Raw genomic sequence first — 57671 nt, forward strand, 5'->3', positions numbered from 1 at the left:
GGTGAACGAGTGAGTATGATCCTGTGGCACCCCGAACGCCATCCAGCGGTGCCCACAAAAAACGACAAGGTACCAAACGTACCAAAAAAGTGCATCGGCCGCTTACTAAATTTTTGAACGAACCCGATCACCAATACGTCAAGAAAGCCATTCACAAAGCGTTCCAGGCCAAATTTAGTAGTCCCGTATTTGCGTGCCCGGTGTTGAACGACTTTCTCGCCAATCCGGCCAAAGCCGTTCCAGTTAGCCACAATCGGCAGGTTACGGTGCATGTCGCCGTAGAGCGTTGGTGCTATGGTTTTCACCACTTTCTGACGATAGGCTTTCAATCCGCAGTTGAAATCGTGAAGCTGCACCCCCGAAATCCAGCGCGATACCGAGTTGAACAGTTTGGTTGGCAGTGTCTTTGTAATGGGGTCGTAGCGTTTTTGCTTCCAGCCAGATACAAGGTCGTACTTTTCTTCCGTAATCATACGGTACAGCTCCGGAATTTCATCGGGACTATCCTGCAAATCGGCATCCATCGTAATAACAACTTGCCCCCGTACGGCCTGAAAACCTGCCTGTAAAGCTGCCGTTTTGCCATAATTTCGATTAAACCGAATGCCACGTACAGCGGAATTGGTACGCGCCAACCGGTCGATAACAGCCCACGAATCGTCGGTACTGCCGTCGTCAACGAACAGGATTTCGTACGTAAAGTGATGTTCTGTTACAACCCGTACTATCCAGTCGTGCAGTTCAGGCAGCGACTCATCTTCGTTGTAGAGCGGGATCAGAACGGTCAGTTGAAGCGATTCTGGCATATAATTAACTAAAACGCACAGGCGAACAGCAAAGTGCGCAACGATTACCGCAAAGGTCGCAGAGTTTTCAGAAAATCAGGTAAAAATCGCGAAGTAACTCTCGAAATTCTGACGTGTACGTTTCTCGTGGCTGGTTCTTTCCAGGCTCTGTCTGTCTACTGGTTTCATAAATCGTGAGCGTTTCCTGCTTTACTGAGCTGTTTCTGAACGAGAAACCGGTTACCACACGAAAAACAGGCTTTTGTGCATTATGCCTAAGAAACAACTGCTTAAACGGCCCCAAACCAGTTCCCTGGGTTAATTTTATTAATTTTTCGGTTTCATAAGGTGGCAGCAATACCCACCACTCCCCTGCTGGTTTCATCAACCGAACTACAGACGAAATCAATTCTGGAAACGGCAATTCGTTAGTATGGAGGGCACGATTTACGGCCTTATCCGGCGACCGAAGGTGGTTTGTATAGAACGGGGGATTTGTCAGAATGCGGTCGTAAAAAACTTCATCCCCGGCCCCTCTGCTGTTATAGGAGAGGGATGAAGAGTCGGGGATTCCCAATTTCCTCTCTCCTGTTATAGGAGTGGAGCCGGGTATGAGGTTAAAGTCCTGAATACGTTCATGAACAACATTCACACGCTCAGCAAACGGGCTGACGGTTACATTCTCACTAGCTTGCCCGAATGCAGCTTCGTCTACTTCAACCGCATCAATCAGTGCCGTTGGGTTTCGTTGAGCAGCCATCAGGGCCAGCAAACCCGTACCAGTTCCGATGTCCAAAACACGCCCGCCTTCGCCTAAATCCGCATAGGCTCCAAGCACACAGGCGTCCGTACAAACTTTCATGGCCGTACGCTCTTGCCGAATGGTGAATTGCTTGAACGAAAACAAACGGATTTACGAGTTACGATGTACGAATTACGATTTAATAAACGTATTTGTAGAATTCGTAATTTGTACATCGTAACCCGTAAATCCGTTCATTTTCTCCCAAAATCTGCTGGATTTTCGCCCCAGACGGTGGTTTCCCACTTTAGAACTTTGTTGGCGAACCGGTGGGTCTGGAGCCAGTTTTCGGCCCGCTCAAGCAACTCGAAGAGTTCGGCATTCCGAGCGGTTTCTTCGAGTTTGGTGTTCGCTTTTTTCTTTTGTACCCAGCCAATGGCCGTCCTGGAATCGGAATACACCGGAATGTTACTGCCCTTCTGATGAAGCAGGGCCAACGCATGGACGATGGCCAAGAACTCACCAATATTGTTGGTTCCATCCAAATAGGGGCCTTTTAGAAATAGCTTTTGTTTGGTAGCCAGGTAGATGCCCTGGTATTCCATATCGCCCGTTGCCGTATTCCAGGCCGCATCGACAACCAGGCTATCCTGAATGGGCAAGCCAACCAAACCATCCAGCTTTCCCTGTTTACCAGCGGGCTTGGTTGCCTGACCGATATGAACATGGGGTTTGTCTTTAAAGGCTTTCAGCGCAGCGGGTTTGCTATCGAACGACTTAAACAGGGGTTTAGGAAACCCATCCGTCTGGACTTTAGCTTCGTCCCAACTATCATAAACTCCTGGCTTTCGGCCTTGCCAGACAACATAAAATTTCGGCTTTTTCTCAGCCATAGCGAAATAACTTTCCTCAAAAGTAAGGACACGACTACGTATCCAAAACGATTTATGTTTTCCAGACAGAAAAAGCAATGCCCATACAATGCTTTTTCTGTCTGGAAATTAATTATTTTCCATTGATTAAACGCCTGCCCGACCATAGTACATACAATGTCAACCCGGCCAAGGCACTCCAGGCTAGTGTACAGGCAACCTGGAAGGAAGTTGGTGGAGGCATATCCACGATACCGTTCTCATCGGTCACGGCGGGTTGTTTTACGTATCGACCATCTGCCGATGGAATAGAGCGGGTCTCAAAATCATGGGCCAGCCGGTTAAGGCCTAACTCCAAGTCAAGCCCACGCACCGATACCCCATGCCCTGTTCCGGCAGCTAATGGGTTGAGGTTATTCAATTTTAACACCGACTTTTTAGCGGCTTCCCAGTCGCAGGTGAAATAGGCAGGTGGGCCGTGAAACTCTTCCCGCTGGGTAGCCACGGCTGTCATTGCGTTTTGGTTGGTTGTTACGAAGGCATCACCTGCCAGCAGGGTACGGTCTTTATCCCGAAAGAGCGAGATGTGGCCTGGGGCGTGACCGGGTGTATGGATAGCCCGCCAATCTGGTAACTCAGGAAAAGTACCGTTCTCTGCAATGGGTTTAATTCGATCACCAAAATCACTCGGTCCAATCGGAAATACCCAGGACATATATGCCATGGCACCACCGCCAATGGCTGGATCCGGGGGTGGATAGCTCGATTTCCCCTGCAAATAAGGCAGTTCGAGCCGGTGTGCGTAGACAGGCACATCCCAATCATTCAGTAAGGTTTTCAGTGTACCGGTATGGTCCGCGTGGCCATGTGTCAGTATAATCGCGTCGGGTTGGGTACCCGCGCCAAATAACTCTTCTGCCTTTTTCTTAATCTGGCCAGCATACCCCGCTAACCCTGTGTCAACCAGCACCCAGGAATTGCCAACACCGGGCGTTCCAATAAAGAAGACGTTGACAAACAACGTTTTTAACCCTGCCACATCCTCCGTTACATCATAAGGAGATTTTTTGGCCGTACCGACCGGCAAATCAAGTTCGAGTTCACTTTCCATGTTCGTTGAGTTTATTTTACTGCTCAACCTACAGGCAAACTAGATTGTTTGACAAGCCATGGGAACGGTCTACTCGTTAACTCCGCTCCTCCCAAACCTGCGCTACGTTTACAATTACCTCAACGGCCTTTTGCATATCCTGCACTGAAACCCACTCCAGGCGGGAGTGAAATGCATGCTCACCCGCAAAGATATTAGGGCAAGGCAATCCCATAAACGACAGTCGCGATCCATCGGTTCCACCCCGGACACTGCGACGCTCAGCAGATAACCCCGCCCGTCGGATGGCTTCGAGCGCGTTATCGACTACCGAAGGATATTGATCCAGCACATCTTTCATATTCCGGTATTGTTCTTTCACAACCAGTTGCGCCGATGAGCCAGGATAGTTCTTTACTATATCATTCAGCACATTTTGCAGGTAGGTTTCTTTTTCCTGTAAACCCACTTCCGTAAAGTCGCGGATAATGAATTCTAAAACGGCCTGATCCTGATTGCCCTCCATCCGCGTTGGGTGAACAAAGCCTTCTTTTGCTTCCGTGGTTTCGGGCGATAGGGCGTTTTTGGGCAACGCTGCCAGCAGATCAGCCGCAATTTTCAGGGCATTCTCAAGTTTGCCTTTGGCAAAGCCCGGATGAGTGCTCACCCCCTGAATGGTAATTTTTACCGCATCGGCAGAGAAGGTTTCATCTTCGAGCGTGCCCAACGCTTCCCCGTCGATCGTGTAGCCAAAATCAGACCCTAACTTCTGGATATCTACGTTTTCGGTTCCTCGCCCTATTTCTTCATCGGGTGTAAATAGCAGTCGAATACGACCATGTTTGATGCCTGGATTTGTGATCAGATAGTGTGCCGCATCCATAATTTCGGCTACGCCCGCTTTGTTGTCAGCTCCCAGTAGCGTAGTTCCGCTAGCCGTAATAATGTCATTGCCGATCTGATGCTGCAAATCAGGATGATCCACCACCCGGATCACCTGCGACGGATCATCGGGCAGGACAATATCAGAACCGTCCCAGTGCCGATGAATCATTGGTTTTACCCCCGCCCCTGTCACATCTGGTGACGTATCGACATGCGAACAGAAACAGATGGTTGGCACATTCGCCTTATCGGTATTGGCCGGTATGGTGGCGTACACATAGCCCCATTGGTCGAGTTCAGCGTCTGCGATGCCCATATCGAGCAGTTCCTGTACCAGTACACGGCTAAGATCTTTCTGTTTCTCGGTACTCGGATTCGCCGTCGATTGCGGGTCCGACTGGGTGTCAATCTGCACGTAGCGCAGAAAGCGGTCTACGGCTCCGGGCCGACGTTCGGTAAAGGTGTAATTTTCCATTTTTTTAAACGCAAAGGACGCAAAGAAAAGCGCAAAGGTAAACGCGAACATTCTTTGCGTTCTTTGCGTATACCTTTGCGCCCTTGGCGGTTAGACTTTTAAAATTCCCGCGAGATCAGCCGGAGAATAATTTACACTTTTTAGGGTCTTATGGTCAGCATCCCGAAACACCAGGTACTTCCCATCCGATTCGATGAAATGACAGGGAAACCCTTTCGCCTGGTATTCAGCTACCGTTGCCTCGGCTTCGGCAATCGTCAGGCAGGCTTTGCTCATATTTGAGCGCTGTACTTCATCAAAAAGAGCTTTAAATTTATCCCCCAATCCAAATTCAAGAACCGCCCCCGACAATACATATTGTAAATCGCACAAGGCATCGGCTACAGCCACAATGTCGCCCTCGGTAATGGCATCGCGCAGTTCATCAAGTTCTTCGGCCAGTAACGACACACGCAGTTGGCAACGCGCTGCCGATGGAATTTGGGGAGTTTCTAAAACAGGGGCATGGAAGGTGCGGTGAAATTCCGCTACCTGGTTAAGCGAATCAGGTTGGTGCATAGTCAATAATGTAAAATGGATAATGTAAAATGGATAATGGTTCGTCCGCATTGTTAGCGTAGCGTCTTACATTAATCATTGTACATTATCCATTATTCATTTAATTTTCATCTTCCTCGCTGGTGAAGGAGTATAGGGTTTTGTCTAGAGAAAGTGTATTTGCTTTGAAATGACTGACAAAGTCTTCGATTACTTCGTCGGTGATTTCGTCGACGTTCAGGCAAACGTCCAGGGCAATCCCATAATCAGACTGGGTATCGACTTCAACGTGTTCCTGCACTTTAACGGTTTCGGTCTCCTCAATTTCCTCGATTAGTTCGGTCAGGGCTGTTTCAGCTTCCTCCTCCAGCTCAGGAGCAATTTTGTAATTGGATTTGCGCTCTTCGGGTGGAACGTATTCAGGAAACGTTTTCTGAACCTGCTCCACCGCCATTTCGTACACTAAGCTGCTATGGTGCAGGCGTAGCGTATAAACGAGTGTATCAAAAATTACTTCCTGACCCTGATAGGAGCCTGGGAACTGAATATGTACGCATTCTCCCTCATCCAGCGTATCCAGATCGTCGTCTTCAACAATAACGAATGATTTGCCTTCCTGCAGGCACTCGTCTTTGAGTGCGCTGATTTCCTCCGGGTCGAACCCTTCGTTTTTATAAGTAGCCATATGACAAAAGTAAGGGTTAATACACTAGGATGAATGAACAATATCGAATTGATGCGCTACCTACTGGCTATTGTGTAGTTTATCTAGCCAACGGATTCACTCTCATTCAATCTAAAAGTTCACCTGATCAGTACTATACCCTATCCGATACGCTACTGTTTAAATGGGTCTGAAAATTTGGGGTCGGTGGTAATCGACTCATCAGTTAAGGTAGTAAAAAAGGCGAGTAAAGCAGCGACATCCGCTGGTGATACGGCATGTGCTGGTATTCCCGCACTACCCGAACCGGGAGATCCCGCCTTCAACATCGCACTCACATCCGCAACGTTTCCACTATGAAACAAGAATTTACGGGTACTGATGTTTCGTAGGGAGCCGCTCTTGAATCGATTCTGCCCATTGATACCGGACTCCAGCGGAAACGCAAATGGGCCTGCAGGTGTCGATGTGATAAACATTGGTGGCGTATGGCACCCCGCGCAGGCTGGAGCCGGGCCTCCTCCTCCCCCTCTAGGTGCGGTTAAAAACAGTTGCTCTCCCTGAGCTTCCAGGGATGTAAAGCTATCGGTCCCCTGTTTTACCCGGTCGTATTTCGATTGATAGGTAACAATAGAGCGTTCAAACTGAGCCAATGCCCGGGCAATTTTTACCGAATCAATCGTTGTACTCCCAAATGCCTTCTGGAACAAAGCGGGGTAATAACTTAGTCCATTGACCCGGCTTTCAAGCTCCGCTAGGGTAAGCCCCATCTCCAGGTGATTCTGAATGGGTTGTAACGCCTGCTTTTCTACGGTAGCCGATCGCTCGTCCCAAAACATTTTTCCCGATCTATAGAACCGCACATTCAGCAGCGACATTGAATTCCGGGTGGTGAGTGCATTATTGAAGCCTCTGCTTAAGGCAACATTATCATCAAAAGAAAGTGCCTGCTTATGGCAGCTCCCGCAACTTACCGTTCTGTTCAATGATAAGTTTCTGTCATAGAAAAGGACTCGCCCCAACGTAGCTCCGTCGTTGGTTATTGGATTATTGGCCGGTGTATTATCGGTAGCGGCAAGGGCAGTTTGAATATGAGCAGGAAACGGAACAAGGTAGTTGTAGGATGTGCCGGGGAGCGTTGGACCTGCCGTTAGCGCAGGGGCAAGCGCTTCGTCGGTCTTCGCGCAATTTTGAAACAGTAAAGAGATGCTGGCAATAAAGACAAGTAATTTCTTCATATAAATGAATGGCTTTTGGGCAATAGACGACCTTCGTTCTTAACTCCTACGGGTAGTTATTTTTTAGATAGGCTGACTGGATGATTACGCCAAAAGTAGTAGCTTGCTGAAGGATGAATTGGTAGTAGCTACCCTGCGATAATCGCTTTTTTTTAGTACTTATCAGCAAATTGATACGATGAAAACAGTACTTGTAACAGGTGCCTCTGGCAATCTGGGCACCAACCTCGTTGAAGAATTACACAAAGACGGTTACCACATCATAGCCACACTGGGTTCAGAGAAAAATCTGGACATTTTTAAGCATCTGCCAAATGTGGAGAGCCATGTTGTTAATCTATTGGAATCTGATAACGTTTCCAGTTTTTTGGGCAAGATTGGCCATAAGCCGATTCATGCAGCAGCCTTATTGGTTGGCGGTTTTGCAACGGGTGGCATTCAGGAAACTGAGATAGCCACGCTTGATAAAATGTACCAACTCAACTTTATTACCGCTTTTAACGTGGTTAAACCTCTGATGACTTTATTTGAAGCGCAGGGTGGAGGCCAATTTGTATTTATTGGGGCACGTCCGGCTATTGTACCCGAAGCTGGCAAAAATCTGGTTGCCTATGCACTCAGCAAATCCCTGATTTTTGAACTGGCCAATTTGGTAAATGCGGCTGGGAATGACAGCCACATTTCGGCAACTGTCATTGTTCCCAGCACCATCGATACGCCAATTAATCGGGAAGCTATGCCCGACGCTGACCCTACAAAATGGATTACACCTGAGGATATCAGCAAAACAATTGCCTTTGTCTTATCAGACACCGGCAGAATGATCAGCGATCCTATATTGAAGCTATACAATCAATCTTAAAATCTGTGCCGTTTACGTGGCCAGGTGCGTTTTCAGCCATTCCTTTACGACCGCTTCACCAAGATCTACAGCAGTTTCAATAGGTGTCGTGTCAACGTAGGCTAACGTATCATCGGGTTGGTGAATTCTGGGCATTTGTCCGTCTGCATTTAGGGCGCATAATGCCAGAACAGGAATACGGTTTCGTACAAACCATACACTGTCGAAGTCGGCGGTATGCCAGCGCCCTACCTGTGCCCGATCCTGAAACAACTCTGTGTCAATTAATTGACGAGCTATACGTGTGGGCTCATTTTTGTATTCAATGATTTCTGCGGTACCGGTTTTCTCAACAACCGTTAACCTTCCAGCACCCAGTGTATCGAAATTTATGACCATTGTTTGAGTCCGTTTCCACTCCCTTTTATGAGCCTCAACGAAATAGTAGGCCCCAAGCATACCCACTTCTTCGGCACTTGTCAGCACCACTTCCACATCCAGGCCCGGCAAATTTGCCTGATTTAGTCGATCGGCGGTAGCCAGCGCAGCCGCAACGCCCGTTGCATTGTCGCTGGCTCCATTGGTATATCCTTTTAGCCAGTAACCTGCCGTACCAATTATCGCTTGCAGTATGAAATAACCAATCAGACCATAACGTATATACGTTAGATAAGGCAACGCAACACCAAACACTTCCAGTGTGGCCAGCGAAGCGGCTAATAACATCAACCATAGAGAGATGAGCAGAGAAGCCCTAAAGCCAGCCTGTTGTTTTGGGCTATAGAGCAACGATACGGGAGCCGTGTCATAATGCGCCATCAAAATCACTTTCCGGCGATCCTCTCCTCCCCCCCTGTCTTTCCACTTTCCAATGACGTTATTAGCCGTATGCTGCACGGGAAATTTGACAATAAACGAATATCGCCAGTTGAAATATTTCCAGGCTAGAAAACCAAAATACCAGACGAAACCTACAGATACACCCGTAAACGGGATCAATACCAACCCGGCCACTATACCACCAATTAACCAGTAAACAATTGTCGCGTACGTTTTAGGGGTCTGAAATGGCTCCATTCGGGAGGTAGCTCCCATTTCTGCCAAATACGATTGAAGCAATCGGGCCGCTTCAGATCCTTGTGGCGTAGCAGTTCCGCGATGCGGTAAGGCAGTAAGTTCGCGTAAAATTGTCTGAACCGGTATTTTCATAAGCTCGCTGACTATACGTAAAGACCATTGTCAATGTAGATGGATTTGGCAAAAAAGGCAGGCACGGTTCACAAGCTACTTCATAACCCCCGATCTGACTTCCGAAAAAGAAAAAAATGGCCCTCAACCTAGCAATTAAGTTGAGGGCCGAAACTACACGTTCATCGATTGCTAGGCTACCAATTCCAGCAGACCATCCCGCTGTAAAACAGCCCGCTGACGCTCACTCAGGTCATCGGACGCTTTCATAAGCGGTAGTCGAACTTCAGCCGAAATCAGGCCCATGATCTCCAGAACATTTTTTATACCTACTGGATTTCCCTCTTCATACAGCAGTGGATCTATGCGGAGGAAATGACCAAGTTCTTTCTGTGCAAAGGCAAAATCACCTTGCAAAGCGGCTTCGATCATACCGGAGAATTTGGCCGGAAATGCGTTGGCTACTACCGACATAACGCCTACACCACCAATACTGATAATGGGTACGCCTTGTACATCATCCCCCGAAATAAGCAGGAAATCATCGGGTTTGTCGCGGGCAATTTCCATGCACTGTTCAATTACACACGATGCTTCTTTCACACCAATAATGTTCGGATGCTGGGCTAGTTCGCAGATGGTTTCAGCAGACATGTTAATGCCTGTCCGGAACGGAATGTTATAGAGAATAACGGGTACCGGACTGGCATCGGCAATACGTGTAAAGTGCTCGATCACACCACGTTTTCCTGGTTTATTGTAATACGGACAAACCGATAGAATAGCATCGACGCCTTCAAAATCAATGTCCTTCATACCCGATACAACCTCGGAGGTAACATTACCACCTACACCAAACACGATAGGCAGGTTCTTTGGGTTATTTTCCTTCAGGTAGTGTAATAACTGTTTCTTTTCCTGTTTTGTCACCGTAGGCGATTCGCCGGTAGTGCCTTGCAGGACGATGTAACGAACACCTCCGTCGGAGATGTGCCGGACAATACGACCGAAGCCGTTGTAGTCGATAGATAAATCGGCATTGAAAGGAGTTACAATAGCAACACCTACGCCATGGAATTTAGTATCCATTAGAAGAAACAGGAATGTATTATTCCTGCAAAGTTACGGGAATTTAGTGTGTAAACTCTCATTCTGTCAGCATTGCCAGAAACTCATCTTCGCTAATCATGGGCACATTTAGTTTTTGTGCCTTATCGACCTTCGATGGCCCAGCATTTTCGCCAACAATCAGGTAGTTGAGTTTTTTAGAAATTCCACTGAGAACTTTACCGCCGTTGGCCGCAATTCGGTTTTCGAGTTCTTCACGACTGAAATTTGCGAATGTGCCGGTATACAAAAAGGTTTTTCCCGACAGTGCATCCCCTTCTTGCTCTACCTCTTTCTTCTCGCCCATAAACTGTAAGCCAGCCGCCCTCAATTGTTCCACAAACGTCCGATTATAGGCATCAGCGAACCAGGCGACTACACTCTCGGCAATACGCGGACCCGTATCCGGCACAGCCAGTAATTGCTCCTGGCTTGCATTCATAATCGCATCCATCGACCCGAAATAGTCTACTAACTTTTCTGCCGTTGTATTGCCCACGTACCGAATTCCAAGCGCAAACAGCACATTTTGTACCGGTTGCGTCTTTGATCGTTCAATAGCTGTCAGAATATTCTCGACGGTTTTCTCCCGAAAGCTGACCACACGTTTTTTCCCGGTCTCCTCGTCCATGAACACTTTTTCAAGTCCCAGAAGCTGCTCACTTGTGAGGCTGTAAAGGTCAGCAGGTGTCTGCACAAGGCCCCTGTCGATGAGCATTTCTATTTTCCCTTCACCCAGGCTCTCGATGTTCATGGCTCGTCGCTGAATAAAATGCTCAAAGCGAGTCTGTCGCTGCGGTGGGCACCCCCGCTCATTAGGGCAATAATGATTTGCTTCGCCCTCCTTCCGAATTAAGGGTGTACCACAGGCTGGGCAGGTTGTTGGGTACTGAATAGGCTGACTTTGACCGGTACGCCGGGTGAGATCAACACCGGTTATTTTCGGGATAATTTCGCCCCCTTTCTCCACAAATACCGTATCGTACAGCATCACGCCCAATCGCTCAATTTCGTTGGCATTATGGAGCGATGCCCGTTTAACAACCGTTCCGGCCAATAATACGGGCGTCAGCAAGGCAACTGGCGTAACGGAGCCTGTCCGGCCAACCTGGTATCGAATGCCGGTCAACACCGTACTGGCTGCCATTGCTTTGTACTTAAATGCAATAGCCCAGCGCGGGCTTTTTGCGGTGTAGCCTAATTCACGCTGCTGGTCGTACCGATTGACTTTTATGACAATACCATCTGTACCGAGCGGTAACGAAAACCGTTTCTCCTCCCATTCATTGATGTAGTGCATAACCTCCTGAACATCGGCACATTTCTGCCAGGTTGGCGAGACGTTAAAGCCCCACTGTTTCATAGCAACCAGGCTTTCCTCATGGGTCTGAAATACGTCATTATCAGACAGGAACGAGTAGACGTAACAGTCGAGCCGACGTTTTGCTACAGCACTGGAGTCCTGCTGTTTAAAGGTGCCCGACGCGGCATTGCGCGGATTGGCCAGTAAGGGTTCGCCAATATCCTCACGTTCTTTGTTAATCCGCTCGAACTCGGCCAGCGGCAGGAAGCCCTCCCCCCGCACTTCGAATAGAGCAGGGGGCTCGGGGCTCGGAGCGGGGGGAATACCATCGCCAAACTCAATAGCAACCTGCCCTTTCTCCGCTACTTCCTGCTCCCTGCTCCCTGCTACACGCCCTTCACCTACTCGAAGCGGTACCGTACGAATAGTCCGAATGTTATTCGTTATATCATCACCCCGAACGCCATCGCCACGGGTAGCCCCTTGCACCAGTATCCCATTTTCGTAGGTTATACTCAGAGCGACACCATCAAACTTTAGCTCACAGATGTATTCGTAGGGTTGCCCATTTAAGCCCTTCTGAACCCGCTTATCAAATTCAACCAGGTCTTCTTCCGAGTATGTATTGCCCAATGATAGCATTGGAAACCGATGGTAGACGGTTGCAAATTCCTTGCTGATGGTACCGCCAACGCGGGCAGTAGGCGATTCGGGCTGGCGGAATTCCGGGTATTGTTTTTCAAGGTCAGCCAATTCGGCCAGGAGTTGATCGAAGGTGAAGTCATCAACTTCCGAAACACTATTCTGGTAATATTGATGGGTATAATAGTTTAGACGGTCGGTTAGTTCGGCTATGCGCTCCTGGGGTGTCATTTTGTAGTTGGTAATGGGTTTAGTGAGTGGAGTAAGTAGAGTGGCATAGGTGCATCAGGTTGACTAAGTTTCTGGTATTCATCCACTTCACCTACTCACCCCCCTACCCCTAGTTCACGGATCACTTAATCACTAATCAGCAATATTGGGTTTGTTTCCTCGTTCAAGCAAAAAAACGTTAGTTTTACAGGATAAAAAAATAAGTAATTGACAACGCCTACTGACTAAGTCTTTCTTTTTCAATTGATTGCTTTTTCAGGACTTCAGAACAACCATGACTCAGCCTTTTATTGCTCCTTCGCTACTGGCCGCCGACTTTGCTAATCTGCAAAAGGAGCTGGATTTAATAAACCGCAGCGAAGCCGATTATCTTCATTTCGATGTAATGGATGGCTTGTTCGTACCCAATATTTCGTTTGGCTTTCCACTCCTGGAAACCGCAAAAAAATACTGTGAGAAGCCATTGGATGTCCACCTGATGATCACACAACCGGAGCGTTATCTGGAGGCTTTTGCCGAAGGCGGAGCATCGGTCATTCACGTGCATTATGAAGCCTGTACCCATCTTCATCGAACGCTGACCCGCATCCGCGAATTAGGTTGCCGGGCAGGCGTAGCGCTGAATCCGCATACACCCGTTTCCGGACTTGACGATGTGCTGGAACAGATTGATGTCGTTTTAATCATGTCTGTGAATCCAGGTTTTGGTGGACAATCGTTTATACCACATACCATTCAAAAAGTAATCAGGTTAAAACAATTACTGACGGCAAATCACTCGACAGCTCTGATTGAAATTGATGGAGGAGTTAGCGAAAAAAACGCACAATCTTTAGTCAATGCCGGTGCAGATATACTGGTAGCAGGCAACTCCGTTTTCAGAGCGAGCGATCCCTTGGAAGCGATCCGCCAATTAAAAAATAGCAGCCTGCCCATGGTGGCCTGATGCTTTTTGTCACTCTTTATCTACTTGAATTCGTTGGCATCCTCCATGAAGAAATTATACCTGGCCCTAGTACTCAGTTCGCTTCTCCTGACAACGGCCTGTCGCAATACTCCACAGGACCAAACCGATAACCCATCTTCTGATACAACATCGCGGGCTACTTTACCGGCGCCCGACTGGGCTAAAAACGCAACTATTTACGAAGTTAACACCCGCCAGTTTTCACCCCAGGGCAATTTCAAAGCTATAGAAGCTCAATTGCCCCGACTGAAAGAAATGGGCGTCGATATTATCTGGTTGATGCCCATCTACCCAATTAGTCAAGGAGCGCTTAGTAGTCCCTATGCTATAGTCGATTATAAGCTGATCAATCCAGACTATGGCACACTGGCCGAATTCAAATCACTTGTAAATCGGGCACATGCCCTGGGCTTACGCATCCTGCTGGACTGGGTGGCCAGCCATACAGCCCAGGATCATGCCTGGGTACAACAACATCCCGATTGGTATGTGACGGAGAAAGGGAAAATGGTCTCTCCCGGCAAACCTCAAAGCGGCATACCAACCGGCTGGGCCAATGTAGTAAAACTCAATTACGACAATCCGGATATGCGTAAAGCCATGACTGAGGCAATGCAGTACTGGCTCAAGGAAACTGATATCGATGGCTATCGTTGCAATGCGGCAGGTTACGTACCAAATACTTACTGGGCCGAACTTCGCCCCCAACTCGATAAAATCAAAACTGTATTCATGCTCTCGGAATGGGAAGATGACCCGGACCAGTTCAAAAGCTGCTTCAATATGAACTACAGTTGGACAATGTATAACATGATGAAGGCGGTAGCCAAAGGGGAACGTACCGCCGATAAGATTGACTCGCTGCGCGAAGCAAACCAGAAACGCTTTCCGAGTTGGTACTACCAGATGATGTTTACGCAAAACCACGACGAAAATACCAATAATGGTACGTTGGACGAGTCATTTGGCCCCGGAGCTGACGCCTTCCTTGTTCTGAGCAGTACGCTCGAAGGCATGCCGCTGGTGTATAACGGCATGGAGTCGAATCTGAACAAACGACTGGCCATTTTAGAGAAAGATACCATTTCGTGGGGCAATTACGCCAAGAGTGATTTTTTCAAAACATTACTCACACTTAAACACCGTAATCGTGCCCTTTGGAATGGTCAGGCGGGTGGTAAAGCGGAAAAGATCATCACCGATCATGACGACAAAGTATATGCTTTTCACCGCCAACGTGAAAATGATCGTGTGGTGGTCATTCTTAATTTAAGTGGGCAGGCTAAAACGATTCACATGATGGGTGATGGTTTTACAGGCATGTATACCGAAATATTCAGCCATCAGCCTGTGGAATTGAAACCAGAAATGGCTGTTACCCTTAAACCCTGGGAATATCGGGTGCTCACAAACTAAGTTTTCTCAGTTTGGGGCACCATGTGTACGCAATTCTATGTTTAGAGTTGCAACTATTGCAACATAAATCAGTCTATATTACTCACCGTTTCATCTATATATGCGAGTTTGGAGCATTTTGGCGGGTATATTGGTTGTAATGGCCAGTTCGGTCAGCAAAGCGCAGTCGCCTGACGCGCCACAGCGAACTGCCAGCCGTAACGATGCACCCACCACCGAACGAAACCCAATCCAATGGGCCAGTCGTGTGGTTGGCGTATCGTCAGAAAAGAAAGGCGAACCCACTGGCGAACAATATAAAGCCTCACAGGCCCTTGGCCGCCCCAGTAAAATTCCCGAAATGGGCGAAAGCCCATGTGCCTGGGCCCCTTTTTATGCCGATGGTACGGCTGATGAATGGATACAGGTAGGCTTTGAAAGACCAATACAGGCACGGCAAATCATTATAGCAGAAAACGTAAATCCGGGTGCGGTTGTCAACGTCCTCGTAATTGACGAAAAAGGAAAGGAGCATTCTGTTTATCAGGCAGCCAGCGTTCAGCCACGCCAGGACCCGCTCCTACGGATTTTCCCAAAAGATTCCGCCTACCTTTGTGCCCAAATTAAGGTTGTATTAAATGGAGCTGCCCTGAAGGGCATGAATCAGATTGATGCCATTGGTATTTCAGAGGATACAAAACCGATTACGGTTGGCATCAATGTTTCAAAAAATACGCCCAAGGACATTCAAAAGGAGAACCTCGGTAAAACCGTTAATTCACCTGGCCAGGAAGTGGCCCCTGTCATTTCGCCCGATGGCCGGACGCTTTATTTTACCCGAAATTTCAATAAAGCGAATATGGGTGCCCCGGACCGACAGGACGTCTGGTACTCTACGCTTGAGTCAGCCTCAAATGGCAACCCGGCTAGCTGGAGTGAAGCCATTAATATTGGCCCTCCCATCAACAATACCGGCGATAATGCCATTAGTGGTATGGCGCCCGATGGACGGACGGCGTACCTCATTAATGTGTATCGGCCCGATGGTGGTATGTCGTTTGGTATTTCTAAATCCATCCGAACCAAAGCCGGCTGGTCGCAACCCGTTGAATGCCGAATTGCGAACAATTACAACCTGCACGAAAAAAATCAACTGGAGTTTTGTGTCTCGCCCGATGGAAAAGCCATCATTCTGGCAGTTCAACGAAAGGATACCCGAGGCAATCGTGACCTCTATGTATCGTTGCAGAAATCGGATAATACCTGGTCGGAGCCGGTTTCTTTAGGGGGTGTTGTCAATACGGCCGAATTTGAAAGCTCTCCTTTTCTGGCTGCAGATGGCCGAACACTTTATTTTACGTCGGCCGGACATCCTGGCTTCGGAAATGGCGATATTTTCGTCAGCCGTCGGCAGGATGAATCCTGGGGAAACTGGAGCGAACCAGAAAACCTTGGCCCAGCCATTAACACAAACGAATGGGATGGTTATTTTACCATTCCAGCCTCCGGCGATTTTGCGTATCTGAGTTCGCGGGCAGGCTCATTGGGTGAGGATGACATTTTTCGGTTAAAACTATACCCAGCCATTAAGCCCGATCCCGTTGCCATTATTTCGGGACAGGTGTTAGATGCCCAGAGCAAAAAACCGGTAGCCTCAGAAGTAGCATCCGGTTTATTCGGCGATGACAAAGAAATAGCCAAAGTAGATTATAGTCCAGAAACGGGCGAGTACAAGATGATTCTTCCCACTCAGAAAGTCTATAACCTGAAGGCTAAAAAAGAAGGCTATTTTACAACAACTGAAACAATCGATCTAAGCAAAGACAAACGATTCCGGGATATCCGGCGCAATTTGTATCTGGTTAAAATTGAACCTGGGCAAAAAATTGTGATGCGTGAGGTACTGTTTCAACAGAGCCAGTTTACCTTGCTCCCGGGCGCAAATTCAGAGCTGGACCAGGTCGTTTCTATGCTTGAAAAATACCCAACTATGGAATTGCTGATTGAAGGTCATACGGACAATCAGGGGGATTGGGAGCCCAATATGAAGCTTTCCGAAGATCGCGTTCGGGTTGTAAAAGGGTATCTGACCAGTAAAGGAATTCCAGAAACACGTATCCAAACAAAGGCGTGGGGACCCAGCAAACCCATTGCCAGCAACGAAACCGAAGAGAAGCGTAAACAGAACCGGCGCGTAGAATTCACAATCCTGAAACTATGAGAACCCGGATTTTGCGCGTAGTTTTGGCCCAATGTCTGTTCCATTATCCCGCAATAGCCTGCTTTTATTAAGTGCCTTACTGGTACTTGCCCTGGGCCTTCGCCTGTACCGAGTTGGTACGTATGGCATTTATTTCGATGAAAAATCGACACTTCTCATCAGTCAGGGAGTTTGCCTCGAAGGGGCGAATCAGAAAGATGTTTTCAACAAGCCGTACTTTACACCTGCTGAATTCTGGAAGCCCAAAACCATTCATGACTTCATAGAAGCCAATATCCGGGGAGATATTGGTAATAGCCCGGCTTACTACGGTGTGCTGTGGCTTTGGCTAAAGGTGTTTGGTTTAAGTGACACATCGCTCCGAATGCCTTCGGTTATTTTCAGTACGCTAATTGTCCTACTGCTATTCGTTTTTGTGCGTCGGCACTTCCGGCCAAATCAGCGAACTACCAGCTCAGATCAATCTAGATTTCTTGCTTTGTCCGATAGCCTGGCGCTCACGAGTGCCGCAATTGCTACCATCGAACCCTTTTTTGTATCCTATAGCCACATTGCCCGGAATTATTCCATGACGTTCTTTCTGACGTTGCTGGCTACCCATATTTTTCTACTGATTCAGGAACGCGTTCGTTCTTCATCGGGACGTTCTCCACTTGGGCTCTACCTGGCTTATGGACTTGTTTTTGTAACGGCGGTGCTTTCCCATTATTTAACCGTTACCGTATTTCTTTGCCATGGTCTCTACGCACTTTTTTATCTCCGAAACGGTCGGGCATGGGTATCGCTGGGCATAACAGCCATTATAGGACTCGGGTTGATTTCATTATGGTTTCAGTATGGGGGCGGCACCTACACGTTTTATATCCTGGAAGAGCAGAAGAATTTTTATCGGAATCTGGCGCTTACCAATCCACTAAACAATGGTTTCGGCATCATTCTCCCCGCCACAATTCCGAACATTGCTGTTCGGGCCGTTCCCGTTTTTTCAGATTTATTTATCGTCACCAACGGTATGACCGCCGTGTTGAGTAGTATTCGAAACGCGCTGCTGGCAATAGGTTTAGGCATTATAGCAACCCTGGTGATGCATCGGTATTTTCTAGTAGCCAAACCACCCGTTTGGGTTTATGTTGCGATCCCATTACTACTACTGGCAGGTTTGCCGTTTTATACTATACTACCCATACGGCTGTTAGTATTGTCGATTTCCATTCCATTCATTTACCTGATTGGCCGGTATGCCTTAAGCCAAACGGATTCCCTACAGAAGCGTTTTGTCGTTCTCCTGCTCTTATTGGCTTTTGTACCCACGCTTTTTCTGTTGTTTATGGCCTGGCGCTCCGGGCATACGTATGGTATCACCCAACGGTATTCTGGGTTTTCGTTTCCCTACGTCTGTATTTTAGTAGGCATGGGCCTGCTTCAGCTAAGCAAAACGCGCTGGTGGTTCAGCCTGCCAATTGCAGCCGTCTTACTGATTCAGGCAGGCCATATTGTCCAGCTACTGGGCGGTATTTACGCCGATACTGCCGCAAAATACACGCTCTTTGGTACCCCACGAATTGCCAATCCCTATTGGGCATCCGCACAACAATTGAAACGACTTTACACCCCTGGCGATACGATCCTTTATCCGAATAAAAAGCGCATTATCTTATCGGAGAAAAATGACCGAACATTCTCCCCTGTTTCGCTCTTCGATGCACAGTTAGTCAATGTTTATCTACCCAAAGATGCTCAATTCATTCAGCGGGTCGATCCAAACGAACGCGACCAGATTGTGCTGGTGAAAGGGCATTCGGATAAAAAAATCACTATTTTTGATTTCAAAGGAAGTACCTATCGCTACGGCGATTAACAACAAATAATGGATAATGAAGAATGTACAATGAATAGGGGTTCTCCGGGAGGCATTATTCATTGTACATTCTTCATTATCCATTTACTTAACAATCATGACTTCAACAACCGAACAAACTGATCTGCAAACGCTCCAGGGGCAACTCAGGCTCAAAATACTAAGCCTCTATAACCAGGCTCATGCCGGTCATATCGGTTGCTCACTCAGTTGTGTAGACCTGATGATAGCCACACTAGTGCTTCGTAAACGGGAACAGGATACCTTTTTGCTTTCAAAGGGGCACGCGGCAGCCTCACTTTACGCGTGCCTGAACCATCTGGGGGAGATTTCGGACGAGACACTAGCCACTTATTACCTAAATGGTACTACCCTGCCCGCCCACCCAGCACCCAATCAGCATGCAGGCATTCCGTTTGCTACGGGTTCACTGGGACATGGATTACCCATTGGTACGGGCATAGCGCAGGCGGGTAAGCTCATAGGAGACGATTCACGCGTCTTTGTTCTTATGTCGGATGGGGAAACAAATGAAGGTACAACCTGGGAAGCCGCTCACTTTGCCATTCAGCACGAGTTGGATAACCTGATTGTGCTAATCGACAAAAACGGTTTACAGGGTTTTGGTCAAACGGCAAATGTGTTAGGCGATACGGCCGATGTTCAAACCTGGAACGCTATCGGCTTTGAAACGATAGTTGTCGATGGGCATAACGTTTCGGAACTACTGGAAACAATTGACCAACTGACAGCTACGCCAAATGGGAAGCCTAAACTAGTGATTGCCAGAACGGTTAAAGGGAAGGGCGTATCCTACATGGAAAACCGGCTGGAATGGCACTACCTCCCAATGACCGAAGCACAATATGAGCAGGCATATGCTGATGTAAACGAGCGCTATCTATCCGGTCACGTTGTCGGCGTGTAGCTATTAGTCAATTACCGTTACCTATAAAACTGCCTGGTAAAGCGGGCATATCCGTCTTTTGCCGTAATTTGCGGCCTGAATGAATCAGTCTGCCCCCAATTTGCTACCTACTGATAGTACCCAACTCAATGGTCCCATCGTCGTTTTTGGAGCCAGTGGCTTCATCGGCGCCAACCTATTTGAACAACTCTTCCGCGTCCGCAAGGATGTGTACGCGCTGACCCACGATGCCACCAAAGCCTGGCGGCTTAAGCTTCTGGATGTACCCGCCGAAAATATCGTTCACTGCGATATTTTGTCCAATACATCGGTACAGGATGTTTTTGGTAAAATTAAACCAAAAACGATTTTCAATCTGGCAGCCTATGGTGCCTACAGCAAGCAGAAAAATGTTGGCCTCACCTATGAGACAAACGTACTGGGTACGGTCAACATTCTTGAAAACTGCACATCCGATATGGTTTATATCCATGCCGGGAGCAGTTCAGAGTATGGCTTTAACTGTACCGCCCCCAAAGAAACCGACCGGGTAGAGCCTAATAGTCACTATGCCGTTTCGAAAGTATCAGCGGCTTATACGCTTGAGTACTACGCGAAAGTTCATAAACTGAACACGCTTAATCTACGGCTTTACTCCATTTATGGGGGTTGGGAAGAGCCTGACCGGCTTATCCCCAGGCTTGTAGAAGAGAACCGGAAAGGACAACTGCCTCCGCTTGTATCGCCCGATATCAGCCGCGACTTTGTGTATGTGGACGATTGTATCAATGCTTTTGTGCAGGCGGCTCTGCGAGTCAATGCCAGCATTCGGGGCCGGTCGTACAACATCGCAACGGGACAAAAAACCACTATGCGCGAGTTGGTCGATGTAGCACGGCAAACCTTTGGGCTGACGCAGGAACCCGTTTGGGGGAGTATGACGAACCGCAACTGGGACCTCTCCGACTGGTATGGCGATCCGACTGCTGCCGAAACCGATCTGGGCTGGAAAGCTACGACCTCACTCAGCGACGGCCTTCGCCAAACCGCCGACTGGCAGATTGCGCACCAGTACGAAAGCCGGGTTATCCCGGCCTTTCAAACGCCTACGCTCAACCCGGTTATATCGCCCATTATTGCCTGTTACAAAGACGCACAGGCAATTCCGTACATGTACGAGCGGTTGGTAAAAACCTTCAATGAAATGAAGGTGCGCTACGAAATCATTTTCGTGAACGATAACTCGCCCGATAATACTGATGAGGTGTTGAACGAAATTTGCGCCAAAGACCCGAACGTAATTGCGATTAAACATTCGCGGAATTTTGGATCTCAATCGGCCTTTTTGAGTGGTATGGAAATCGCAACGGGCGATGCTGTCGTGTTGATGGATGGTGATTTGCAGGACCCGCCGGAAGTGATTCCGAAGTTTTACGAAAAGTGGCAACAGGGATTCGATGTGGTATATGGCGTTCGGGTGCAACGTGAAATGCCTCCTCACGTGCACTTTTTTTATAAACAGTTTTACCGGCTCTTCAAACGGACAGCGTACATCAATATCCCGGTCGATGCGGGTGACTTTTCGATCATTGACCGGAAGGTGGTGCGCGAGCTGGTCAATCTGCCCGAAACGGAGCAATTCCTGCGGGGACTTCGGGCGTGGGTAGGATTCAAACAAACAGGGGTAGACTATGTACGTCCAGAACGGATGTTTGGCATTTCAACCAACAACTGGACCAAGAATATCTGGTGGGCTAAGAAAGCCATTTTCTCATTCAGCTTTGCGCCACTTGAGTTGATGACCTACGCGGGTTTTGTGCTGACGGGCTTGTCCATGCTGGGTATTGTCTGGCAGATCATTTCCCGACTTTTCAACTTCGACCCAAACACTCCCTATGGGTTATCGACCGTTATTATTCTGGTCATGTTTTTCGGTGGTATCAATTTGTTGGGTATTTCGTTTTTAGGCGAGTATATCAGTAAGATATTTGAGGAGACCAAAAAACGTCCGAAATTTATCCGAACGATGGTTCGCAAGGGAGATCGGACTTATAAAACGGCGGCTGAAATCAGTACGATGATCGAGCAACGAAAAAGTAAGTAAATTTGCGTGAACAATATTGGCCATTATGACACTACTCAATCGTATAACAGTTGACCCTGCCGTCTGTCATGGAAAGCCTTGTATAAGAGGAATGCGATGGCCAGTTGAAGTCGTGCTCGATTTATTAGGATCGGGCATGACGATTAATGATATACTTATCGATCATCCTGAACTGGAGCGGGAAAACATCATTGCCAGCCTGAACTATGCCCGAATCCTTTTATCTGGGCAGATATCAGCAGCGGCCTAATGAAATTTATCTGCGACGTTCATATGCCAATTCGCTTGTCTAAATTTTAGCAGCGCATGGACATGATTCTGTTCACGTCAATCAGATATTAAACGGTTCACCTACCCCTGATTCGGCCATAACTCAGTATGCTGATCAGAACGATTATATTGTCATCACCAAAGACACTGATTTTCGAAACGCTTATTTATTGAAAAAATCGCCCTGTAAACTGATTCGGGTATGTCCAGGCAATATTACCAATGATCGTTTGCTAGCATTATTCGAAAATCAGTTAGTATTAATTAAGAAATTGGATCAGGAGGATTCATTTTATATGGAAATCAATCCTGACACTATTTTAATTTACTAGTAGACGGTTTTACTACTGTCAAAAATAGTATGCGTAAAGAATTTTCAGCCGCCATCGAGAAAATCGGGCGCGAAGACGATAAAGTAGTTTTTATCACGGGCGATTTGGGGTATGCCGCCCTCGAAAACGTGGTCGATGCGTTGGGTCCCCGCTTCATCAATGCGGGCGTTGCCGAACAGAATATGGTTGGTGTAGCTGCTGGTATGGCCTATAAAGGCTATAAAGTATTCTGTTACAGTATTGCCCCCTTTGTCGTGTATCGATGCCTTGAGCAGTTTCGAAACGATGTGTGTCTACACAAAATGCCGGTGTTTTTGGTCGGCAATGGCGGAGGGTATGGCTACGGCATCATGGGTAGTACGCACCACGCCATTGAGGATCTGGCCTGCCTGAGTAGCCTGCAAAATGTGAATACCTACATCCCGGCCTTTGCCGACGAAGTAGCGCCAATGCTGGATCAGATTGTAGCTGAAGGCCGTCCAACCTATTTGCGTTTAGGCGCAGGTCCGAACACGCCCGATGGAGCCGAAACCTACGGTTCGTTTAAACACATTGTCAAAAGTCCAGCTTCCATTGGAACGGTTGTGGCGTTAGGCCCTGTGGCAGCCAATGTATTGACAGCGCTTAAAGACGAGCTGTTGACGGGTCAGTTCGATGTGTTTACGGCAACCAATCTCCCTCTTGATCTGCCTTCCGATTTAGCACACCGCTGGGCAGGGAAACCGCTGCTGGTCGTTGAAGAGCACGTATTGGTCGGTGGTCTCGCCCAACAGCTATCTGTCAAATTGCTGACAGATGGGGTCATGCCCAGCCGGTTTGTGAGCCTTTCGGCACAGGGCTATCCGAATGGCCTGTACGGCGATCAGAAATACCACCAGCAACTATCGGGATTAGACCCGGCCACTATTGCCCGGCAATTAGCCTCCTTCACGAATTAGACATTTTATCCGTTATCCCTTGGTTACGCTATCCAATACCCGGCAATCACACCAGACTCGCTACAAACCCTTCGATCTATGGGTAGCTGCGTTTCTGATTCTGATTCCGGTCTTCGTGTTTTGGTATGTATGGGCAAGCTATGCGGTGAATGTACCTAAGTGGGACGATCATGTTCTACGAGCATTTTTGTTTAATCTGGATAAGGAAACATCCGTTTCGGAAAAGCTTTATGAGCTTTTCCGACAGCATAATGAGCACCGAATCGTTTATGACCGCATCATAACCTGGTTTGATTTCCATCTGTTTGGCAAGTTCAATTACCGCCATTTAATGGTGATTGGCAACATGAGCCTCCTGGGGTTGATTGCTATTTTCGGGCTGGCAATAGGTCATTCAGTTACGCAACGAGGGCTGAAGTATAGGCCCTCTCCCAATCTGGCCGATTGCCTGGTTTACCTCCCTCCTGTTGCCTTTCTGCTGCTAAACCTATCTCAGTGGGAGAATATGTATTGGGGTATGGCCGCTCTACAGAACTTCACGGTAATCCTCTGGATCGTTTGGGCCATTTATCTGCTCGCCTTTACTCAAAAAATTGGTCCTGCGTTACTAGTTGCGCTGGCAGCTACCTTAACCAGTGGTAATGGATTGCTTGTCTGGCCCATTGGCTTCGCGCTATTGCTTTTACAGCTTGTACTTAAGGATCGGCAAAAGCGTAAGCCATTAATTTTCTGGAGTTTAAGTACGCTCATTTCGATTCCGCTCTATTTTCTGCATTACAAAAGCCCGCCTGGTAACCCTCCTGCCAAAGGTTCTATCACTGAGTTGATTGGGGGCTGGTTAGCTTTTATTGGATCGGCTGCCGAAGCGTTGCCCATACGTCCAGTTATTGGTAACTGTATGTTGTTTGGTGGACTGATCTTACTCATCGTTCTGGCTATCTGCTTATACATTCTGCGTAAATGGCTAAGTCGTAGAACCCTGTCCCCTTTCGATTATTTCTTTCTGGGTACCGCAGCTTTTTTAGTTGGTACAGGCGTGATTGTAGCCTGGACAAGAGCAGGGTTTGGGATTAATACACTCATTACCAGTCGATATAAACTTTATTCGTTGCTGTTGATGGCTCTGGTATACACTTACATTGTCGGTGAGATTCAGCAATCAGCAAAAAAATGGATACTGGCTTTAGGACTATTATTCAGCATCAGCCTGATGTGGAGTTCTTACCTGACCTATCTGAGCGATACCATCTGGCTACGACAGTACTTGATTACTAGTCAATTTAACTGGACCCATCCCGGCAACAGTCCCACACCCAGTATCGACTCCACAACCAATCGCTACATTGATTTATCACCTGGCTTCTACGACTCGGCCCTGGCAACGATTTATGAACCTGCCCAACCACCACTCGTTAGTCTTCAGATCGCTAAACAAGCGGGCGGGTACGATCTACAAAACACAACTACGCCTGCCCAGGGATTGGGTGATGCGGGGGCCTATATAGTGGCGCGGTCGTCAAAACGAACCTATTTATTTCCAGTCCGGCAAAATCAACAATCAATCCGAAAAGCAATCATCCGTCCCGCGAACTTGTTTACAACAGGATTCCGAACGAGTATATCTTCTGCTGATCTGGACGCAGGTAGTTATCAGCTTTTTATTCTGACCTTTTCGGATGGGAAAGCCAATCTCTCCCCTACGAATCAGATGATCGAATCGGAAGGCCCACCCGTTACGACAGCAGCGAAGAACTGGTAAGTAATGATGTAAATTATGCAAACAAACACCCCAATAAGTACACCCACACGCCCAACGCTGACCCACCTTATCCAATTAGACGGGGTTCGGTTTATTGCGGTTGCCCTAGTGTTATTTGACCACTGGACAATGGAGCGTATCGAATTACCAGTGGGTGCGTTAGGAGCCTTAGGTGTTACAATATTCTTTGTACTAAGTGGTTTCCTGATTACCCGCATTCTGCTTTCCAGCAAAGACAAACTCAGCAACCAACCCAATGGCGGCCTGTCGAAATACCTGAAAACATTTTACATCCGCCGAACCATCCGAATCTTCCCGGTCTATTACCTAACTTTATTTATACTGGCACTAGTCAACGAACCACCGGTTCGGCAAAAATTTGGCTGGCTGGCACTGTACGCCACAAACATTTATATTGCGTTTTACCATACCTGGATGGGCACCGTCGATCACCTCTGGTCGCTGGCTGTCGAAGAGCAGGTCTATCTTTTTCTACCTCTATTATTATTTATTATCCCACGTCGGTACGTGCCCGTAACCGCACTCTGTATGATTGTTGGTAGCGTTGGTCTGCGTTATGTATTATACCGCGCTCATCTACCCTGGTTTATTGGGTACGTATCAACGCCTACTTGCTTAGATTCATTTGGGTTAGGGGCGCTTATGGCCTACGGCTGGCTCTATCAGCGAGAACGGTTCGTTCAATTCTTCACACCAACTAGCTGGGTTTGGTTAAGCTTAATAGGTTTTATAGGAGTAGGCGTATTAAATAACTGGATTTCAATTGATTCGCCCAGGGGTTACCATAATATCATGTCTGATGTATGGGAACGGTTGGCAGCTTCATTATTTGGTTTTTTCCTGATTGGCCGGGCTATCCTGGGATTTGGTGGACTAATGCAATGGGTACTCGAAAACCCCGTCAGCCAATATTTGGGTCGTATCAGCTACGGCTTATATCTCTATCACAACTTCGTCTTCAATGTATATCATACCAAACCAACGCATTTCACCGTGCGATCCTGGAACTGGCTTACCAACCAGCTTCCGTTTTTGAATAGCTCCTATTTTTTTCAATTTTCGTTTTTTTTCTTCCTGACTCTCTTAATCGCTGTGGTCTCCTGGCACCTCATTGAAAAACCAATTAATGCACTGAAAGATAAATTTTCGTATTAATTCGTAGAGCCAAGGGGCATCCGGGAATGCTAACCGCTTGCTAATGTCATGTGCCATTGAGACCGTTAGCCGTTAACAATTTCCTATATTTGCAGTATTGATAAGAATACCTAATCCCGTTGGCACTAGTAGTTGGTCCAACTTATTTCAAACCTGTTGGCGAGCGCTGGGCGCCTAGCCAACCTCCTAAAGTACACTGAATGAGCCTCCTGCTGTCAATTGTAATGCCGGCTTACAATGAAGAAGAAGTGATCGAAACTGTTGTAAAACAGTGGACCGATTTGTTGACCCGTCAGTTTCCAACTGAAAATACCCGCCTGATCGTCGTTAATGACGGCTCGCGCGATAAAACGGGTGCTATCCTGGACCAAATTAAAGATCGTTACCCAAAACTGATGGTGGTCCATCAGGTTAATGGTGGTCATGGAAATGCGGTTGTCAATGGATATCGACAGGCCGTTGCACTGGATTCAGAATACGTTTTCCAAACCGATAGCGATGACCAGTTCATTACTGACGACTTTGGTAAATTATGGGCTAAGCGTAACGAATCTCCGTTTATTCTGGGCTATCGTGAAGAACGGTACGATGCCCTGGCCCGCTTGATCATTACCCGGATTCTTCGGTGGAGCATTGCGTTCATCTATGGAACGTATATCATGGACAGCAATATTCCCTTCCGGCTAATTCGAGGTACATTTTTGAAAAAGCTTTTGGCTCAGTTGCCTGATCCTACCCCATTTGCTCCCAATATTTTCCTGGCCGTAATGTCGAAAAAAGCAGGCTTCAATACCTTCGATATTCCAATAACCCACAAAGAACGCTTAACGGGTACCGTGTCTATTTTAAAGTGGAAACTCCTCAAGGTTTGTATTCAGAGTTTCAAAGAACTCGCTCAATTCCGCTTCGAATTAGGCAGTAAAGTCAAAGCCCTCAAGAAACCAGAACCTGTAACAGCGTAGATTGATGTAGGATATAGCGTGTATGATGTATGATGTCAACTAATTAAACATATAGGTTGGATCATCTATTATACACTGTACATCTTACATCCTATATCATACATCTGATTCCAACTTATGAAGTATAAGTATGTAATTATTGGCTCTGGCCCAACAGGTCTGGGAGCCGCTTATCGTCTGAAAGAGTTAGGTATTACCGACTTTATTGTTTTAGAGAAAGAAAATCGCATTGGAGGTCTGTCTAAAAGTTTTGTGGACGAAAAAGGATTCACCTGGGACGTTGGTGGTCATGTTCAATTTTCGCACTATAAATACTTCGACGACCTGATGTTAAAAGCATTGGGCGAAGATGGATGGCTTAGTCACCAACGTGAATCGTGGGTCTGGATCGAAAATCGCTTTGTACCCTATCCGTTTCAGAACAATATAAAGTACCTGACCCCTGAAACGATGTGGAAGTGCCTGGAAGGCATTATCCACAATTATAAATTCCCAACCAACCAGAAGCCCGCTAACTTTCGGGAGTGGATTCTGGCTACGTTCGGGCCAGGGCTAGCCGAAACGTTCATGTTCCCATACAACTTCAAAGTGTGGGCCTATCCCCCCGAAGATATGAATGCTGTTTGGGTGGGAGAACGAGTGGCCGTCACGGATTTACAGCGGGTTACCAAGAATATCATTTTCGATCAGGACGATTTTTCCTGGGGGCCCAATAGCACCTTTAAATTTCCGAAGCAGGGCGGTACAGGTGGTATCTGGGAAGCCGTTGGTGACCTCGTTGGCCGCGAGTATGTAAAGCTGAATGCAACAGTCGAAAAGGTAATCGGGTCAGAGAAAAAAATCGTGCTGGCCGATGGTGAAGAAATTCAGTACGAGAATTTGTTGAGCACCATGCCCCTCGATTTGTTCACGCAACGGGTGGAAGGCCTCTCCTCCGAAACCGTACAGACGGCGCAAGGGCTCAAGCATTCATCAACCAACGTGGTGGGAATCGGGCTGAAAGGCAAACCAAAAGAGAGCCTGAAAACCATGTGCTGGATGTATTTTCCAGAATACAACAGCCCCTACTATCGCGTAACGGTGTTCTCGAACTATAGCCCTAATAACGTACCAGATATCACGCAGAACTGGTCGTTAATGACCGAAACGAGCGAGTCATCGGCCAAACCTGTTAACCGGGAAACGCTGATTGATGACACGATTCGTGCCCTGATCGAAGATAAGCTGATTGAATCGGCCGACGATGTGGTCTCAACGTTCCACATGGCATTCGATTACGGTTATCCAACCCCCTCGGTAGAGCGGGATGGCATTCTGAAAGCCGTTCTGCCTCAGTTGGAGCCGTTTGGCATCTACTCAAGAGGTCGTTTTGGTGCCTGGAAATACGAGGTCAGTAATCAGGATCACTCGCTCATGCAGGGTGTTGAATGGGCAAACCGAGTAGCGGCCAATGTACCCGAAGTAACCATGCCTTTCCCCGAAACAGCTAACGCAATGTGGGGAAAGTAAACTAGTGGAGTACGTGCAGTAGGTGGAGTACGTTAATTGAGTGTCGTTTATTTACTGCACTTAGTTACCTTATTCCACCTACTGCACGTACTGCACGTATCAACTATCTATGAAACGAAATCTCTGGATTGGAGTTGGTGTACTGCTTCTGCTGGCGGCTTGCTGGTGGGGATACCGACAATTCTTTCCAGTGACTCGCTCCGTTGGCTCACTTGTTCCGCCGGGCGCGTTGATGGTACTGGCCAGCGACCGTCTGCAGGATACCATTTCAGCCCGATCATTGCGAACCGAGATGTCATTGCGGCAGATTCCGGTCTTTGATGAAGCCCGCCAACGTCTCGACCGATTTCTGTATGCAACCGCTGATTCGGCTACGGTACTACGGTTTGTTTCGGGCCGAACGATTCGCTACTCCCTCCATTCGGTTTCAAAAACAACGCTTGATTTTATTTTTTATATTCCGCTAACCGACAAAGATCAGGCCTTTCTGAACCGGGTGACAAACCCTGATCCTCGTCAGTACCGGGTATTAAATCACACATTTTCAGGCGAAAAAATTCTGGACTTTGTTTCCCGGATGAATGAACCAATAGGCTCATTTATCCTGACAGATGGTTTTTTGGTGGGTAGCGTATCCGGTATCCTGATCGAGAACGTTGCCAAGCGAATGCACCAATCGCTCAAACTGACGCACTCAGAGCCTGATTTTCGGGTCGATGCCGATCACCTGGCTGTTGTGTCGGTTCGGCCGGAAGTACTCCAGTCGTTGTTTAGTAATGTGGGGTCACTAGTGCGTTTATTCTTGCCCGAAGAATTAAACCTGCAATTCCGGCAATCGGCCTCCCGGTCGCACCTGATTGGCTATGCCGTTGACAAAATTGGCGGTCGGCGCGATGTAGCAGCGCTATTCGCCAATCAAACACCCCAACGGATTCAGCATGCTAATCTAATTCCGCAAACAACTGCTACTCTTTATCATATCAGTATTAGCGATGCACCCCGTTTTGGTCGTTCGTTGAGCAAACTACTCGGGTCAGCTTCCAGTGATTTTTTGCGGGATCGATTCAGTCAAATTGAACCAGATACCAAGGTACTTTACCAGTCACTGGGCAGCGATCTTTTATTGAGCCGCATGGAATCACCAACCGGTTCACTCCGGCAAATACTGATTCTGACAGCCCAAAATGGCAAGCAGCTTGCCAACGCCTACCAACAGATAGCCTATCGGGCAGGTGCCAGAACACCTACTCCTCCTAAAGATTATCTGGGCCATAAACTATTGCAGTTGAACGTACCCGAGTTACCTGCCTCCTTATTCAGTAGCTTATTTTCCGGTTTTTCGCAAAGCTGGATAACGCAGCATGGCTCCTCATTGATTGTGGCTAATAGTGAAGAGACCATGCAGGATTATCTGCAACAGTTACAACGGGGAGCGGTCTGGACAGCGGACGTACGCCAGGCAGAATTGCTCACGACAACCCTTCGCCCCGCCAATTTTACAGCTTTTATTCGACTGAACCGGGCTCAGACAACTGTCCCAACAACCTGGCCGCTAGCCTGGCAAAACCTGCTCGATCAGGTTGATCCAGTTTCTGGTAGCACAGCATTGTCTAATCTGGAAAATATGGCCTACCAGGCGAGCTACGGCAACGAAAACGTTCAGTCGACCGTAATTCTGGGACGCACAACCCGTCGGGCTAGTCGGGCGGTGCTCAATAAATTATTGTTGCACAAGAAAACGGAGTTCAACGCCCCCTTGATTGCAGCCCCCATTGTGACGGGAAATCTCAGCGACAGTTCGGCTCAGTTTTATGCTCAGAATAACGCGGGGCAATTTGTGCTGGTAACGCCCGAAGGCGATAAACTCGTACAGAATAACACCGATGGGCCGATTCGTAGCAACGCCTTAGGTGTCGACTTCCTGAATAATGGCCGCTTGCAATATTTGTTCATGACTGACCGGACACTCTATGTGGCTGATCCCGTACGTATCAGTAAACAAGTAGCGCTTCAGGCTATCCCGCTACCACATGGTATCGACCCATCGTATCTGGCACGCCCTCGAGGTAGTCAGCAACGAAATCTGGTTGCCTTAGCCGCCCATGAAGATGGACACATTTATGCTCTCGACCGTCAGCGTCGGGCCTTTGTACGTATCATGACGGCTCCGAATAAGGGCGTGCTCCAACTACCGTTTCAGGTTATAGCCACGCCAGCCGGTATGAACATTCTGGGTATGCAGGCCAATGGCACACTGAATTACTGGCGTGAAAATGGCAGCGAGTTTCCCCACTTCCCAGCTCGAATTGAACGAACAAACGAAGAGGAGCCCGAAATTAAGTTCGTTGGACCAGCACTACTACCAGCGGGGCAATCGTTGATTCAAACGATTGCCGATGAAGGTCAACTACTTACGATAAATACTAACGGACTGATTGCCAAACGAACGCAGCTCTATCGCCCAGTTCGGAATGGCTCGTTCCGGCTTTTCCCGGATGAAGATCAAACGAATTGGTTGCTGCTACGTACGACAGATACTGAAATAACCATTCTTGATCAGCGCGGACAACGGTTATTCGATGTTCGGGCGTTGCAATCGGGGCGAAACAACGTTCGGTATCATCGGCTTGGTGCCGGTATCGATCTGATTAGTGTTAAGTCGGGTGGATTCACGACTTTGTATGACCTGAATGGTCGTATTATTGGAGAACGTCCTATTCCAAGTGATTTTCCGGTGGCTCTGCAATTCGACGAGCGCACCAATGAATTATATATTCTGAGTGGCGCGCAGCAAGCCGTTCTGTTATTTAGTATTCGACTAAGATGAGGTGGTATAATGAGTAAAGTCAGTTAAGTAGGTGGAGTCAGTAAATGGTCATGACCAAGCTGCTCCACTCATTTCACCTACTCCACCAACTCCACTCATTTCACAAAAGTTAACCAAATGCGTTTTCTTCGTTATACTGTTTTATTGCTTGCCCTTATACTATGGGGGGGGGGTCTTTCCAGTACTGTGTCACACTGGCTTTATGAAATTGGTGTAATCGCCGACGACTATCGGTATGGTGATCTATACCGGCTATCGGCTCTACCTCAATTTAAACAAGCCCACCCGATTTGCCCACCTGCTAAGTTGTCAAGTGACACAGCATCAACACATCTTTACCTCATTGGCGACAGTTTCACCGAGCCGCAACGACTCAACAAGGAAGACTTTCATGTTAGCCATTTTCAGCGGGTTGGGTGGGATAATAAGCAAGCGGTCCAGTTAGATACAACCAAGCGAAATATCCTACTGATTGAATCGGTAGAACGGCATTTCCGACAACACTTTTCCCATCCGGTAACTGATTTTGTTGTTGAAAACGATACCAGCCACACCTTAGTTAATCAGCCAACCCTGAGCAAACGTATTAGTGATGACTTCCATCGTACTGATGTAGAAGAACGGCTGGAGTCGACCTTATTTAGTCAGGATTGGGCCTTTTGGTTTAAAGAACTTAAAGCTGCTCTAACACTCAACTGGTTTGATCGAACCAATACAAAGGTGAGCCTATCGAACGATAAAAAGAATGTGTTCCTGCATCTGGATACGGATACAACCCTACAAGTTGTCTCGTCATTCTCCGGGCTAACCGATCAGGAAGTCAATGTGCTGGTCGACAGCGTGAATGCAGTAGCGAAGCAGTATCGGCAGTTAGGTTTCGATGAAGTTTACCTCTCTATCATTCCCAATAAAGCGACTATTCTGGAAACGAATCGTACGGACTATAATCACCTGATCGAGCGAATCCAGAATAATCCAAACTTAGTTGTTCCAACGATCAACGTCTACGACTTCTACAAGCGTGCTACGGCATCACCTTATCTGAAAAGCGATACCCACTGGAATTGCGAAGGCCGTGCCATATGGCTCAATCAGGTCCGCCAGAAATTGCGGATTTAAGCCTGGTTTGGGCTTATAAACCGAGATAACCTCAGTCAAATTTGTGGATGGCTGTTAATCTACTGACAAATAGGGCAAATAGGGCTCTAATTTGCCCGTATCCCGAAATGCGGTAACCTGATGAAGCTTACTATTATAGGCATCGTAACAGAGTTCGACGTAGAAATCACGAAGATTATAAAGCAGGAAAATAGTATCGCCCTCGTAGCGGTTAGCTAGAATGTCGCCAGTAAAGTAAAGGGTGTCGAGTTGCTGTTGGGCGGGTAGGCTGGAGAAGTCGGCTGGTTGCATGGGCATTTGGGGTTGACAGGCGAAATAAGCAAAAAGCCGACGCCTTGCCAAACCCCTTCCCCAACTTTATATAATACAACTAAAACACTACCAATCTACAACTAAAATAAAAGTAGTCTAAAAGTCTACAATACAGCCTGGTTCTGTAGCCCGGATAAGTTTGCCGGACCACAAAATAAATTAGCCAATTTTCACTTCCCGCCCCGTTCGGGCAGCCTGGTAGATGGCCTCAACGATTTTGATATCACGAAGCCCTTCTTCGCCCGGTACCAACATTGGTTTTTTGTTCATGATCGCTTCGGCATCGTCATCCATTTGTTTCGTTTGCTGCCAGGGGACTTCGTATGGGTGTTCAATTTTCCCACCATTGCTCCATATGCCCTTCTGGCCATTGTAAGCCGAGTAAGGTTCCATCATCAATGTGCCTTTTGAGCCGGTAACGTTCAAAAAGTTCATATTCATCCCGTAGCTACTTTGTACAGCCGCCCGCGCTCCGCTGGGGAAAATGAGTTGGGCCATTGAGGTTTCATCCAGGCCGTTTTTATAGACGTCGGGACGGGCGGTATACTGCTGGGCCGTCACGGCAATGGGTTCCTCTCCTGTTGCCAGTCGGGCACCTTGCAGTACATACACTCCCATGTCGTACATGACGCCACCGCCCATTTCTTTTTTCTGTTTCCAGTGAGTCGTTCGGGCATCATAATAACCTGCCGAACAACTGACCATCAGAATTTTACCAATTTTCCCGTCGCGTAATCCCTTCACATACTCCTGCGTATTCGGTTCATGGTGAAGTCGATACCCGATTGCCAGCGACACCTTATTTTTAGCGCAGGCGTCGATCATATTCTGGCATTCCTTTGCTGTAACCGCCATCGGTTTCTCGCACCAGACGTGCTTACCTGCTTTGGCCGCACGTACTACGTATTCTTCGTGCATGGATGGGGGTAGCACTACGTAAACAACATCGATGTCGGGATTACTAGCGATCTGGTCGAAATTCTGATAGGTATAGATATTCTTATCAGGGATATTGTACTGTTTCTTCCATTTCTCGGCCTTTTCGGGCGTACCCGTCACGATACCGGCCAGGTAGCAGTTCTTCGTTTTTTGCAGGGCAGGTGCCAGCAGATCGGTACTGTAATAACCCAGTCCCACAAGCGCGACCCCAAGTCGGTCTTTGGCGGGCCTGGTAGCTGCCCAAAGTGAATTAGGCGAAAGTGTTGTCGCAATGCCCGTAAGGGCAGTTGTATGCAGGAAGGTTCGACGGTTGGCCATTTAGTTAGCGTTTGAACTACAAACTTCAACCTTTAAACTGTAATCCCAAAAACTTTTCCGGCTGAACCCGCCCGATAACCTTTTTGTTGAAAATGGGGTCTGTTCATAGAGAACGTCCTACTTTTGCCCTATGTCTAAGAACGTCAATATCGGTTTAGTACAAATGAGTTGCTCGGCAGATGTCGAGGCTAATATTCAGAAAGCGATCAACGGCATTCGCGAAGCAGCCCAGCAAGGCGCTCAGATTGTTTGTTTGCAGGAATTATTCACATCGCTTTATTTCTGTGATGTTGAAGATCATCACAATTTCAGTCTTGCTGAGGCTATACCCGGCCCAACGACTGACCGCCTGGGGAAGTTGGCAGGTGAGTTGGGAGTTGTCATTGTCGCTTCTTTATTCGAGAAACGAGCGATGGGGTTATATCATAATACTACGGCCGTTCTGGATGCTGATGGCTCCTATCTGGGTAAGTATCGAAAGATGCACATTCCTGATGATCCGGGTTACTACGAAAAGTTTTACTTCACCCCCGGCGACCTCGGTTATAAAGTTTTCGATACGAAGTTTGCCCGGATTGGGGTGCTGATCTGCTGGGATCAGTGGTATCCTGAAGCGGCCCGCATTACCGCCCTGATGGGTGCCGAATTGCTCGTTTACCCTACTGCCATTGGTTGGGATACCAATGAACCCGATCCAAAACAAAACGAAGAACAGTATAACGCCTGGCAAACCATTCAACGGAGTCACGCCATCGCCAATGGGGTTCATGTTGTCGCCGTTAACCGGGTCGGGCGCGAGGCCGACCAGAAATTCTGGGGTGGTTCGTTTATCGCGAATCCGTTTGGGTCTTTATTGTACCTGGCTCCGCACGATCAGGAACTGGTGCATGTGCAAACCATCGACTTAGCCCTATCGGAAAAATACAGAACGACCTGGCCCTACTTCCGCGACCGGCGTATCGACTCCTATCAGCCGATCACGAAACGCTATATTGACTAATTGATTTTCGAATTACGATTTCCTTCGTGCGTCAGTCAACAGGGTGCTCTTCTCGTAAATCAATACTTCCTTGAAATCCACTATGAAGTTACTCATTTTAGGCATAACGGCTGGTTTGGCGGGTGCTAGCTACTGGTTTTCGCGTTCGGCTTTGCCTGAACCGGTTGCCGTAAAACTACAGGGAACTGTTCCCCCACAAACGTCGCTGGCAGCTACACCACGTGCCCGGTTCACGCCCAGTACCAGAAAAGGCTTTTACAGCCTTGACGTTGTGGATGATTTTACATTGCCTGCTACCAAAATCCTGACATTCTGCGGAGCTGGGCGTAACCTGCATGTGCAACAGGATCGGACGAAAATTTTCCGACGCGGCTTTTCGTCCGTGGATCAGAGCCGGATGGTTCCGAACGTTGAAATCTGGAAGGATGGTTTACCGGGTAAAGGCTGGAAAAGCTCCCTCAAACAAAGCCAACGAGCCTGGATAGTTTACCAGAATCACTTTCGGGACGCTTTTGGGCTTGCCTGGGCGCAGAATAGTGAGAAAGCCAGTGAGACTTTATATCGGGCTATTCCGAACCGTGCCGATGCGTCAGCCCGAGTTAACCGTAATACCCTGTTCCAGGCCTCGTCGGAGTTAAGAGGGGGGTGCCTGAGCTTTGGCGACTGCCCGGAAACAGACTGGAAAAGTACGTTTGGCCTGATTTATCTGGACATTGAAAATGATGGAGCCAGTGTAGCCAACCGTCAGGAACAGGCAAATTTGTATACGTACATGATCAAAACGATCAAGGAGAATTCCAGTGCGCAAACATTGGTTGGCTCCATTGCGCCCGTACTACATAACAGCGTAGGCTATTCTCGGGACGAAGACTATAAAGCCGCGCCCGAGTGGCTCTGGACTACCCCTGCCAAACATACAGCCACCAGTCGCCAACGGGGTATGCCCGATGACATTCTGGGTAAATCCTTTGGTGATTATGCCGATTTTCAGATGCCTGGTACGTACTATGTATATCCTGATTTCGACTATTCTGCCAATCATACGGGCGATGGCGACCGGCACTGGTTAGCCGCGTTGCTAGGTGAACAGGAAGTCAACATGAAACTATCGCCAAAGAAACGTATTGCCTGGCAATGGCTGTTCAATACCCAGAGCGATCATCCGAACAGTGCCAAAGCAGAGCATGCTGCCCCCCCCGCCGTGGCTGAGGGTATGGGCATTTTTTACTGGTTTACGGGGGCCTACGGGGTGTTATTCTGGGACGATCAGATTGACCTAACTCCCGACCTACCCTCTCCTGCTGATCCGAACCAGAAAGGCCTTGGCAACGACCGGAACTACGCTTGCTATGAGCATTATGTTCACGGCCTATGGCGTTTATTTAAGCACCACGGCGACCTGTTCAATGGCAAAGAGACCTACCTAAACGAAGCGACGGAGTGTTCCTATGATGGTGGCCAAACCTGGTACAAATACAACGCGAATCAGATTAAAACCCACAACGTACCTTTCGTGAGGGCTATTGTCAATGGCGATCAGATTCTGGTAGCCGCTACAAAAGCCTACGCCCGATCAGGCCAAACGAACCAGGTCATGATGCGTTATGTGCAAAATGGCTACAGTTTTTACACGACTATTTCGCTCAAAGGCGACGAAATCTACCTGGGCCGGGCTACGATGAAAAAGGGGTGATCATTAGGCTAGACGTTTGTTGTTTAAGATTTCAGGTAGTTCATAAATGCACCAGCGGCCCGATTGAAACCTGAAACAACAAACTATCTTTGCCGCATGAATCTTGGTATTGAAATTGGCGGAACGAAATTGCAATTGGTTACGGGTGATATAACCGGCCAGATTACGCAGCGATTTCGTTTTATGATTGACCCATCTCAGGGCGCAGACGGTATTCTTTCTCAAATTGCAACGACGATTCGGCAACTCCCGGAGCCCCCTCAATCAATTGGCGTTGGCTTTGGTGGACCGGTTAATTGGCAGACCGGGCAGATTGCTACGTCACACCAAATTGCGGGATGGGCAGGCTTTGAGTTGGCCAATTGGCTTCAGGAGCAAATACCAGGAGCTACCGTACGAATTGAGAATGATGCTAACGTTGCGGCTCTTGGAGAAGCTCGGCGAGGTGTTGCAACTGGCTTTAAACGGGTGTTTTACGTTACTCTGGGTAGTGGCGTTGGTGGTGGCATGATCGTAGATAACCAACTCTACCACGGGGCCTTACCTGGCGAAGCTGAAATTGGTCATCTTTGGCTTGTACCACCCGGCGATTTAACACCTGGGCAAACAGTTGAACAAACAATATCCGGCTGGGCTGTTGATCAGCAGATTCGCGACTTACTCCCGCAACTGCCCGATGATTCGGCGCTGAAACTAGCCGTCCAGCAAGCCCATGCTAATGGGTCTGTTGGCAAAGAAGCTCGTTTTTTGCACCCTGCCTACGAAGCGAGTGATCCCGTTGCCCGCATGCTGATTGAGCAAATTGGCTCGGTAGCTGCCCTGGGACTCTCCCATGTGGTCCATCTATTCCACCCCGATGCCATCGTATTAGGCGGTGGGATTTCACTTATTGGAGAGCCTTTACGTGCAGCAATCCGGCAGGCTTTACCCCGCTTTGTCATGAAATCATTTCAGCCACCACCAATTGTCCTGCTAGCCAAACTCGGCGAAGATGCCGTACCAGTTGGGGCGTTAGAACTAGTGACCACTCCTATTTAATTTATACAATTTGCAATAGCCTTTAGGCCAACTTATAGCGTACTATCCTTGTACCCCAAATTACCTATTACCTAAGTCCATGAACCAAACTTATTTTAAAAATTACCTAGACCAGCAAAAAGCGGCCTACGAAGCCATCCCCATTGATCAGGTAGAACAGTTAATCAATCTTATCAAAAAATGTTGGGAAGATGACCGGCAGTTATTCGCTTTTGGGAACGGAGGCAGCGCGTCTAATGTATCGCACTTTATTACCGACCTTGGCAAAAGTGCGTCCGACATCATGGGCAAGCGGTTCAGGTGCACGTCGCTCAATGAGAGTGTTTCCTGGATTACAGCGCTTGGGAATGATTACGCTTACGAAGATATTTTCCTCCGTCAGCTCCAGAACTATGCCCGCCCCGGCGATCTGGTATTGACACTCAGCGTGAGCGGAAATTCCCCCAATGTAGTTAAAGCGGTACAGTGGGCCAACGACAATGGGTTGACTACTATTGCCCTTGTTGGTGCCAAACGAGGCCAATTGGCTGATCTCGCCCATGAGTCAATTGTTATTCAGGATGAGCATTATGGCCGAGTTGAAGATGCCCAGATGACCATCTGCCATATGCTGTGTTATGGATTTATTGAAGAAGGCAGAAACGGATAAATCATCTGTTCCCAGAACAACGTTTTATGAATAAGACGCTCCTTTTCGTTATCAATTTGATATTCGCAGCCTTCTCTGGAGCTGCCGTTAGTATGGCTCAATCAGCGTTGTCTCTTACGAATTATACGTACTCGCCAACGCAACTGGTTATTGGTACGATTCAGTCAAAAGAACCAGTGGCCCGATTTACATTGCGAGGCCCAAATGCGGCTCTTTTTAGTGTAAACAAGGATAATCAACTGGCCATAAAATCAGCAGCCACAAAATCCTCAACGCAATGGTATGATCTTATTATTGAAGGTCGGGGCGAAAAGGGTACGCAACGGGATACATTTCGGCTGGTAAACGATCAGTTCATTCGAAATCAGGTTATTGCCCACCGGGGTGCCTGGAAGCAAAGCGGAACCACCGAAAACTCACTTACCTCTTTAAACAATGCAGTCAAACTGGGTTGTATGGGGAGCGAGTTCGATGTTCACATGTCGTCCGATTCCGTTTTATTTATTCATCATGACCCAACCATTGAGGGGATAGAGATTGAAAAAACACCAGCCAGTGAATTGGCTAAACTCAAACTTAGTAACGGGGAGGCCTTACCCACACTGGATGCTTACTTGCGGGAAGGCATGAAACAGAACCGAACCCGCCTGATTCTGGAGATCAAAACCTCTAAGCTAGGCCGGTCGATGGCGTTAACGGAACGGGTCGTAGCCATGGTGCATCACTTAAAAGCGCAGGCCTGGGTGGAGTATATTGCCTTTGATTACGACGTCTGCAAGAAAGTTAAAGCCTTGGATCCGGTGGCGAAGGTGTCCTACCTCAATGGAGATAGATCACCGGCTCAATTAGAAGCAGATCGGTTAAACGGTTTTGATTACCATTTTTCTGTTCTGAAAAAGAACGAAGCCTGGCTACAGGATGCTAAACAACGGCATCTGACAACGAATGCCTGGACGGTGAATGATCAGCCAACCCTTCAGTGGTTTCTGGATCAACATGTGGACTATATCACGACCAATGAACCAGAGTTGCTCCTGAAGTTAGTAAGTAGGTAGTTATTGAGTTACTGGTTATACATAGCTTTTAGAATAACCAGTAACTCAATAACCTATAACCAAATCAGGAATATCGGTCATTCCGCCAGGGATAAGCTGTATTTGAATAGCCCCGCTCCTCCCAGAAGCCTAGCTGATTTTTATCAAGAAATTCAATTCGTTTAATCCACTTGGACCCCTTCCAGGCGTACAGTTGGGGCGTTATCATACGAAGTGGCCCACCGTGTTCTAGCGGTAACGGCTGACCATCGGCGGTATGGACCAATAACACATCAGGCTTGAGAGCCTCTTCAAGCGACACATTCGTTGAATAGCCATCATAGCCATAACACATAATGTGCGTTGCTGAACCTTTTGGATCAACCAAAGCAGCCAGGTCCATAAATCGAACGCCTACCCAGGGAATATTCAGCCGAGACCAGGTAGTAACACAATGAAAATCACTGGTATCCTTTACCTGCGGTAACGCCATCAAATCCTCCCACTTGAGTCGGACAGGGTGGTTTACAGCTCCATCAATATTTAGCTGCCATTTGTCGAGTGGAATATTCGGCTGGTACCCTAAGTCCAGAACGGGCCATTTAGTCGTCACTGTCTGCCCGACCGGTACAGTTGGCATACCATGGCGATTTGTGGGACCAGACCCCCGCGGCTTTTCGTCAGTAAGAGAAGGCGTCTGAGCCATTTTGTCCTCAAACCGGCGTTTAAGCTTCATTCGGGCTTCAATAATTCGATCGGTTTTTTCGTTCGCATCCATACCTTTATAAGCCAAATCCGTCAAAAAAAGTTATTACGTTTATCCAACATTTTTATCAGTAGTAACCAACTGCCCGTACAGTATTATCTGAATTAAACGCCTAGGCAACACGCACATAACTTCCCAGCAGTTTTACCTCGGCGGAGTGGTGATTCAGAATTTCCTGCAAATCAGGATCGCTGGCATGGCCCTCACATTCGAGCAAAAACCAGTAGCGGAACGTGGCTCCATCGCGCAGAGGTCGGCTTTCAATTTTTGTCAGGTTGATCCGTCGGGCGTTAAACTCCTGAAGAAACTCGGCCAGCACCCCCGGCGATTCGGTATTGGGCAAACGGGCAATAAGCGTGGTTTTGTCGTGGCCGCTGGGTTGATTCACAAAGTCTTTCGCCAAAATCAGGAAACGAGTTCGGTTTAGATCGCTGTCTTCAATATTATCGAACAAAACCGGCACATCGAACAATTTGGCCGCAATACTGGAACACAATGCTGCCGCATTCGGGTTTTGGGACGCCATCTTAGCCGCTTTTGAAGTCGATTCGACCGGAACGAACTCAGCTTTAAACCCATCGAATGAATCGTGTAAGAACCGACTGCACTGCCGGAAAGCAATGTCTTTAGAATAAACGTGTGTGATATCGGCTAGATTTTCAGCCTTGGTTGCAAAGGTAAAATGCACCGGAATTTCAGCCTCAGCCGCAATGCTCAGATTCTTTTCGAGCAACAGGTCGATAGCTTCACTAACAACTCCCTCCTGATTATTTTCAATAGGTACTACGCCAAATCGAACCCGCCCCGTTTCGACGCTCTCGAATACGGATCGAATCGTTGGCAACGCCATATAGGTGCTCAAAGCTCCAAAACGGCTTTCGGCGGCCTGATGCGTAAAACTGCCTTCGGGTCCCAGATAGGCCACGCGTTCGGGCAGTTCCAGATTGCGGGACACGGCAAAGATTTCCAGGAAGATGGCCTCAATTGCCGGACGGTTCAACAAACCATTATTCTGCTCATGAAGCCGATCAATGATTTGCTTTTCGCGCTCAGGACGATAGATAACGGCATTGGTTGAACGCTTTAGTTCACCCACCTGGCGCACCAGTTCCATGCGCTGATTCAGCAATGTCAGTAATTGATCGTCGAGGGCGTCAATGTTATTACGGAGAGAGTCAAGAGTCATTAAAAAAGCCGGTAAGTCAATAAGTCAGTCAGTCGGGCAGTACACTACATCATGCCGACTCACAAACTTACCACTTACCGACTTACCGACTTACTGACTCACTAAATTTTCTACACCAACGCGACTTCGTCTACATCTTTTTCGATACGTAGATTGTCAATGATAAACCGTTGGCGGTCGGGCGTATTCTTGCCCATATAATAGCTAAGTAATTTGGGAACAGAGGTTTCCTTCTCCATAATTACGGGTTCAAGACGCATATTTTCACCAATGAACAGGCCAAATTCATCCGGCGAAATTTCTCCTAATCCTTTGAATCGGGTGATTTCTACCTTTTTTCCACTTTTTATTAATTTATCCGTAGCCTTCTGCTTTTCGTCTTCCGAATAACAGTAGGTTGTTTCTTTATGGTTTTTCGGATTCCGAACCCGGAATAGGGGCGTTTCAAGAATATAGAGGTGGCCGTTACGCACCAGATCGGGGAAAAACTGAAGAAAAAACGTCAGCATCAACAAACGGATGTGCATGCCATCGACATCAGCATCGGTAGCAATCACAATTCGATTGTAACGAAGCCCGTCCAGTCCTTCTTCGATATCCAGGGCATGTTGAAGCAAGTTAAATTCCTCGTTTTCATACACCACTTTTTTGGTCAGTCCGAAGCAATTCAACGGTTTACCTCGCAAACTGAACACGGCCTGCGACTGCACATTGCGCGATTTGGTAATAGAGCCACTGGCCGAATCCCCTTCCGTAATAAACAACGTAGATTGGTACCGATCGTCGGCTTTCAGGTCGGGCAGGTGGTTACGGCAATCGCGTAATTTTTTATTGTGAAGGCTTGCTTTTTTGGCACGATCATTGGCCAATTTTTTGATACCGGCTAGTTCTTTACGCTCTCGCTCCGACTGTTCGATTCGCTTTTTAAGGGCATCACGTACGGCGGGGTTAATGTGCAGGTAATTATCCAGGCGTTCTTTAACAAAATCCTTTACGAACGAGCTTACCGATTGGGCATTTTGCTCGGGCGACATGTTTTGTGAGCCAAGCTTTGTTTTTGTCTGTGACTCAAAAACAGGCTCCTGAACCCGGATACTAACAGCTGCGATGATTGAGGACCGAATATCCGATACCTCATAATTTTTGTCGAAGTGACGACGAACTGTTTCAACGACAGCCTCTTTAAGTGCGTTCAGATGTGTGCCGCCCTGCGTTGTGTATTGACCATTCACAAATGAGTAATATTCTTCTCCGTACTGATTGCCGTGGGTCATGGCAATTTCGAGATCGTTCCCTTTCAGGTGAATGATAGGGTATCGAAGAGAATCTTCATCTTTCTTGGTCTTGTCACGAAGCAGATCCAGCAGCCCGTTCTGCGAAATATATTTTTGCTTGTTAAAGGCAATGGTCAGGCCAGCATTCAGATAGCAGTAGTTCCAGATCATATTCTCCAGAAACTGCGGAATGAAATGAAAATTCTTAAATACGGTATCGTCGGGCTCGAAGCAGATCAGTGTACCATTTCGTTCAGTGGTGGTATCTTCACCCTTTTGCTTGAGTTCGCCCCGCTCAAATTCGGCCCAGACGGTGCGGCCTTCGCGGAACGATTGCACGCGAAAATAGGTGGACAATGCGTTTACAGCTTTTGTACCCACGCCATTAAGGCCCACCGACTTCTGAAACGCCCCCGAGTCGTATTTACCACCCGTGTTTATTTTCGATACGACTTCAACAACCTTTCCCAGTGGAATACCCCGGCCATAGTCGCGCACCTCTACCCGATGGTCCGTGACACGAACGTCAATGGTCTTGCCAAAGCCCATTACGTGTTCGTCGATGCAGTTGTCAATGGTTTCTTTAATAAGCACATAGATGCCATCATCGGCAGCCGATCCATCGCCAAGTTTGCCGATGTACATGCCTGGTCTCAGGCGAATGTGCTCGCGCCAATCCAGCGAGCGGATACTGTCTTCGTTGTATTGAACTGACTGATTCAGCAATTCTGCCATAGAGAGTTGTAAACTAATAAACTAAAGTAAGCAGTTGTGTAGTGTATCTACTCAAAAGTGAACATCGGAAAAATCATACCCAGTCTATCAAGGGTATAAAAGTTACCGTTGAAGAGGAAACTATTTATAATCCAACAAAAGTTCGCTTACTTTGCCGACTGAACTGTCCTATGTACTACGTAACCTATCTGTTCGTTAGATACAGGCTCCGTCTTCATCGTTCGCGAGTTGTTCGACATCTTAAAAATATGCAAAAATCAGGAAATATGCACGTCTTGCCGCTAATTTTTTTTCATTTTGTGGCAACCCGTTTACAACGTTACTTTCGTTTTGGTTTAACCGTTCTTCTGATCATCCTGGTTAGGGTAACAACGCAGGCGCAAATTGCTCCATCATCTGGAGTTGGACCGGCTCCGGCTTCAGGTTTGCCCAGTAGCTCACCGTCGTCACCTGCCAAAGGACAAGCTCTACCACAAGGAGTTAATATAAATAATCTGCCTGCTGGCGTTCAGCAACAGATTAACCAACGAAATGGTCAGGGGGCTACCAATGGCCGTACCGCCACCCCTGGTACGAATCAATCGCCAACCGGAAATGACTTTTCGCAGAAAGTAGATTCGACACAACAAGGGCTAACCGATAAGGAAATCGCTGCCGAAAGCGTTAGGCGGGCGCGAAACCGAGAGTTGACAGAAAGACGGGAGAAATTGTTTGGCTATTCGCTTTTCAATGACCCGGCCATGGCTACCACCTTCCAACCCAATATGAGCATGGCGACACCCCGTAATTATATTGTGGGGCCGGGCGATGAACTGAATATTCAGATGTATGGCTATTCGGTAGGCGATTTTTCTCAGAAAGTATCGCCGGAAGGGTACGTTTATATAGCAGGACAGTCAGGTATTGGGCCCATTTTTGTATCAGGCTTGAGTGTCGACAAAGCGAAAGAGCGTTTAATAAGCCGAATGTCGACCAAATTTGTTGGTCTTCGTAACTCGTCATATGGTGCGCAGAATACCTTTCTGGAAGTCTCGCTTGGTAATATTCGCAGTATCCGGGTAACGGTAACGGGCGATGCAGTGCGACCCGGTACTTATACAATGTCTGGACTATCGACAGTCATGAACGCCATTTATCAGGCAGGTGGTCCTAACGATATTGGATCGTTTCGTAGAGTACAGCTCATTCGTAACAACAAAGTGGTTGCAACCCTTGACCTGTATGATTACTTGTTAAACGGAATTCAACGGAACGATTTACGGTTACAGGATAATGACAATATTCGGTTCACTACATACATTGAACGAGTTGAAATTAACGGAGCAGTTAAGCGATCGAATATTTTTGAAATGCTACAGGGCGAAACCATGGAGCGACTCCTGTTCTATGCCGGGGACTTCACATCTAACGCCTATAAAAACCGAATTCAGTTAACGCGGATTACAGACAGGGAGTTAAAAGTCATGGACGTGACCGTTCCTGAATTCAAGACGTTTGTGATGCGGGATGGCGATGTAGTTACCATAGAACGGTTGCTGAATCGTTTTGAAAACAAATTAACCATCGAAGGAGCCGTTTATCGGCCCGGCGAGTATTCTCTGGATAACAACAAGACGCTCAAACAATTGATTGCCTCTGCCGAAGGCCTGAAAGGCGATGCATTTACGGGTCGTATTACCATCAGCCGTACCCGCGAAGACCTTGCCATGGAAAACCTTTCCATCAATTTGGCCAATATTATGGCAGGTACTGAACCCGACATCCCGTTACAACGCGAAGATCAAGTCATTATTCCGTCGCGCTTCCAACTAGCTCAGGCGGCAACTATCTCGGTGACGGGCGAAGTAAATAGCATAGACACGGATATGCCGTATATGGCCAATATGACCCTGAATGATGCTCTCGTACGGACGGGTGGCCTCAAGGAGTCGGCTGCGGCATCGCTGGTGGAAGTTATCCGTCGCAAAAAGGATGTTGATCCCCGTTCACCTTCGGCTCAGATTGCCGAGATTTTCCGTTTCAACGTCAACCGTGATTTATCTATCAATTCAGATGCGAACAAAACGTTCACGCTGGAGCCCTTCGATCAGATTATTGTCCGCCGGTCACCTAATTACTCGGTTCAAACGTATGCAACGGTAGCCGGTGAAGTTATTCTGCCGGGTTCGTATGCGATTATTAGTAAAGACCAGAAAATTTCCGATCTGGTCAATCAGGCAGGTGGTCTTACTCCTCAGGCTTATGTCGAAGGGGCCACGCTGGTTCGGCCAGTGAGGCTAAGTGCAGAAGAATTACGACGCAAGCAACGTTCTATTGAAGAAGTTGCCGATAATGCAACGAAATCTGCGGTTGTTACTGAGACTGTTTCGCCGAACTCCGTTGAGTCAATTGACATTAACCTGAAAAAGATTCTGGCTAAGCCGGGCTCAACAGAAGATATTCTGGTTCAGGAAGGCGATACCTTGCGGATACCCAAACTACTTGAAACGGTTCGTATTCAGGGCGAAGTCCAATTACCTAAAACGGTTAAATTCCGAAGTGGGCAGACCTTCCAGGATTACATTTCCGAAACGGGCGGCTTCACTACTAAATCGCAACGTCGGCGATCGTTTATCGTGTATGCCAATGGCTCTGTTGACAGAACGCGCAAGTTTATGTTCTTTAATGTATATCCGCGCGTTGAGCCCGGGGCTGAAATCATTGTTCCCAGAAGGACCACTAACCCGCTTACTGCCCAACAAGTGTTAACATCAACCGTTGGTATTGCGGGTTCCTTGTTAACCCTTATTACCACGGTCTTATTGATTACTCGTATTCCCTAAGCAGGCCTTTTCAGTCTATGGCATCACCTAATTTAACGGACTCAAACAACCCCAGTCCTTTGGCACCGGCACGGTCATTACCTCCCGACCAGATTTCGCCAAAAGCTGTTGTATTACGCCTATTTCAGGTTAAGAATGTATTTCGGCGTAACTGGAAGCTATTAGTCATCTTAGTAGCTCTGGGTGCTGCTATTGGGTTTATCTATGACTTCATGCATAAGAAGCGGACCACTTATACTGGTTCGATTATGTTCAATCTGGGCGGGGGTTCATCGGGTAACGGCTTTGGCGAACTTGGTCAACTTGCCGGTGCTTTCGGCCTAAGTTCGGGGGCTCCCGATGCGAATATCTTCGTTGGGGATAACTTTTTAATTTATGCGCAATCACGACCCGTTGTTGAAAAAACACTGATGCAGCATGATACCATTCGTGGAAAAGACACCCTGCTCGTCAATTATTACATCCGTCACAGTGGTATTCGCGATAAAGAATGGGAAGAAAACGACTCGCTGCGTGCGTTTTACTTCAAGCAGGCCAAAAAGCCAAACGAGTATACCAAACTGGAGCAGTTGGCGATGGCCGATATTTACTCGCGTATTAAAGGGGAGATTGCCATCAAACAACCGGAGCGCAAATCGTCGTTTATGGAGCTGAGTTGCTTTATGGAAGATGAGTTACTCACAGCCACCTTCCTGAGCAGGCATCTCAAAACGATTGAAGAAGATTATCAGCGCAAGCAAACCAAAAAAACCCGCGAAATGTATGACCTGCTTAATTCACGGGCCGATTCTATTTCCAGAATCCTAAATGGCACTGAGAGTCAGTTGGCGCAGTATATGGATCAGAACCAGCAGGTAGTTGTGGCAGCGGCTCGTATCAAGGAAAACAAACTGACACGGAACTCAACTTTTCTCACTTCCTTGTATTATCAGGCCCTGCAACAAGCCGATAACATGCGTTTATCATTGATTCGGGAGACCCCCCTCTTTACAATTATTGAGCCGGTTACGCTGCCCCTATACCGGGAAGTACTAGGAACGCAAGGCCTACAGATTGGCACCGTACTTTCGTTTGTAGTAGCGATCATTGTCATTTTCATACGAGAGACGTATCGCACCATTATGAGGGAAGAGTGACGTTGTTAATGAACTGACCAGCCAACCGATTCTGTTACCAACCTTTTAACTGATTTTGAAAACCCACGAAGTAATTATTCAGCCTGGTCGCTCGGAGCGGCATTACTGGCGAGACCTATGGCGCAACCGGGAATTGATGTACATCCTGTCCATGCGCGATGTGTCCGTTCGTTATAAGCAAACAGCTCTCGGCACAGCCTGGGGACTTATTCGGCCTCTGACAACCATGCTGATTATGGTGTTTGTTTTCAGTAAGATTGCCAAGCTACCCGCCGATCCGGGTGTTCCTTACCCCCTTATGGTATTGGGAGGAATTACGGTCTGGACTTTTTTCTCAACCGCTTTTACTCAAATCAGCAATAGCGTAACCCTGAACTCCAACCTGGTCACGAAGGTCTATTTCCCAAGGCTCATTATGCCCATCAGCTCAATAGCCGTTAGCTTTGTCGACTTTCTGGTTTCTTTGGGTCTGTTCATCCTGCTATCCATCTGGTATCGGTTTATTCCCGACTGGCACTTAATTTTATTGCCTGCCTTTATTCTGTTGGCTTTACTAGCCTCCTTTGCTTTCGGATTATTCTTTGCGGCTGTCAATGTTAAATTCAGGGATATAGGCCAACTTATTCCATTTATTGTTCAGGTTGGTTTTTACGTTTGCCCAATTGCCTATAGCAGTCGGCTTGTGGCCGATAAAGCGAACGAGTGGTGGGCCCCGTTTTATTGGTTCAATCCAATGGTAGGCATCATTGACGGTTTCCGCTGGTCATTACTCGGCGAAAAAGCGTACTTTAATCCTCAGAGTTTACTCTTATCCGTTAGCATAGTGGCCGTGTGTTTAGCCCTGTCGCTGTACTTTTTTCGGAAACGAGAGAATACCTTTGTAGATGATATATAAGAATTACGAATTTCGAGTTACGATGTACGATTTTAGTACTGGTTAATTCGTAACTCGTAACTCACACATCGTAAATCATTATGTCTGTTATCACTGTCGAAAATATAAGTAAGCAATACATCATTGACCATCAGAAGGGCAAGGGTACCAACACGTTGCGCGATGTTCTGACGGAGAATTTCCGGTCGATGTTTGGCAAAAAAACAAAGAATGCCATTACGCACGAGGAGTTCTGGGCGTTACGTGATGTGAATTTTTCGATTGAACAGGGCGACCGGGTAGGTCTCGTTGGACATAATGGTGCCGGTAAATCAACGATGCTCAAAATTCTGAGCAAGATTATTCAACCTACTACAGGCACCGTACGTATTCGGGGTCGGGTAGCCAGTTTACTCGAAGTAGGTACAGGTTTCCACCCAGAACTGACAGGTCGGGAAAATATCTTTCTGAACGGTTCATTGCTGGGCATGAGCCGTAGCGAGATCAAGCGGCAGTTCGACGAGATTGTGGCGTTCGCTGGTGTTGAAAAATTCCTGGATACGCCCGTCAAACGGTATTCATCAGGAATGTACGTTCGGCTGGGCTTTGCGATATCCGCCCACCTGGATCCTGAGATTATGATCGTTGATGAAGTACTGGCGGTAGGTGATGCGGAGTTCCAGAAAAAAAGCCTTGGCAAAATGCGGGATAACTCTGCAAGTGGCCGAACCGTCATCTTTGTTAGTCATAACCTGACTGCCGTTCAGGCACTCTGCAATAAGACATTTTATTTTGAAAAAGGTCGTTTGATCGAGCAGGGAGAAACCAATCAGGTTATCGCTTCGTATCTGAGTAAAGTTTCCAAAACCCGCTTGCTCCGCCAGTGGGATACGCCCGAAGAAGCTCCGGGCAATGATCTGGTGCGTGTTCGTCGGATGGAGTTGATCCCCGACTATCTGGATCAACTAACCCACATCGATGTTCGAACCTCCATGACGTTCCAGTTCGAATTCTGGAATCAGATGGATCATGCGAACCTGAATTTAAGCCTGCACCTCAATTCACTTACGGGTGAATGTATCTTTAACATCGGCACGCAATCTCAGCCTTATGGAAAAGGATTGATTGCTGCAGAATGTACCATTCCAGGCTATTTCCTCAACGATGGTTCCTATACCATTTCAATAATGATCGTTAAGGATACCGTTACACCGCTCTATGTTATGGAAGAAGGCATTACCTTTGACGTAGAAGATTACCGCGAAGGAATCGCCTGGTACGGAAAATGGCCGGGCTATGTTCGTCCGCAGTTTCCTTTTCATATAAAAATGCTGGAACCCGTTGTCAGTGAATAGCAAACCGGTATCAGCTACCAGTCTATAGTTGGTAACTGACGACTCATTCCTATCGACTGATAGCTATTCTCCGATAACTAATCTAATGATTAACGTAACCAAATCATATTTACCAGACCTTGAGGAGTATGTTACCCTGCTGAAAGGTGTCTGGGAGCGCGTTCACCTGACAAATGATGGGCCCTTATTGCGCGACTTAGAAGGGCAACTTAAAGAATATCTGGGCGTTAAACACCTTAAATTCTGTACGAATGGTACCATTGTTCTCCAGATGGCACTCAAGGTGCTGGATATTAAAAAAGAGGTAATTACCACCCCGTTTTCCTATGTAGCTACGACCAATGCGCTGCTTTGGGAAGGCTGTACCCCCATTTTCGCCGACATTCGCCCGGACGATTTTAACATTGACCCCAACAAAATCGAATCGCTGATTACCGAAAATACGGAGGCTATTATGGCTACACACGTATACGGAAATGCCTGTCAGATCGAACAGATTGAAGCGATTGCTCAGAAACATAATTTAAAGGTTATCTACGATGCAGCCCATACCTTCGGAGCTACCTATAAAGGAAGTTCGATCCTAAGCTACGGCGACATCAGTACCTGCAGTTTTCACGCCACTAAAGTATTTCATACCGTTGAGGGTGGCTGTATTGTCACCAACGACGATGCCATTGCCGAGAAACTGCACCATTATCGCTCGTTCGGCCATAAAAATGACACCTATTACGGGCTGGGGATCAATGCCAAAAACTCGGAGTTGCATGCAGCGATGGGTTTGTGTGTATTACCTAAAGTTCCTGATCTGATTGCATCACGGAAACAGCGATTTGGTTTTTACGACAGTCGACTTGATTTCTCCCGGATTACCCGCCCCACCCTAACACCCGGTATGGTCTATAACTACGCCTATTATCCGGTGGTATTCGATTCGGAGGAGACCTTACTGCGCGTTATGGAGACACTAGTTGCACAAAATATTGTACCTCGGCGCTATTTCTATCCTTCATTGAACACGCTGCCTTTTGCTCTTATTTCCGGAACAGCGCAGCCTTGCCCAATCTCAGAAGACATAGCACTTCGGGTACTGTGCTTACCTATGTATCCCGATCTGGCCGAAGCAGATATTGACCGGATTGCCTCGCTAGTTAATGAAGCTGTTGTGGCTGTTAGCGAAAACGCATAGCGGTATATTGTTTATTATGACCCTATTTTATCTTCTTTCACTCATTCTGTTTGTCGTTTATACCGGTCAGCTATCGACGCGTATCTGCCGTCGATCACTAACCGAGTGGTGGTTAACAACGTTTCTACTGGGAGCAGGAAGTGTTATTCTGACGGGCTTTGTGCTATCGGCACTTTATCTGACAGCGAATGCGCCCGTATGGGCAGGTTCTGTTTTCATTACAGCTACGGTCATCGGTGGGATACTTAGTCGGCTGGGAAAGCAGGAACGGTTTTCGGTTATTCCCCTTATCCGGGAGCGTTGGCAAACGGGTAGAGACTGGTTCAGCGGCTTATCAGGCTATGCCCGGTTTATTTTCTCAATCCTATTTGGTACACTGGTAATTGTTGGTGTCACGAATGTACTTCTGGTGCTGTTCACCGTTCCGAATGAATGGGATAGCATGACGGGCCACTTAAACCGGGTCATGCAGTACGTTCAACGAGGAACCATGCGCCATTTTGGCGGCACCAACTGGAACATCGATACCTATCCGAAAAGTGTTTGTACGCTCCAGATCTATTCGTTTCTGATGACCGGCCATTTCGAAAATGGTTTCAAGTTCATTCATCACCTGAGTTACTGGACAGCCATCGTTGCCGTATTTGGCATTGTGCAGTGCATTGGACAGAGCAGATTATCGGCTAGTTTTTTTTGTGCATTAGCCTATGCGCTCCTGCCCGACTTCCTGATGCAGTCGATCACAACCGAAACGGATATTGTGCTGACGGCTTACCTGAGTGTACTGTTGTATATGCTGTTTAGCTACCGAAACACGGGGACTCAGCCAGATAGCCGTTATCTCTATCTGGCGGGGATAGCCTTTGGTATAGCCTTCGGGCATAAGATTACGTTTGCGTTACTTCTCCCTTCGGTGTTTGTTATCATGATTTACACCGTTTTCCTATCGCCATCCTGGGCTATAACCTTTGAGCGCACCTGGCGACTGGCAGCAGCGATCTTTGTAGGTGTCTGCTTATGGACACTTCCAACGGGTTATCTGAAGAATATCGAAGTGTTTGGCCATCCCATTGGGCCGCCAACGGCGCTTAAGCATCAGTCGGTTGAGCGAGCAGGACCACTGTCAAATCTGCTGGAGCAGGGGAGTCGGAACCTGATTCGTTATGGTTACGATCATGTCAATTTAGATGGCATCCGGAACCTGGCAATTGGGGCTAAAATTAATCATGCCATGCGCCAGCCCATTGTGGTGCTGGAAGATAAACTACATATGCGTCTGGATGAAGAGACAGACTTTTCGATCCAACCCTTCGCCTTCGACCGGAAGTTTGTCTTCTACAATGCCAATCCGTATTGGGGTATCTTTGGATTTGGCCTCATATTCCCTCTGCTTATACTCGTATTGATTGGTTATGTGCGGTCAACACCGCACACCTATCTTGGATTCGCGTTATTGCTTCACTTTGCAGCCCTCTCCTACTCAGCTCCCTACGATCCATTTAAAGGCCGTTATTTCATCGAAACAGGTCTGTTCGGAATCACATTTCTGGCGCTCGTGTTTCTGCACCCGCGCACAACGGTGGATCACCCTGGCCGACTAATCTGGAAAGGGTACGTTGGGTTCGTGACGATCCTAGGCTGTCTATCAGCTGTATTATGTATATTCTTAAATACCAGAGCCTTACCGTTTGGCTGGACTGCGCCTGATGGAAAAGTATTTCCTTCAGCGTTTCATTCAGATCGGATTCAGCAAATGACGCTTGGACGCCCGGACATCTATATTCCCTACAAACGGTTCGACGAATTAGTACCTGATACGGCAACGGTTGCTCTGGCTACCATCAACGACGACTACGAGTACCCACTATATGGACCAAAGCTTTCCCGGCGGCTCATTGCGATTCACCCATTTGAGCAACCCCTAAGGCCTATACCATTGAATGCTGGTTATCTCTTTTTCGACAAAAGTGTAATCAGTCCACAACCTGGCGATTTGCGTTTAGGCACCGACACTACCATGCGGGCAGCCGTAATTGTGCCAGGAGAAGATTATTATTTAAGAAAACTACATTGATTTATGCTTTACGATCGGGGTTGCCCGGGCGGTACGATTTTCTGTAGTCCGCACATCGTAAATTGTAAATCGTAAATCGTAAACACAATGACCCTTGCCATCATGCAGCCCTATTTTCTGCCCTACATTGGCTACATGCAGCTTATGAATGCCGTTGACACGTTTGTGCTATACGACGATGTGGCGTTCATTAATCGAGGCTGGGTGAATCGGAATCGGCTGCTTATTAATGGTCAGGAGCATCTTTTCACCGTACCCCTTAAAGATGCGAGCCAGAATAAGCGAATTAATGAGGTTCATCTGGCCGATGATCCTAAGTGGCGTAGTAAACTGTTAAAAACAATTGAGCAGGGATACCGCAAAGCCCCCTGTTATCAAACGGTTATGCCGCTAACCGAAAAAATCATCAATTTTACGACTGATTCAATTGCCGACCTGATCTATTTTAGCCTTGTTGAGCTAAGTCAGTATATGGGTATTACAACCCGACTTGTCCAATCGTCAACGATTTATGCCAATGGAGAGTTGAAAGCACAGGAGCGGATTTTGGACATCTGTCGACAGGAAAACGCGCAACGGTATATTAATCCAATTGGTGGCATTGAGCTGTACGACAAACCAACCTTTGCTCAGGCAGGCATCGAACTGAATTTTATAAAATCAACGAAGGTCGACTATACCCAGTTTAACCGGGGCGACGGTCGCAACGAGTTCGTTCCCTGGTTGTCAATTATTGATATATTAATGTTCAACGACATCGCCACTGTGAGGACGATGCTGGATGCGTATGAGTTAGTGTAGTGACAAATCTTAATTGCGAATGAGTGAATGAGCGAATGAGTGAATATTTCTTGTATTAGTTGATATTCACTCATTCGCTCATTCACTCATTCGCTCATTCACATATGGCAAAGGTTATTATTTTCGGGGTAATGGATACGGCCGAGCTGGCTCATTTCTATCTCAAACACGATTCCGAGCATGAGGTGGTGGCCTTCACAGTCAGTCGCGAGTACATGAATGGCACCGAGTTTCAGGGCTTGCCACTGGTAGCGTTTGAAGAGGTAGAAACACTGTTTTCACCGCAGGAATACAAATTTTTCGCACCAATGACGGGCCGGAACATGAACCGGAACCGCGAGCGGATTTACCTCGAAGCTAAAGCCAAAGGGTATGAATTCATCTCGTATATCAGCTCCAAAGCAACTCTCTTTGGCAACCAGATTGGTGAAAACTGCTTTATTCTGGAAGACAACACCATTCAGCCTTTCACCACCATCGGTAACAATGTTGTTCTTTGGAGCGGTAACCACATTGGCCATCATGGTCAGATCAAAGACCACGTTTTCTTTACGTCGCATGTGGTGATGTCGGGGCATTGTGTCATTGAACCTTACTGCTTCTTTGGTGTCAACAGCACCATTCGCGACTACCTACATGTTGCTACTGGTACGTTATTAGCTATGGCATCCGCCATCTATAAAGACACCGAAGAGTGGGGTATGTATTTGGGTAACCCGGCAAAAAAACTACCTAAACCAAGTTACGAAGCCTATTAAATTTGTCATCTTTAGTCATCCATTGTCATTGCGTGGCTGCTCAGGCAGTTGTTCTTTGTCACCACAAACGGTTGAATGACTAGGCATGACAAAGAATGACTACGAATGACCATTTTGTTAATTGGCCACGATGCCAACCGTGCCGGAGCGCCACTTGTATTGCTGAACCTAATGCGTTTGCTAAAGGCTGAAGGCATACAAATGCGCTTATTATTGGGCGAAGGGGGCCCAATTCTGGCTGATTATCAAGCTATTTGCCCAGTCACTATTGCATCCGCACCCAATCAGTATGTAGTGGGCGCATTGGCAGATAAAGTGCTTGGAAAACTAGGCTTGTGGCAGCAGTTTTATGATCGGCAGGTAAAGGCTCGGAAGCAGGAAATCCGGGCTGAACTTGGGCTCGATTCCGTTGATTTAGTACTGGTTAACACAGTTGCCGGTAGTCACTGGTTTACACAATTAGCCATTCCAGATAAAACTCCAGTAGTAACGTTCGTACACGAACTGGCTATGTCGGTCCGAATTTATTCGCAACCTGACGAGCTGGCTTATCTCTTGAATCGTACCACCCATTTGCTGGCCGTATCGAAAGCAACAGCACGGTATTATGAGCAACAGCATGGTTTCGACCCTGCCCGTATCACGCTTTATACACTTATTGACACGCCAACGCTGGAGCAAAAGGTCCTACAGGCACGTGAGCAACCAAGCCTATATGCCTCCCTGGGTTTACCTACAAATGCATTGATTGTAGGCGGTTGTGGAAATGCAGAGTGGCGAAAAGGCAATGACCTATTTATTACGCTGGCCCGTCAGGTAATTGGCCGGACCAAATCAGAAAACCCAACCTTAACTCAACCCATTCATTTTGTTTGGGTGGGTATGCCAGCGGGTACGCTGCATGACGATTTATTGCTGGACATTCAAAAAGCTGGTCTGGCTCATCAGGTTCATTTGATTCCACCCACGCCTGAGGTGCTGCGTTACATGAGCCGATTTGACGTGTTCGTCCTCTGCTCTCGGGAAGACCCTTATCCCTTAGTTGTGTTTGAAGCTGGTTTAAGTGAGATCCCTGTTGTTTGTTTTGAAGGCGCTGGTGGATCCCCAGAACTGGTTGAAACAGATGGCGGATTTGTGGTACCCTATCTGGATCTGGACGCTATGAGTAATCGGATTCTCGAGTTACTCTACCAGCCCCAACTCCGAAAAAGAATGGGCCGTCGGCTCAGTCAAAAGATTCTGGAACGCCATCCAGCTCAGCAAAGTGTCGAAACTCTCGTAACTTTGTTTACCCAATTGACTGCCTGAATACCAATGCGACCTTCCGGCTATATGCCCCAATTAGACGCACTACGAACAGTTGCCGTTCTATTAGTCATCGTTTTCCACTGGTTTCCAACAGGTGAAGGCATTAATCGCTTACCTAACGGAACCATTGGCGTATTAATCTTTTTTGTGCTTAGCGGCTTTCTGATCACTCAGATTCTCCTGAAGAACCGAAACGCAATTCACGCAGGCCAAACAACCCCAGGTCATGTATACCGTAATTTTTTAATTCGACGTGCCCTGCGAATCTATCCATTGTACTACCTCACCATCACGTTTGTGTTCATCCTATTACCGAAATTCTCGGATATCGACGAACATCCTCTATACTATTATTTTTACGGCTCTAATATCCTCCTCCAACGGACAGGAAACTGGGCTGACATCCTCTCTCCTTTCTGGACGCTGGCTGTTGAGGAGCAACTCTATCTTATCTGGCCATGGGTCGTGCTGGTAACCCCGAAAAATGCCTTCCACTGGATTTTAGGTCTCATGATTGGGAGCGGCGTTGCCTTTCGAGCTTTTGCATATGTCCAGGGAAATCTCGACGGCGTTCTTACACCCGCCTGCCTCGATTCATTTGGTATGGGAGCGCTCTGGGCTTATGTTACAATTGACCAGTCTACTTTGATCCCGTCTTTTTTGAAAAAAATGTCTATAGCAAGTCTATTGGCATTAGGCACCTTTTTCGCTCTACTTTTCCTACCAACCACCCATTTCGTAGTCGTTCTTTTGCAGCGCTTCACCATTTCAATACTAGCTTTATTCGCTATTTCCCGGGCCAGTATTGGTGTTGGCGGCTGGATAGGTCAAGTGCTTAACAATAAAGCCCTTCAGTATTTTGGACGGATCAGTTATGGCATTTACGTCTTTCATATGCTCGTGCCTAGCTTTGGTGTTGAACTGGTGGTGACAGCGTTCCATCGCTTTGGCGTTTCACTAACGCTCGGCTACTGGACCCATCGGCTGCTTAGCCTGGTTATACTACTAACTTCGGCCTCATTGTCCTGGTATATTTTTGAAAAACCATTGAACAACTTAAAACGATACGTACCCTACAAGCTAGTTAGTCAGCCGATAAGTCGGTGAATCAGTGTTGTATAACTGAATTACTAACCAACTCCCCGATTGATTTATGACGCTAGCATTCACCATCTGTTCAATAAATTACCTCGCCCAGGCCCGAACCCTGGGTGATTCGCTTCGGCAGACCAACCCCAGCTATCAGTATATAATTGGCTTGGTCGATAAGTTGAGCGACGCCAATTTGCCCGCTGAATTGATACCCGCCTATCCAATGATTGAAGTGGATAAGATTGGGATTCCGGACTTCGTGGCCATGTGCGACCGCTACGATATTACGGAATTGAATACGGCCGTTAAGCCATTTTTCATCGATTACTTTTACCAATCCTATCCTGAAGCGACCGAGGTCATTTATTTTGACC

General features: G+C 47.4%; 48 protein-coding genes (1 of these 48 running past the window's edge). 32 read left to right on the forward strand and 16 right to left on the reverse strand.

What is annotated here, in order from left to right:
- The 8 genes from ACYVGO_RS27745 to ACYVGO_RS27780 form a co-directional block, all read right to left on the reverse strand.
- A partial coding sequence (locus ACYVGO_RS27745) for a glycosyltransferase family 2 protein (protein ID WP_460972052.1) occupies positions 1 to 806 on the reverse strand: 806 nt, incomplete at its 3' end.
- A gap of 67 nt (positions 807 to 873) precedes the next feature.
- Positions 874 to 1647, reverse strand: coding sequence for a tRNA1(Val) (adenine(37)-N6)-methyltransferase (locus ACYVGO_RS27750; RefSeq protein WP_460972119.1), 774 nt, complete (start codon positions 1645 to 1647; stop codon positions 874 to 876).
- 134 nt (positions 1648 to 1781) lie between these two features.
- Positions 1782 to 2420, reverse strand: a complete 639-nt coding sequence (locus ACYVGO_RS27755) for a ribonuclease H1 domain-containing protein (protein WP_460972053.1) — start codon at positions 2418 to 2420, stop codon at positions 1782 to 1784.
- A 112-nt stretch (positions 2421 to 2532) separates the two neighbouring features.
- Entirely contained in the window at positions 2533 to 3510 is a 978-nt protein-coding gene (locus ACYVGO_RS27760; protein ID WP_460972054.1) for an MBL fold metallo-hydrolase, read from the reverse strand.
- 76 nt (positions 3511 to 3586) lie between these two features.
- On the reverse strand, positions 3587 to 4849 hold the full coding sequence (gene pepT, locus ACYVGO_RS27765; protein ID WP_460972120.1) for a peptidase T: 1263 nt from the start codon (positions 4847 to 4849) through the stop codon (positions 3587 to 3589).
- A 90-nt stretch (positions 4850 to 4939) separates the two neighbouring features.
- Complete coding sequence (locus ACYVGO_RS27770; RefSeq protein ID WP_142772674.1) at positions 4940 to 5407, reverse strand: pyrophosphohydrolase domain-containing protein; 468 nt, start codon at positions 5405 to 5407, stop codon at positions 4940 to 4942.
- A gap of 100 nt (positions 5408 to 5507) precedes the next feature.
- A complete protein-coding gene (locus ACYVGO_RS27775; protein ID WP_142772673.1) occupies positions 5508 to 6071 on the reverse strand; it encodes a hypothetical protein in 564 nt (187 codons plus the stop codon).
- Between the two features lie 152 nt (positions 6072 to 6223).
- Positions 6224 to 7288 (reverse strand): cytochrome-c peroxidase, encoded by a 1065-nt coding sequence (locus ACYVGO_RS27780; RefSeq protein WP_460972055.1) that lies wholly within the window; start codon positions 7286 to 7288, stop codon positions 6224 to 6226.
- 178 nt (positions 7289 to 7466) lie between these two features.
- Between ACYVGO_RS27780 and ACYVGO_RS27785 the strand changes: the two genes are divergently transcribed.
- A complete protein-coding gene (locus tag ACYVGO_RS27785) occupies positions 7467 to 8150 on the forward strand; it encodes an SDR family NAD(P)-dependent oxidoreductase (RefSeq protein ID WP_460972056.1) in 684 nt (227 codons plus the stop codon).
- Between the two features lie 12 nt (positions 8151 to 8162).
- On the opposite strand, the gene ACYVGO_RS27790 is transcribed toward ACYVGO_RS27785, so the two are convergent.
- The 3 genes from ACYVGO_RS27790 to ligA form a co-directional block, all read right to left on the reverse strand.
- Positions 8163 to 9338, reverse strand: coding sequence for a M28 family metallopeptidase (locus ACYVGO_RS27790; RefSeq protein ID WP_460972057.1), 1176 nt, complete (start codon positions 9336 to 9338; stop codon positions 8163 to 8165).
- A gap of 171 nt (positions 9339 to 9509) precedes the next feature.
- The gene (gene dapA, locus ACYVGO_RS27795) at positions 9510 to 10406 is read right to left on the reverse strand and encodes a 4-hydroxy-tetrahydrodipicolinate synthase (protein ID WP_460972058.1); all 897 of its coding nucleotides are present in this window, start codon (positions 10404 to 10406) and stop codon (positions 9510 to 9512) included.
- Between the two features lie 58 nt (positions 10407 to 10464).
- Positions 10465 to 12600, reverse strand: coding sequence for an NAD-dependent DNA ligase LigA (ligA, locus tag ACYVGO_RS27800; RefSeq protein WP_460972059.1), 2136 nt, complete (start codon positions 12598 to 12600; stop codon positions 10465 to 10467).
- Positions 12601 to 12874: 274 nt separating this feature from the next.
- Between ligA and rpe the strand changes: the two genes are divergently transcribed.
- The 15 genes from rpe to ACYVGO_RS27875 all read left to right on the forward strand — a co-directional run bounded on the left by rpe (position 12875) and on the right by ACYVGO_RS27875 (position 32944).
- Entirely contained in the window at positions 12875 to 13546 is a 672-nt protein-coding gene (rpe, locus tag ACYVGO_RS27805; protein ID WP_142772667.1) for a ribulose-phosphate 3-epimerase, read from the forward strand.
- 45 nt (positions 13547 to 13591) lie between these two features.
- On the forward strand, positions 13592 to 14983 hold the full coding sequence (locus ACYVGO_RS27810; RefSeq protein ID WP_142772666.1) for an alpha-amylase family glycosyl hydrolase: 1392 nt from the start codon (positions 13592 to 13594) through the stop codon (positions 14981 to 14983).
- A gap of 100 nt (positions 14984 to 15083) precedes the next feature.
- The gene (locus ACYVGO_RS27815) at positions 15084 to 17183 is read left to right on the forward strand and encodes an OmpA family protein (protein ID WP_460972060.1); all 2100 of its coding nucleotides are present in this window, start codon (positions 15084 to 15086) and stop codon (positions 17181 to 17183) included.
- 31 nt (positions 17184 to 17214) lie between these two features.
- The gene (locus ACYVGO_RS27820) at positions 17215 to 19041 is read left to right on the forward strand and encodes a glycosyltransferase family 39 protein (protein ID WP_460972061.1); all 1827 of its coding nucleotides are present in this window, start codon (positions 17215 to 17217) and stop codon (positions 19039 to 19041) included.
- 97 nt (positions 19042 to 19138) lie between these two features.
- Positions 19139 to 19969: a transketolase gene (locus ACYVGO_RS27825; RefSeq protein ID WP_460972062.1), complete on the forward strand. Its 831-nt coding sequence runs from the start codon at positions 19139 to 19141 to the stop codon at positions 19967 to 19969.
- 79 nt (positions 19970 to 20048) lie between these two features.
- Entirely contained in the window at positions 20049 to 22052 is a 2004-nt protein-coding gene (locus ACYVGO_RS27830; RefSeq protein WP_142772662.1) for an NAD-dependent epimerase/dehydratase family protein, read from the forward strand.
- A gap of 25 nt (positions 22053 to 22077) precedes the next feature.
- Positions 22078 to 22302: a DUF433 domain-containing protein gene (locus tag ACYVGO_RS27835; RefSeq protein WP_142772661.1), complete on the forward strand. Its 225-nt coding sequence runs from the start codon at positions 22078 to 22080 to the stop codon at positions 22300 to 22302.
- A gap of 43 nt (positions 22303 to 22345) precedes the next feature.
- Complete coding sequence (locus ACYVGO_RS27840; RefSeq protein WP_460972121.1) at positions 22346 to 22654, forward strand: DUF5615 family PIN-like protein; 309 nt, start codon at positions 22346 to 22348, stop codon at positions 22652 to 22654.
- A gap of 29 nt (positions 22655 to 22683) precedes the next feature.
- Positions 22684 to 23592 carry a transketolase family protein gene (locus ACYVGO_RS27845; protein WP_460972063.1) on the forward strand — a complete coding sequence of 303 codons (909 nt, stop codon included), beginning with the start codon at positions 22684 to 22686 and terminating at the stop codon, positions 23590 to 23592.
- A 19-nt stretch (positions 23593 to 23611) separates the two neighbouring features.
- The gene (locus ACYVGO_RS27850) at positions 23612 to 25351 is read left to right on the forward strand and encodes a hypothetical protein (protein WP_460972064.1); all 1740 of its coding nucleotides are present in this window, start codon (positions 23612 to 23614) and stop codon (positions 25349 to 25351) included.
- Positions 25352 to 25366: 15 nt separating this feature from the next.
- Positions 25367 to 26527 carry an acyltransferase family protein gene (locus ACYVGO_RS27855; protein WP_460972065.1) on the forward strand — a complete coding sequence of 387 codons (1161 nt, stop codon included), beginning with the start codon at positions 25367 to 25369 and terminating at the stop codon, positions 26525 to 26527.
- 200 nt (positions 26528 to 26727) lie between these two features.
- A complete protein-coding gene (locus ACYVGO_RS27860; protein ID WP_142772657.1) occupies positions 26728 to 27489 on the forward strand; it encodes a glycosyltransferase family 2 protein in 762 nt (253 codons plus the stop codon).
- A gap of 117 nt (positions 27490 to 27606) precedes the next feature.
- Entirely contained in the window at positions 27607 to 28998 is a 1392-nt protein-coding gene (locus ACYVGO_RS27865; RefSeq protein ID WP_460972066.1) for a protoporphyrinogen/coproporphyrinogen oxidase, read from the forward strand.
- A gap of 109 nt (positions 28999 to 29107) precedes the next feature.
- A complete protein-coding gene (locus tag ACYVGO_RS27870) occupies positions 29108 to 31825 on the forward strand; it encodes a hypothetical protein (protein WP_142772655.1) in 2718 nt (905 codons plus the stop codon).
- A 117-nt stretch (positions 31826 to 31942) separates the two neighbouring features.
- A complete protein-coding gene (locus tag ACYVGO_RS27875) occupies positions 31943 to 32944 on the forward strand; it encodes a hypothetical protein (protein ID WP_460972067.1) in 1002 nt (333 codons plus the stop codon).
- Positions 32945 to 32998: 54 nt separating this feature from the next.
- Here the strand turns inward: ACYVGO_RS27875 and ACYVGO_RS27880 are convergent, their stop codons facing one another.
- Both ACYVGO_RS27880 and ACYVGO_RS27885 read right to left on the reverse strand, forming a co-directional pair.
- Positions 32999 to 33235, reverse strand: a complete 237-nt coding sequence (locus ACYVGO_RS27880) for a hypothetical protein (protein ID WP_142772653.1) — start codon at positions 33233 to 33235, stop codon at positions 32999 to 33001.
- 180 nt (positions 33236 to 33415) lie between these two features.
- On the reverse strand, positions 33416 to 34513 hold the full coding sequence (locus ACYVGO_RS27885) for a Gfo/Idh/MocA family protein (protein WP_460972068.1): 1098 nt from the start codon (positions 34511 to 34513) through the stop codon (positions 33416 to 33418).
- 130 nt (positions 34514 to 34643) lie between these two features.
- Here ACYVGO_RS27885 and ACYVGO_RS27890 point away from each other — a divergent pair, with 130 nt between their 5' ends.
- From ACYVGO_RS27890 to ACYVGO_RS27910, 5 genes are all read left to right on the forward strand, one after another.
- Positions 34644 to 35513 (forward strand): carbon-nitrogen hydrolase, encoded by an 870-nt coding sequence (locus ACYVGO_RS27890; protein ID WP_460972069.1) that lies wholly within the window; start codon positions 34644 to 34646, stop codon positions 35511 to 35513.
- A gap of 82 nt (positions 35514 to 35595) precedes the next feature.
- Positions 35596 to 37206, forward strand: a complete 1611-nt coding sequence (locus ACYVGO_RS27895) for a hypothetical protein (RefSeq protein ID WP_460972070.1) — start codon at positions 35596 to 35598, stop codon at positions 37204 to 37206.
- Between the two features lie 96 nt (positions 37207 to 37302).
- On the forward strand, positions 37303 to 38244 hold the full coding sequence (locus ACYVGO_RS27900; protein ID WP_460972071.1) for an ROK family protein: 942 nt from the start codon (positions 37303 to 37305) through the stop codon (positions 38242 to 38244).
- 79 nt (positions 38245 to 38323) lie between these two features.
- Positions 38324 to 38893 (forward strand): D-sedoheptulose-7-phosphate isomerase, encoded by a 570-nt coding sequence (locus tag ACYVGO_RS27905; protein WP_142772648.1) that lies wholly within the window; start codon positions 38324 to 38326, stop codon positions 38891 to 38893.
- A 26-nt stretch (positions 38894 to 38919) separates the two neighbouring features.
- Positions 38920 to 39948, forward strand: a complete 1029-nt coding sequence (locus ACYVGO_RS27910; RefSeq protein WP_460972072.1) for a glycerophosphodiester phosphodiesterase — start codon at positions 38920 to 38922, stop codon at positions 39946 to 39948.
- A 64-nt stretch (positions 39949 to 40012) separates the two neighbouring features.
- On the opposite strand, the gene ACYVGO_RS27915 is transcribed toward ACYVGO_RS27910, so the two are convergent.
- The 3 genes from ACYVGO_RS27915 to ACYVGO_RS27925 all read right to left on the reverse strand — a co-directional run bounded on the left by ACYVGO_RS27915 (position 40013) and on the right by ACYVGO_RS27925 (position 43888).
- Positions 40013 to 40705 (reverse strand): sulfite oxidase-like oxidoreductase, encoded by a 693-nt coding sequence (locus ACYVGO_RS27915; protein WP_460972073.1) that lies wholly within the window; start codon positions 40703 to 40705, stop codon positions 40013 to 40015.
- Between the two features lie 100 nt (positions 40706 to 40805).
- Complete coding sequence (gene pheA, locus ACYVGO_RS27920; protein WP_142772645.1) at positions 40806 to 41879, reverse strand: prephenate dehydratase; 1074 nt, start codon at positions 41877 to 41879, stop codon at positions 40806 to 40808.
- 110 nt (positions 41880 to 41989) lie between these two features.
- Positions 41990 to 43888, reverse strand: a complete 1899-nt coding sequence (locus tag ACYVGO_RS27925; RefSeq protein WP_210422468.1) for a DNA topoisomerase IV subunit B — start codon at positions 43886 to 43888, stop codon at positions 41990 to 41992.
- Positions 43889 to 44136: 248 nt separating this feature from the next.
- Between ACYVGO_RS27925 and ACYVGO_RS27930 the strand changes: the two genes are divergently transcribed.
- The 11 genes from ACYVGO_RS27930 to ACYVGO_RS27980 all read left to right on the forward strand — a co-directional run.
- Complete coding sequence (locus ACYVGO_RS27930; RefSeq protein WP_142772644.1) at positions 44137 to 46710, forward strand: polysaccharide biosynthesis/export family protein; 2574 nt, start codon at positions 44137 to 44139, stop codon at positions 46708 to 46710.
- Between the two features lie 17 nt (positions 46711 to 46727).
- Positions 46728 to 47846 (forward strand): hypothetical protein, encoded by a 1119-nt coding sequence (locus tag ACYVGO_RS27935; RefSeq protein WP_460972074.1) that lies wholly within the window; start codon positions 46728 to 46730, stop codon positions 47844 to 47846.
- 55 nt (positions 47847 to 47901) lie between these two features.
- On the forward strand, positions 47902 to 48741 hold the full coding sequence (locus ACYVGO_RS27940; RefSeq protein WP_142772642.1) for an ABC transporter permease: 840 nt from the start codon (positions 47902 to 47904) through the stop codon (positions 48739 to 48741).
- A gap of 80 nt (positions 48742 to 48821) precedes the next feature.
- Positions 48822 to 50075, forward strand: coding sequence for an ABC transporter ATP-binding protein (locus tag ACYVGO_RS27945; RefSeq protein ID WP_460972076.1), 1254 nt, complete (start codon positions 48822 to 48824; stop codon positions 50073 to 50075).
- Between the two features lie 85 nt (positions 50076 to 50160).
- The gene (locus ACYVGO_RS27950) at positions 50161 to 51264 is read left to right on the forward strand and encodes a DegT/DnrJ/EryC1/StrS family aminotransferase (protein ID WP_460972077.1); all 1104 of its coding nucleotides are present in this window, start codon (positions 50161 to 50163) and stop codon (positions 51262 to 51264) included.
- A 16-nt stretch (positions 51265 to 51280) separates the two neighbouring features.
- Positions 51281 to 53338 (forward strand): ArnT family glycosyltransferase, encoded by a 2058-nt coding sequence (locus ACYVGO_RS27955; protein ID WP_460972078.1) that lies wholly within the window; start codon positions 51281 to 51283, stop codon positions 53336 to 53338.
- A gap of 87 nt (positions 53339 to 53425) precedes the next feature.
- Positions 53426 to 54139 carry a WbqC family protein gene (locus ACYVGO_RS27960; protein WP_460972079.1) on the forward strand — a complete coding sequence of 238 codons (714 nt, stop codon included), beginning with the start codon at positions 53426 to 53428 and terminating at the stop codon, positions 54137 to 54139.
- A gap of 104 nt (positions 54140 to 54243) precedes the next feature.
- Positions 54244 to 54897, forward strand: a complete 654-nt coding sequence (locus ACYVGO_RS27965; protein ID WP_142772637.1) for an acetyltransferase — start codon at positions 54244 to 54246, stop codon at positions 54895 to 54897.
- A 105-nt stretch (positions 54898 to 55002) separates the two neighbouring features.
- A complete protein-coding gene (locus tag ACYVGO_RS27970; RefSeq protein WP_460972080.1) occupies positions 55003 to 56205 on the forward strand; it encodes a glycosyltransferase family 4 protein in 1203 nt (400 codons plus the stop codon).
- A 6-nt stretch (positions 56206 to 56211) separates the two neighbouring features.
- Entirely contained in the window at positions 56212 to 57312 is a 1101-nt protein-coding gene (locus ACYVGO_RS27975) for an acyltransferase family protein (protein ID WP_246859554.1), read from the forward strand.
- A 46-nt stretch (positions 57313 to 57358) separates the two neighbouring features.
- Positions 57359 to 57671, forward strand: partial view of a glycosyltransferase family protein gene (locus ACYVGO_RS27980; RefSeq protein ID WP_460972081.1) — the 5' portion only. The gene runs 734 nt beyond the window's last position; 313 of the gene's 1047 nt are visible here — the first part of the coding sequence; the start codon lies at positions 57359 to 57361; its stop codon lies beyond the right edge, outside the window.

It is taken from the genome of Spirosoma migulaei, from assembly GCF_054776855.1.

Bases quoted from the DNA above. Each gene is read 5' to 3' on its own strand.
- ACYVGO_RS27965 (WP_142772637.1), top strand. From the start codon at position 54,244: ATGGCAAAGGTTATTATTTTCGGGGTAATGGATACGGCCGAGCTGGCT.
- ACYVGO_RS27830 (WP_142772662.1), top strand. From the start codon at position 20,049: ATGAATCAGTCTGCCCCCAATTTGCTACCTACTGATAGTACCCAACTC.
- ACYVGO_RS27885 (WP_460972068.1), bottom strand. From the start codon at position 34,513: ATGGCCAACCGTCGAACCTTCCTGCATACAACTGCCCTTACGGGCATT.
- ACYVGO_RS27845 (WP_460972063.1), top strand. From the start codon at position 22,684: ATGCGTAAAGAATTTTCAGCCGCCATCGAGAAAATCGGGCGCGAAGAC.
- rpe (WP_142772667.1), top strand. From the start codon at position 12,875: ATGACTCAGCCTTTTATTGCTCCTTCGCTACTGGCCGCCGACTTTGCT.
- ACYVGO_RS27880 (WP_142772653.1), bottom strand. From the start codon at position 33,235: ATGCAACCAGCCGACTTCTCCAGCCTACCCGCCCAACAGCAACTCGAC.
- ACYVGO_RS27900 (WP_460972071.1), top strand. From the start codon at position 37,303: ATGAATCTTGGTATTGAAATTGGCGGAACGAAATTGCAATTGGTTACG.
- ACYVGO_RS27875 (WP_460972067.1), top strand. From the start codon at position 31,943: ATGCGTTTTCTTCGTTATACTGTTTTATTGCTTGCCCTTATACTATGG.
- ACYVGO_RS27970 (WP_460972080.1), top strand. From the start codon at position 55,003: ATGACCATTTTGTTAATTGGCCACGATGCCAACCGTGCCGGAGCGCCA.
- ACYVGO_RS27925 (WP_210422468.1), bottom strand. From the start codon at position 43,888: ATGGCAGAATTGCTGAATCAGTCAGTTCAATACAACGAAGACAGTATC.
- ACYVGO_RS27820 (WP_460972061.1), top strand. From the start codon at position 17,215: ATGTCTGTTCCATTATCCCGCAATAGCCTGCTTTTATTAAGTGCCTTA.
- dapA (WP_460972058.1), bottom strand. From the start codon at position 10,406: ATGGATACTAAATTCCATGGCGTAGGTGTTGCTATTGTAACTCCTTTC.
- ACYVGO_RS27755 (WP_460972053.1), bottom strand. From the start codon at position 2,420: ATGGCTGAGAAAAAGCCGAAATTTTATGTTGTCTGGCAAGGCCGAAAG.
- pheA (WP_142772645.1), bottom strand. From the start codon at position 41,879: ATGACTCTTGACTCTCTCCGTAATAACATTGACGCCCTCGACGATCAA.
- ligA (WP_460972059.1), bottom strand. From the start codon at position 12,600: ATGACACCCCAGGAGCGCATAGCCGAACTAACCGACCGTCTAAACTAT.
- ACYVGO_RS27935 (WP_460972074.1), top strand. From the start codon at position 46,728: ATGGCATCACCTAATTTAACGGACTCAAACAACCCCAGTCCTTTGGCA.
- ACYVGO_RS27825 (WP_460972062.1), top strand. From the start codon at position 19,139: ATGACTTCAACAACCGAACAAACTGATCTGCAAACGCTCCAGGGGCAA.
- ACYVGO_RS27870 (WP_142772655.1), top strand. From the start codon at position 29,108: ATGAAACGAAATCTCTGGATTGGAGTTGGTGTACTGCTTCTGCTGGCG.
- ACYVGO_RS27855 (WP_460972065.1), top strand. From the start codon at position 25,367: ATGCAAACAAACACCCCAATAAGTACACCCACACGCCCAACGCTGACC.
- ACYVGO_RS27750 (WP_460972119.1), bottom strand. From the start codon at position 1,647: ATGAAAGTTTGTACGGACGCCTGTGTGCTTGGAGCCTATGCGGATTTA.
- pepT (WP_460972120.1), bottom strand. From the start codon at position 4,849: ATGGAAAATTACACCTTTACCGAACGTCGGCCCGGAGCCGTAGACCGC.
- ACYVGO_RS27785 (WP_460972056.1), top strand. From the start codon at position 7,467: ATGAAAACAGTACTTGTAACAGGTGCCTCTGGCAATCTGGGCACCAAC.
- ACYVGO_RS27975 (WP_246859554.1), top strand. From the start codon at position 56,212: ATGCGACCTTCCGGCTATATGCCCCAATTAGACGCACTACGAACAGTT.
- ACYVGO_RS27960 (WP_460972079.1), top strand. From the start codon at position 53,426: ATGACCCTTGCCATCATGCAGCCCTATTTTCTGCCCTACATTGGCTAC.
- ACYVGO_RS27815 (WP_460972060.1), top strand. From the start codon at position 15,084: ATGCGAGTTTGGAGCATTTTGGCGGGTATATTGGTTGTAATGGCCAGT.
- ACYVGO_RS27890 (WP_460972069.1), top strand. From the start codon at position 34,644: ATGTCTAAGAACGTCAATATCGGTTTAGTACAAATGAGTTGCTCGGCA.
- ACYVGO_RS27915 (WP_460972073.1), bottom strand. From the start codon at position 40,705: ATGGATGCGAACGAAAAAACCGATCGAATTATTGAAGCCCGAATGAAG.
- ACYVGO_RS27865 (WP_460972066.1), top strand. From the start codon at position 27,607: ATGAAGTATAAGTATGTAATTATTGGCTCTGGCCCAACAGGTCTGGGA.
- ACYVGO_RS27955 (WP_460972078.1), top strand. From the start codon at position 51,281: ATGACCCTATTTTATCTTCTTTCACTCATTCTGTTTGTCGTTTATACC.
- ACYVGO_RS27810 (WP_142772666.1), top strand. From the start codon at position 13,592: ATGAAGAAATTATACCTGGCCCTAGTACTCAGTTCGCTTCTCCTGACA.
- ACYVGO_RS27930 (WP_142772644.1), top strand. From the start codon at position 44,137: ATGCAAAAATCAGGAAATATGCACGTCTTGCCGCTAATTTTTTTTCAT.
- ACYVGO_RS27760 (WP_460972054.1), bottom strand. From the start codon at position 3,510: ATGGAAAGTGAACTCGAACTTGATTTGCCGGTCGGTACGGCCAAAAAA.
- ACYVGO_RS27790 (WP_460972057.1), bottom strand. From the start codon at position 9,338: ATGAAAATACCGGTTCAGACAATTTTACGCGAACTTACTGCCTTACCG.
- ACYVGO_RS27770 (WP_142772674.1), bottom strand. From the start codon at position 5,407: ATGCACCAACCTGATTCGCTTAACCAGGTAGCGGAATTTCACCGCACC.
- ACYVGO_RS27945 (WP_460972076.1), top strand. From the start codon at position 48,822: ATGTCTGTTATCACTGTCGAAAATATAAGTAAGCAATACATCATTGAC.
- ACYVGO_RS27950 (WP_460972077.1), top strand. From the start codon at position 50,161: ATGATTAACGTAACCAAATCATATTTACCAGACCTTGAGGAGTATGTT.
- ACYVGO_RS27905 (WP_142772648.1), top strand. From the start codon at position 38,324: ATGAACCAAACTTATTTTAAAAATTACCTAGACCAGCAAAAAGCGGCC.
- ACYVGO_RS27910 (WP_460972072.1), top strand. From the start codon at position 38,920: ATGAATAAGACGCTCCTTTTCGTTATCAATTTGATATTCGCAGCCTTC.
- ACYVGO_RS27780 (WP_460972055.1), bottom strand. From the start codon at position 7,288: ATGAAGAAATTACTTGTCTTTATTGCCAGCATCTCTTTACTGTTTCAA.
- ACYVGO_RS27895 (WP_460972070.1), top strand. From the start codon at position 35,596: ATGAAGTTACTCATTTTAGGCATAACGGCTGGTTTGGCGGGTGCTAGC.
- ACYVGO_RS27860 (WP_142772657.1), top strand. From the start codon at position 26,728: ATGAGCCTCCTGCTGTCAATTGTAATGCCGGCTTACAATGAAGAAGAA.
- ACYVGO_RS27775 (WP_142772673.1), bottom strand. From the start codon at position 6,071: ATGGCTACTTATAAAAACGAAGGGTTCGACCCGGAGGAAATCAGCGCA.
- ACYVGO_RS27835 (WP_142772661.1), top strand. From the start codon at position 22,078: ATGACACTACTCAATCGTATAACAGTTGACCCTGCCGTCTGTCATGGA.